General features: G+C 74.2%; 44 protein-coding genes and 3 pseudogenes. 29 read left to right on the top strand and 18 right to left on the bottom strand.

Features of this window, described 5'->3' with window-relative positions; genetic code table 11:
* Positions 1 to 338: 338 nt before the first annotated feature.
* Entirely contained in the window at positions 339 to 1,391 is a 1,053-nt protein-coding gene (locus ACIO5D_RS37560) for a serine hydrolase domain-containing protein (RefSeq protein ID WP_363608193.1), read from the bottom strand.
* An 819-nt stretch (positions 1,392 to 2,210) separates the two neighbouring features.
* Here ACIO5D_RS37560 and ACIO5D_RS37555 point away from each other — a divergent pair.
* Positions 2,211 to 3,746, top strand: coding sequence for an FAD-binding protein (locus tag ACIO5D_RS37555; protein ID WP_363608194.1), 1,536 nt, complete (start codon positions 2,211 to 2,213; stop codon positions 3,744 to 3,746).
* 235 nt (positions 3,747 to 3,981) lie between these two features.
* On the opposite strand, the pseudogene ACIO5D_RS37550 reads toward ACIO5D_RS37555, so the two are convergent.
* The 3 genes and pseudogenes from ACIO5D_RS37550 to ACIO5D_RS37540 form a co-directional block, all read right to left on the bottom strand.
* Positions 3,982 to 4,265, bottom strand: a pseudogene (locus ACIO5D_RS37550) (transposase); the annotation flags it as partial.
* 222 nt (positions 4,266 to 4,487) lie between these two features.
* Complete coding sequence (locus tag ACIO5D_RS37545) at positions 4,488 to 5,552, bottom strand: substrate-binding domain-containing protein (RefSeq protein WP_400757038.1); 1,065 nt, start codon at positions 5,550 to 5,552, stop codon at positions 4,488 to 4,490.
* 99 nt (positions 5,553 to 5,651) lie between these two features.
* Entirely contained in the window at positions 5,652 to 7,442 is a 1,791-nt protein-coding gene (locus ACIO5D_RS37540; protein ID WP_400800758.1) for a beta-galactosidase family protein, read from the bottom strand.
* Positions 7,443 to 7,723: 281 nt separating this feature from the next.
* On the opposite strand from ACIO5D_RS37540, the gene ACIO5D_RS37535 reads away from it, so the two are divergent.
* Positions 7,724 to 8,839 (top strand): substrate-binding domain-containing protein, encoded by a 1,116-nt coding sequence (locus ACIO5D_RS37535; RefSeq protein WP_363608198.1) that lies wholly within the window; start codon positions 7,724 to 7,726, stop codon positions 8,837 to 8,839.
* A gap of 99 nt (positions 8,840 to 8,938) precedes the next feature.
* Here ACIO5D_RS37535 and ACIO5D_RS37530 read toward each other — a convergent pair whose 3' ends face one another.
* Both ACIO5D_RS37530 and ACIO5D_RS37525 read right to left on the bottom strand, forming a co-directional pair.
* Positions 8,939 to 9,721, bottom strand: a complete 783-nt coding sequence (locus ACIO5D_RS37530; RefSeq protein ID WP_400800756.1) for a sugar phosphate isomerase/epimerase family protein — start codon at positions 9,719 to 9,721, stop codon at positions 8,939 to 8,941.
* Positions 9,722 to 9,727: 6 nt separating this feature from the next.
* On the bottom strand, positions 9,728 to 11,689 hold the full coding sequence (locus ACIO5D_RS37525; protein WP_400800754.1) for a DUF2264 domain-containing protein: 1,962 nt from the start codon (positions 11,687 to 11,689) through the stop codon (positions 9,728 to 9,730).
* A 326-nt stretch (positions 11,690 to 12,015) separates the two neighbouring features.
* Between ACIO5D_RS37525 and ACIO5D_RS37520 the strand changes: the two genes are divergently transcribed.
* The 5 genes from ACIO5D_RS37520 (at position 12,016) to ACIO5D_RS37500 (ending at position 17,576) form a co-directional block, all read left to right on the top strand.
* Positions 12,016 to 13,362, top strand: a complete 1,347-nt coding sequence (locus tag ACIO5D_RS37520; protein ID WP_363608201.1) for a sugar ABC transporter substrate-binding protein — start codon at positions 12,016 to 12,018, stop codon at positions 13,360 to 13,362.
* Entirely contained in the window at positions 13,359 to 14,300 is a 942-nt protein-coding gene (locus ACIO5D_RS37515) for a carbohydrate ABC transporter permease (protein ID WP_400652634.1), read from the top strand. Before ACIO5D_RS37520 ends, ACIO5D_RS37515 begins: the two co-directional genes overlap by 4 nt.
* Positions 14,297 to 15,202, top strand: a complete 906-nt coding sequence (locus tag ACIO5D_RS37510; RefSeq protein ID WP_363608202.1) for a carbohydrate ABC transporter permease — start codon at positions 14,297 to 14,299, stop codon at positions 15,200 to 15,202. Before ACIO5D_RS37515 ends, ACIO5D_RS37510 begins: the two co-directional genes overlap by 4 nt.
* 152 nt (positions 15,203 to 15,354) lie before the next feature.
* Positions 15,355 to 16,335 (top strand): hydroxyacid dehydrogenase, encoded by a 981-nt coding sequence (locus tag ACIO5D_RS37505; protein WP_363608313.1) that lies wholly within the window; start codon positions 15,355 to 15,357, stop codon positions 16,333 to 16,335.
* An 89-nt stretch (positions 16,336 to 16,424) separates the two neighbouring features.
* Positions 16,425 to 17,576 carry a Gfo/Idh/MocA family protein gene (locus tag ACIO5D_RS37500; protein ID WP_400652639.1) on the top strand — a complete coding sequence of 384 codons (1,152 nt, stop codon included), beginning with the start codon at positions 16,425 to 16,427 and terminating at the stop codon, positions 17,574 to 17,576.
* 151 nt (positions 17,577 to 17,727) lie between these two features.
* Here ACIO5D_RS37500 and ACIO5D_RS37495 read toward each other — a convergent pair whose 3' ends face one another.
* Complete coding sequence (locus ACIO5D_RS37495; RefSeq protein ID WP_400757030.1) at positions 17,728 to 18,357, bottom strand: RNA-guided endonuclease TnpB family protein; 630 nt, start codon at positions 18,355 to 18,357, stop codon at positions 17,728 to 17,730.
* On the opposite strand from ACIO5D_RS37495, the gene ACIO5D_RS37490 reads away from it, so the two are divergent.
* The 3 genes from ACIO5D_RS37490 to ACIO5D_RS37480 are packed head-to-tail and all read left to right on the top strand — an operon-like array spanning position 18,240 to position 21,285.
* Positions 18,240 to 19,355 carry a dihydrodipicolinate synthase family protein gene (locus tag ACIO5D_RS37490; protein ID WP_400800762.1) on the top strand — a complete coding sequence of 372 codons (1,116 nt, stop codon included), beginning with the start codon at positions 18,240 to 18,242 and terminating at the stop codon, positions 19,353 to 19,355. The two genes, ACIO5D_RS37495 and ACIO5D_RS37490, sit on opposite strands and share 118 nt — an antisense overlap.
* On the top strand, positions 19,352 to 20,206 hold the full coding sequence (locus ACIO5D_RS37485) for a sugar phosphate isomerase/epimerase family protein (protein ID WP_400757029.1): 855 nt from the start codon (positions 19,352 to 19,354) through the stop codon (positions 20,204 to 20,206). Before ACIO5D_RS37490 ends, ACIO5D_RS37485 begins: the two co-directional genes overlap by 4 nt.
* Positions 20,203 to 21,285, top strand: coding sequence for a glycerate kinase (locus ACIO5D_RS37480; RefSeq protein WP_400800752.1), 1,083 nt, complete (start codon positions 20,203 to 20,205; stop codon positions 21,283 to 21,285). The genes ACIO5D_RS37485 and ACIO5D_RS37480 overlap by 4 nt, the downstream gene beginning before the upstream one ends.
* A gap of 487 nt (positions 21,286 to 21,772) precedes the next feature.
* Here ACIO5D_RS37480 and ACIO5D_RS37475 read toward each other — a convergent pair whose 3' ends face one another.
* On the bottom strand, positions 21,773 to 22,510 hold the full coding sequence (locus tag ACIO5D_RS37475; RefSeq protein ID WP_363608207.1) for an MFS transporter: 738 nt from the start codon (positions 22,508 to 22,510) through the stop codon (positions 21,773 to 21,775).
* A 52-nt stretch (positions 22,511 to 22,562) separates the two neighbouring features.
* On the opposite strand from ACIO5D_RS37475, the gene ACIO5D_RS37470 reads away from it, so the two are divergent.
* Positions 22,563 to 23,087, top strand: coding sequence for a winged helix-turn-helix domain-containing protein (locus ACIO5D_RS37470; RefSeq protein WP_400800749.1), 525 nt, complete (start codon positions 22,563 to 22,565; stop codon positions 23,085 to 23,087).
* Positions 23,088 to 23,142: 55 nt separating this feature from the next.
* On the opposite strand, the gene ACIO5D_RS37465 is transcribed toward ACIO5D_RS37470, so the two are convergent.
* Both ACIO5D_RS37465 and ACIO5D_RS37460 read right to left on the bottom strand, forming a co-directional pair.
* Positions 23,143 to 23,454 (bottom strand): hypothetical protein, encoded by a 312-nt coding sequence (locus ACIO5D_RS37465; protein WP_363608209.1) that lies wholly within the window; start codon positions 23,452 to 23,454, stop codon positions 23,143 to 23,145.
* 152 nt (positions 23,455 to 23,606) lie between these two features.
* Positions 23,607 to 23,912: a SpoIIE family protein phosphatase gene (locus tag ACIO5D_RS37460; protein ID WP_400800746.1), complete on the bottom strand. Its 306-nt coding sequence runs from the start codon at positions 23,910 to 23,912 to the stop codon at positions 23,607 to 23,609.
* Between the two features lie 12 nt (positions 23,913 to 23,924).
* Here ACIO5D_RS37460 and ACIO5D_RS37455 point away from each other — a divergent pair, with 12 nt between their 5' ends.
* The 3 genes from ACIO5D_RS37455 (at position 23,925) to ACIO5D_RS37445 (ending at position 27,971) form a co-directional block, all read left to right on the top strand.
* Positions 23,925 to 24,194: a hypothetical protein gene (locus tag ACIO5D_RS37455; protein WP_400800743.1), complete on the top strand. Its 270-nt coding sequence runs from the start codon at positions 23,925 to 23,927 to the stop codon at positions 24,192 to 24,194.
* Entirely contained in the window at positions 24,191 to 24,628 is a 438-nt protein-coding gene (locus tag ACIO5D_RS37450) for a hypothetical protein (RefSeq protein WP_400800740.1), read from the top strand. The genes ACIO5D_RS37455 and ACIO5D_RS37450 overlap by 4 nt, the downstream gene beginning before the upstream one ends.
* 151 nt (positions 24,629 to 24,779) lie before the next feature.
* Positions 24,780 to 27,971, top strand: coding sequence for a discoidin domain-containing protein (locus ACIO5D_RS37445; RefSeq protein ID WP_400800737.1), 3,192 nt, complete (start codon positions 24,780 to 24,782; stop codon positions 27,969 to 27,971).
* A 53-nt stretch (positions 27,972 to 28,024) separates the two neighbouring features.
* Here the strand turns inward: ACIO5D_RS37445 and ACIO5D_RS37440 are convergent, their stop codons facing one another.
* Together ACIO5D_RS37440 and ACIO5D_RS37435 are read right to left on the bottom strand one after the other, a co-directional pair.
* Positions 28,025 to 28,198 carry a hypothetical protein gene (locus ACIO5D_RS37440; RefSeq protein WP_400800734.1) on the bottom strand — a complete coding sequence of 58 codons (174 nt, stop codon included), beginning with the start codon at positions 28,196 to 28,198 and terminating at the stop codon, positions 28,025 to 28,027.
* Between the two features lie 83 nt (positions 28,199 to 28,281).
* Positions 28,282 to 30,099: a hypothetical protein gene (locus tag ACIO5D_RS37435; protein WP_400800731.1), complete on the bottom strand. Its 1,818-nt coding sequence runs from the start codon at positions 30,097 to 30,099 to the stop codon at positions 28,282 to 28,284.
* Between the two features lie 316 nt (positions 30,100 to 30,415).
* Here ACIO5D_RS37435 and ACIO5D_RS37430 point away from each other — a divergent pair.
* Positions 30,416 to 30,754: pseudogene (locus ACIO5D_RS37430) on the top strand (hypothetical protein); the annotation flags it as partial.
* A gap of 207 nt (positions 30,755 to 30,961) precedes the next feature.
* Here the strand turns inward: ACIO5D_RS37430 and ACIO5D_RS37425 are convergent.
* Positions 30,962 to 31,903, bottom strand: a complete 942-nt coding sequence (locus ACIO5D_RS37425; protein ID WP_400800728.1) for a GlxA family transcriptional regulator — start codon at positions 31,901 to 31,903, stop codon at positions 30,962 to 30,964.
* Between the two features lie 71 nt (positions 31,904 to 31,974).
* On the opposite strand from ACIO5D_RS37425, the gene ACIO5D_RS37420 reads away from it, so the two are divergent.
* Positions 31,975 to 32,607 (top strand): HD domain-containing protein, encoded by a 633-nt coding sequence (locus ACIO5D_RS37420; RefSeq protein ID WP_363608214.1) that lies wholly within the window; start codon positions 31,975 to 31,977, stop codon positions 32,605 to 32,607.
* On the opposite strand, the gene ACIO5D_RS37415 is transcribed toward ACIO5D_RS37420, so the two are convergent.
* Complete coding sequence (locus ACIO5D_RS37415) at positions 32,514 to 33,368, bottom strand: MFS transporter (RefSeq protein ID WP_400800725.1); 855 nt, start codon at positions 33,366 to 33,368, stop codon at positions 32,514 to 32,516. The genes ACIO5D_RS37420 and ACIO5D_RS37415 overlap by 94 nt on opposite strands.
* 252 nt (positions 33,369 to 33,620) lie before the next feature.
* Here ACIO5D_RS37415 and ACIO5D_RS37410 point away from each other — a divergent pair, with 252 nt between their 5' ends.
* The gene (locus ACIO5D_RS37410) at positions 33,621 to 33,995 is read left to right on the top strand and encodes a hypothetical protein (protein ID WP_400652657.1); all 375 of its coding nucleotides are present in this window, start codon (positions 33,621 to 33,623) and stop codon (positions 33,993 to 33,995) included.
* A 147-nt stretch (positions 33,996 to 34,142) separates the two neighbouring features.
* Here the strand turns inward: ACIO5D_RS37410 and ACIO5D_RS37405 are convergent, their stop codons facing one another.
* Complete coding sequence (locus ACIO5D_RS37405; RefSeq protein ID WP_400800722.1) at positions 34,143 to 34,562, bottom strand: GNAT family N-acetyltransferase; 420 nt, start codon at positions 34,560 to 34,562, stop codon at positions 34,143 to 34,145.
* Between the two features lie 65 nt (positions 34,563 to 34,627).
* On the opposite strand from ACIO5D_RS37405, the gene ACIO5D_RS37400 reads away from it, so the two are divergent.
* From ACIO5D_RS37400 to ACIO5D_RS37345, 12 genes and pseudogenes are all read left to right on the top strand, one after another.
* On the top strand, positions 34,628 to 34,981 hold the full coding sequence (locus ACIO5D_RS37400; RefSeq protein WP_400800720.1) for an ArsR/SmtB family transcription factor: 354 nt from the start codon (positions 34,628 to 34,630) through the stop codon (positions 34,979 to 34,981).
* Between the two features lie 494 nt (positions 34,982 to 35,475).
* Entirely contained in the window at positions 35,476 to 36,822 is a 1,347-nt protein-coding gene (locus ACIO5D_RS37395; protein WP_400800717.1) for a beta-ketoacyl synthase N-terminal-like domain-containing protein, read from the top strand.
* Positions 36,823 to 36,873: 51 nt separating this feature from the next.
* Positions 36,874 to 37,101, top strand: a pseudogene (locus tag ACIO5D_RS37390) (alpha/beta hydrolase); the annotation flags it as partial.
* Positions 37,102 to 37,127: 26 nt separating this feature from the next.
* Entirely contained in the window at positions 37,128 to 37,271 is a 144-nt protein-coding gene (locus tag ACIO5D_RS37385; RefSeq protein ID WP_363608325.1) for a hypothetical protein, read from the top strand.
* A gap of 28 nt (positions 37,272 to 37,299) precedes the next feature.
* Positions 37,300 to 38,349 carry a ketoacyl-ACP synthase III family protein gene (locus ACIO5D_RS37380; protein ID WP_400800715.1) on the top strand — a complete coding sequence of 350 codons (1,050 nt, stop codon included), beginning with the start codon at positions 37,300 to 37,302 and terminating at the stop codon, positions 38,347 to 38,349.
* Positions 38,350 to 38,559: 210 nt separating this feature from the next.
* A complete protein-coding gene (locus tag ACIO5D_RS37375) occupies positions 38,560 to 40,449 on the top strand; it encodes a hypothetical protein (protein WP_400800712.1) in 1,890 nt (629 codons plus the stop codon).
* Positions 40,442 to 42,214: a SagB family peptide dehydrogenase gene (locus ACIO5D_RS37370; RefSeq protein ID WP_400800709.1), complete on the top strand. Its 1,773-nt coding sequence runs from the start codon at positions 40,442 to 40,444 to the stop codon at positions 42,212 to 42,214. The genes ACIO5D_RS37375 and ACIO5D_RS37370 overlap by 8 nt, the downstream gene beginning before the upstream one ends.
* A gap of 159 nt (positions 42,215 to 42,373) precedes the next feature.
* Complete coding sequence (locus ACIO5D_RS37365) at positions 42,374 to 42,556, top strand: hypothetical protein (RefSeq protein ID WP_363608231.1); 183 nt, start codon at positions 42,374 to 42,376, stop codon at positions 42,554 to 42,556.
* Positions 42,557 to 42,646: 90 nt separating this feature from the next.
* Positions 42,647 to 44,707, top strand: a complete 2,061-nt coding sequence (locus ACIO5D_RS37360; RefSeq protein ID WP_400800706.1) for a TOMM precursor leader peptide-binding protein — start codon at positions 42,647 to 42,649, stop codon at positions 44,705 to 44,707.
* A 13-nt stretch (positions 44,708 to 44,720) separates the two neighbouring features.
* Positions 44,721 to 47,366 carry a lantibiotic dehydratase gene (locus ACIO5D_RS37355; RefSeq protein WP_400800703.1) on the top strand — a complete coding sequence of 882 codons (2,646 nt, stop codon included), beginning with the start codon at positions 44,721 to 44,723 and terminating at the stop codon, positions 47,364 to 47,366.
* Entirely contained in the window at positions 47,353 to 48,369 is a 1,017-nt protein-coding gene (locus ACIO5D_RS37350) for a lantibiotic dehydratase C-terminal domain-containing protein (protein WP_400652684.1), read from the top strand. Before ACIO5D_RS37355 ends, ACIO5D_RS37350 begins: the two co-directional genes overlap by 14 nt.
* On the top strand, positions 48,366 to 49,535 hold the full coding sequence (locus ACIO5D_RS37345; RefSeq protein WP_363608239.1) for a thiopeptide maturation pyridine synthase: 1,170 nt from the start codon (positions 48,366 to 48,368) through the stop codon (positions 49,533 to 49,535). Before ACIO5D_RS37350 ends, ACIO5D_RS37345 begins: the two co-directional genes overlap by 4 nt.
* Before the next feature lie 16 nt (positions 49,536 to 49,551).
* Here the strand turns inward: ACIO5D_RS37345 and ACIO5D_RS37340 are convergent, their stop codons facing one another.
* The 3 genes from ACIO5D_RS37340 to ACIO5D_RS37330 all read right to left on the bottom strand — a co-directional run bounded on the left by ACIO5D_RS37340 (position 49,552) and on the right by ACIO5D_RS37330 (position 54,513).
* The gene (locus ACIO5D_RS37340; RefSeq protein WP_400800700.1) at positions 49,552 to 52,350 is read right to left on the bottom strand and encodes an AAA family ATPase; all 2,799 of its coding nucleotides are present in this window, start codon (positions 52,348 to 52,350) and stop codon (positions 49,552 to 49,554) included.
* A 161-nt stretch (positions 52,351 to 52,511) separates the two neighbouring features.
* Entirely contained in the window at positions 52,512 to 53,447 is a 936-nt protein-coding gene (locus ACIO5D_RS37335; RefSeq protein ID WP_400800697.1) for an RNA polymerase sigma factor, read from the bottom strand.
* Between the two features lie 571 nt (positions 53,448 to 54,018).
* On the bottom strand, positions 54,019 to 54,513 hold the full coding sequence (locus tag ACIO5D_RS37330; RefSeq protein WP_400800694.1) for an LPXTG cell wall anchor domain-containing protein: 495 nt from the start codon (positions 54,511 to 54,513) through the stop codon (positions 54,019 to 54,021).
* Positions 54,514 to 54,721 lie beyond the last annotated feature (208 nt).

The following is a 54,721-nucleotide window of genomic DNA, read 5'->3' as shown; positions in this document are numbered from 1 at the left end:
GGTCCGATATCCGCTCATCCGCAGGCGACTTGACCTGCCCCACCCTCGCCACACCACAACCAACGAGACACCGACCACAAAGTCACCGGCATTGAGGCTAGCCCCCGTCGTCCGCCCGGAGGGCGGGCGTGACGACGCTGGGATGCGTGCATCGCAAGGGCGGAGGAGGGACGCGATGCGGTGGGGGCACCTCCCGGCCGAAAGCTGGGGGCGTCGGCGCGCAGGCGGGAGGTTTGACGACAGGCCCCCGCCCGCGACGCCCCGTCAGCCGGTGCCGCACCGGGCCCGCACCGGGCCCGCGCCGGGTCCGTGGGCCCGGCCGGGCGCTGTGCCGGGCGTTAGGCCGGGTGCCGTGCCGGGGGTTCGCACAGGGCGGTGTCCACGACGGCGACGAAGGCGGCGACGCTCTCCTCGGTGGTCGGGGTCTCGTTGACGGCGACCGTCAGGTGGCGGCCGCCGGGCGCCATCGCGGTGATGGCGTGGTGCCCGGCCCGGGTCGACCCGGTGTGACCGCTCCACTGCCCGCCGCAGGACAGCGGGGAGGTGATCAGCCCGAGTCCGTAACGGCCGCCCGGGCCCAGCCGGCCGGGATCGCCGGGCACCGTGTCCCGCATCCGGGCGAGCTGCCGCGGGGACAGCAGCCGCCCGCCGAGCAGGGCGTCGAGGAAACGGTTGACGTCGGAGGGCGTGGAGACGAGCGCGCCGCCCGCGCCGCCCGCGGAGGTGTTCCAGCGGGTACCGTCCACCCGCACCGCCGCACCGTCCCGCTCGACGGTGAAGTAGCTGTGGGAATGCCGCCCGCGGATGACCTCGGAGCCACCGGGCCAGTAGGTGTCACGCAGCCCCAGCGGCCGGATGATCCGCCGCTCCGTCTCGCTCTCGTAACTGCGGCCGGTGACCCGCTCGATCAGCAGACCCGCCAGGACATAGTTGGTGGTCGAGTAGTGCCAGGTGGTGGCGGGAGGGGGAAGCCGCAGCGCCGCCTCGACGAGTTCCCTGGGCGTGAAGTCGTGGTGGCGCAGCCAGTCGGTGTCGGCGGTGGCGAACGCGTCGGCGTGGTCGGGCAGGCCGCTGGTGTGCTGGAGGAGCTGGCGCACCGTGATGGTGCGGCCGTCGTAGCCGTTGCCGCGGACCAGTCCGGGCAGGTAGTCGTCCACGGTGGCGTCGAGGGAGAGCCGGCCCTCGTCGACGAGCTGGAGGACCACGGTCGCGGTGAACGTCTTCGTGATGCTGCCGATCCGCAGACGGTCCCCGGCACTCGCCGGGCGCCCGGTGTCCAGGTCGGCCCGGCCGGAGGCCAGGCTCCAGCGTCCGCAGACGGGATCGGCCACCTCCACGACCGCTCCGGCCAGCCGGTACTCGCCGGTGAGCCGCTCCAGTGCATGCGCCACGGCACGGTGGTCGCCGCAACCGGGTCCGTTCGCGTCCGGTAAGGGCCCGGCGGCGGCCGGGGCGGCGCCCGTCACAAGACAGACGAGGGAGACAAGAGAGATGGCCAGTACGGGTGTCCTCATGGACGCCCACGCTAGACCCGGACACGACCACACCACACGGCAGCGAACACCCGGATCCACACGGCAGAACGCTGCCGCACCACACAACACCGGACACCCGCCTCCGCACCACAGGACACAGCGCACGCCGGTTCCGCCTTGCCCGGCAGTGGCGGGCAAGGCGCGGACTCATCGTCACCCACTCCCCCGACCCCGTACCCGTACCCGCACCCGCACCCGCCCGCCGGAAGCCGGCACGTGTGCCCTGCCGCCCGGCCCCGGAACAGACGCGAAGGAACGAGGAGGAACATGACGGTGGACCAGGACCTGACGTGGCAGGCACAGACGCTGCTGCCCACGTGCGACCGGCGGGTGCCGCGCAGGCGGGCGCGGATGCACGGTGGGTGTACCGGCTGCTGACGGAGGTCAGTCCGCGGGTGTACGGGTCGAAGCTGGCGTACGTGCTGATGGGGGCCTGCGAGTGGCCCGAGGTACGGAAGCTGCCGCGGGCCCGGTGGGCGCTGCTGGAGGAGGCCGGGCGGGTGGCGCGGGCGCTTCACGAGGCCCCCCGTACCGGGCGAAGGTGCTCGCCCGGGCGCTGGAGGCACTGGCGCGGCTGGAGCGGTCGGAGCGGCTTCAGCGACGCGGGGATTGCGCGGGTAGGTGCCTGCTGCGGTACAACAATCCCTCTTTGACGATTGATCGGAGGATCCTGATATGAGCAGGTCGGATCTGCCGCGCCGCGGTCTCCTCGCCGGTGCGGCGGCCGCGGTGATCGGCTGGAACACCGCCGGGCGCACATGGGCCCTCGCCCCCGGCACCCCCGGTGCCGCCGGTGGCGGGGAGTCCGGCGCGGGCGTGCCGCCGGGAGTCGCGGCACTGCCGCGCCTGGACGGGACGATGGTCACCGGAGGCACTGAACTCGCCCGGTTCGCCGGCGACTTCGGACACCTGGTGAACGCCGCGCCACGCGCCGTACTGCACCCCGGGTCGGTACGCGACATCGTGGAGGTGGTCGGCTTCGCCCGCCGCCACCGGATCCCCGTCGCCATGAACGGACAGAGCGGGAACCCGGACACCGGCACCGGCGCGGCGCAGTTGGAGTCGCACTCCAGCTACGGGCAGGCCGGTGCGCCCGGCGGTGTCGCGATCGACGCCCGGGGTCTGGACCGGATCGTCTCCCTCGCCCCGGGGCGGGCCGTGGTGGAGGCCGGTGTGACGTGGGCGCGGCTGACGGACGCGGCGCTGGCGAAGGGGTGGATGCCCCCGTGCCTGACGGACTATCTGCACCTGTCGGTGGGCGGGACGCTGAGTGTCGGCGGGATCGGCGGTGGTGTGCAGCGGTTCGGACTGCAGGCGGACACGGTCGAGTCGGTCGACGTGGTGACCGGGCAGGGACAGCTGGTGACGGCCAGCGCGACACGCAACCGGGAACTGTTCGACGCGGTACTGGCCGGCGGCGGTCAGGTCGGGATCATCGTACGGGCGACGGTGCGGCTGGTACCGGCACGGGAACGGGCACTGGTGTTCAACCTGTTCTACGACGACCTGGGCACGTATCTGGCGGACCAGGAACGGCTGATGGCCGAGGAACGGTTCGACCTGCAGGTCGGCGAGGTGGTACGGGACACGGCCGGTACCCGGTGGCGGTACAAGGTGGAAGCGGTGGCACACTACGACGGCACGACGCTACCGGACCGGGATGCGCTGCTGCGGGGACTGCGGTGCGCGGCGGGTGAGACGACGGTGACGGACCAGGGGGTACGCGAGTACGCGTTCCGGGTCGACGCTTTCGCGGGATACCTGAAGGCGGCCGGGTACTGGGGGCTGCCGAAGCCGTGGCTGAGCCTGTTCCTGCCGGCCTCGCGTGCGGAAACGTTCATGCGGGAGGCGGCGGAGGTGTTGACGCCGGAGGATCTGGGAGCGGGGATCCTGTTGTTCTACCCGTACACGGCGAAACGGTTCACCCGCCCACTGGCGGTGATACCCGACGAACCGGTGGGCTGGCACTTCGACCTGCTGGCGTTCCCCGGCCCCGACACGGATACCGCAGCTATGCTCACCCGCAACCGACGGCTGTACGAACGAGCGGTAGCACTGGGCGGCAAACGCTACCTGATCGGAGCGATCCCGGGGATGACGGGCGCGGACTGGGGCCGACACTACGGGGCGCGGTGGTCGTCGGTGGTGGCGGCGAAGCGACGTTTCGACCCGGCGGGGATCCTCACCCCGGGGCAGGGCATCCACGCCTGACGGGCGCGCCCTGTGTCCGCCCCGGCCGCCGGGCCAGGGCGGACACAGGGGGGTCGGACCAGGCGGTGCGTGCCCGCCGTGAGGTGGTCCCCGGGATGCGGACGTCGGGGTTGTGCCGCGAGTGGGAGCTCGGGCGTCGCGTGGTGCTGCCGTCCGAGTCGAAGATGCTCGTCCTCGGCGGGCACCCGGCAGACGGGATCGGCCCCGAAGCCGTCACGAAGGTGGTCGATCACCTGCTCGGCCTCGTCCGGGGACGGCCGATCTCCTGGGCAAAAAACACGCTGGCGGCCTTCAGGATCTCCTTGGCCCGCCTCAACTCGGCGGCTTCCCTGCGGAGTTCCTTCAGCTCGTCGCGCTCGACGGTGGTGAGGCGGTCGTCCCGCTCTCCGGCGTCGGCCTCGGCCTGCCGGACCCGGGACCGCAGGGCCTCCTGGTGGATGCCGAGGTCGCGGGCCACATGGGCGACTCGCGTACGGCGCGCTCGCGGAGTTCATCGGGGTACTTGCGTGGTGCTGGCATTGCTCGTGGTTCTCCTTACGCCTGGATCGCAACAAACCCAGACATCAGGGACTCCACGAAGGCCGGAGCAGCTCACATCCTGCGCCGGGAGAGCGCCCAGGGCCCCGACGTCCTGCTCTCCTGCCGTGCCGGACAGGACCCCACGGGGGCATTCGCCGGTCCTGGGCCGCATCAGGTCCTGGATGGCGTCGAGGACTCGGTAGCACAGTGGCCCGGCCGCGGTCAGGCTCCGGAGGACTCGCGTACCGTCAGGGTCGGGAGGAGGTCCAGGTGGTGGACCGGCAGGGCGGGTCCGGTGGCGGCCAGGCGTCGGAGCAGGAGGTCGACCGCGGCGGCGCCGACGGCGCGTTTGGGCGGGGCCACGGCGGTCAGTGGCGGGGCGCCGAGGGCGGCGAACACGTCGTCGTAGGTGACCAGGGCGAGATCCTCGGGGACTCGCACGCCCCTGGCCCGCAGCAGGGGAAGCAGTTGCAGGGCGTCCTGGTCGTTGTGCACGAGCGCGGCGCCGACGCCGTCGGCGACCGCCGCGGCGAGCCGATGGGCGACGCCGTCGACGCCGTCGGCCAGGGTGCGGACGTCGATGACGGGTTCGGCGGGCAGGTCGAGCGTGCGGCAGGCCTCGGCGTAGCCCAGGCGGACCTGGTGGGCCGTCCAGGTGTCGGTGCGGGCCGCCAGGGCCACCCGGCGGTGGCCGAGGGCGGCGAGGTGGCGCAGGGCGAGCAGGACGCCGTGCCGGTGGTCGGAGCCGACCGCGTCGAGGGCGTCGGCGGGGCTGCCAGCGGCCGGCCGGCGTTCCAGCAGGGCGGCGGGGACGGGGAGTTCGGCCACCCAGGCGTGGTCCTCGGGGCGGTCGGCGGCGGTCCAGTTCGGGGCGAGCAGCAGGCCCTGGACGCCGGAGGCGAGGAGCTGGTCGACCTGGACGCGGTCGGCGCTGGCCTCGTACGAGGAGATGCCGAGGACCAGGTGGACGCCGGCCTCGGCGGCGGCGGTGCGCGCGCCGGTGATCACCTCGTCGAAGTACTGCACCACGGCGGGGACGAGCAGCCCCAGGGTGGGGGCCTCGGCGGGGCGGGCCGGCGCGGGGGCGGCCGCGGCCGCAGGGCCGCCGAACGAGACGGAGCCGTGGGTGCGGCGGAGCAGGCCGGCGTCGGCGAGGGCCGCAACGTCCCGGCGGACGGTGACGGCGGGCAGGCCCAGCCGCTCGGCGAGGTCCACCACCCGGACGGTGCCCAGGCCGCGCACCGTGTCGAGGATGCGGGCGCGGCGATCGTCCGCCGGGATCGGCATGGCACTCCCTGTCGGTGGGCCGGTCTGTCGAAGTGGACAGGAACCTACCACTCGGTCAGCGGACGGACGGCCGGTGCCCGCCCCGCGGGGCGGGAGGGGTCAGGAGCCGTACCGCTCCTCGGGGACGACCGGGCCGAGGTCGGGGCCCTCGACGAGTTCGACGTGGTCGCCCGGGCGGTGGAGTTCGAGGATCAGCAGGTCGTTGGCGCCGGCCCGCCAGAGCGGCGCCGGGGCGTAGAGGGTGCGCTGCGGGCCGCGGTCCCAGTAGCGGCCGAGCGCGAAGCCGTTCAGCCAGACCATGCCCTTGGTGAATCCGGGCAGGGCGAGGAAGCCGTCGGCGGGGGTGTCGACGGTCAGTTCGGCGCGGTGGAAGGCGGGTCCGTCGGCGGTGGAGGGCGCGCCGAGGGCGAGGGCCGTCGGGTCGTCAAGGGGCAGCGGGCGCACCTCCCAGCCGAACTGGTACTGCCGGTCGACCCGGACACCGCCGGTGATGCCCTTGGGATCGCGCAGCAGCGGGCCGTAGTTGATCCGGCCCAGGTTCTCGACGAGCAGGTCGAGCACGGCGCCGCCCTCGGGCACCCGCAGCGGCAGGGCCTGCTCCGGGTGGTTGCGGTCGAGGACGCCGAGCGGCTCGCCGTCGAGGAAGACCTGGGCGCGGTCGGCGAGGCCGTCCACGCGCAGGTCGCCGTGGGCGAGCGGGCCGCGCAGGCGGGTGCGGTAGTGGATGAGGCCGAGGTTCTGGCCGAGTTCCTCCATCGGGCGGGGCTCGCGGAGGCGGTGCGCGGTGGAGAGCTCACCGAGGGCGCCGAGCAGCGGGCGGCTCGCGGTGACGGGGGCGGTGCGGGGGGCGAGGCGGGCGGGCAGCGGCGGCAGCGGATGGGGGTTGGGGCCGAGGTGGCGTTCGATCACCTCGCGGAAGCGGTGGAACTTCTCGGTGAGTTCGCCGGCCTCGCCGACCGGGGCGTCGTAGTCGTAGCTGGTGACGTCCGGCTGGTAGGTGGTGCCGTCGTGGTTGGCTCCGTTCCACCAGCCGAAGTTGGTGCCGCCGTGGCCCATGTACATGTTGACCGAGGCGCCGGCGGCGAGCTGGGCGTCGAGCACGGCGGCGGCGTCCTCGGCGTCGCGCACGTGGTGGGGCGTGCCCCAGTGGTCGAACCAGCCGCACCAGTACTCCATGGTGACCAGCGGGCCGACCGGCTGGTGACGGCGCAGGCAGGCGAGGGACTCCTCGGGGCGGGAGCCGAAGGTGCCGGTGGTGAGGAGTCCGGGCACCCGGCCGCCGAGCTGGAAGCCGTCCTCGGCGCCGTCGGCGGTGAACAGCAGGACGTCCACGCCGCGGGCGACCAGGGTGTCCCTCAGGTGTTCGAGGTAGGCGGTGTCGTTGCCGTAGCTGCCGTACTCGTTCTCCACGGCGACGGCGACCACCGGGCCGCCGCGGGAGGAGAGCAGCGGGAGCAGCACGGGCACCAGGTGGTCGAACCAGGCGTCCACGGCGGCGAGGAAGGGCGGATCCAGGCGGCGCAGCCGCATCGCGGGGTCGGCGAGCAGCCAGCCGGGCAGGCCGCCGAACTCCCATTCGGCGCAGATGTACGGGCCCGGGCGGACGATGACGTCGAGGCCGAGGTCGCCGGCGGCGCGGACGAAGGCGGCGAGGTCGCGGTCGCCGGTGAAGTCGGCACGGTCGGGCGTGGGCTGGTGGAAGTTCCAGGCGACGTAGGTCTCGACGGTGTTGACGCCCATGGCGCGCAGCCGGGTGAGGCGGTCGGTCCACTGTTCGGGGCGGATGCGGAAGTAGTGGACGGCGGCGGAGACGATCCGGTGCGGACGTCCGTCGCGCAGGAAGGTATCGCCGTCGGTGGTGAGGGCGGGGTGGGGGGCCTGGTCGGCCATCGGGTCCTCCGCGGGAGGGGAGCGGGAGTGAGGGGGGTGACGAGAAGGCGGGAGTGAAGGGCGTGGGACCTCGGGTGGGTCCGGGCGCACGGCCGCGCGGGTGGCTGCGGGCGCGGCGGCCACCGGGGACACCCTAGGAGCTCGGTGATCGCACGGTCAATCGATCGGCAATCACCGGCATTATTGATCAATTTTCGATCGAACGATACTCTTCGATCGGAATATCATCGGCGGACCGCTTCCGGACGACGCTTCGGCGGGCACGAGAGAGGGAGGCCAGGATGGCCGTTTCGGGGGAAGAGCGCCGCAGGCTGATCGTGTCGGCCGTCGGCGAGCTCGGCGGGCGGGTCCGCCTCACGGAGCTGGCCGACCGGCTGGACATCCCGGCCGTGACGGTCCGCCGCGACGTCGCCGCGCTCGCCGACGCCGGCCGGCTCTCCCGCTCGCACGGCTTCGTCTCCCTGGAACGTCCGGACGCCGCCGGACCGCCGATCGCCCCCGGCCCCGGAGAGGGCCGCGCCCTCGGCCTGCTGGTGCCCTCGGTCGGCTCCTACTTCGACGAGGTGATCGCCGGGGCCCGGGCCGCCGCCGCGACCGCCGGGGCCCGGCTGGTCCTGGGCATCGCCCCGTACGGGGCGGGCGGTGACCGGCTGCAGGCCGAGCGCCTGCTGGAGTCCGGCGCCGAGGGCCTCCTGCTGGCCCCGGGGCTGGTCCCCGGCCGGGCGGTCGAGGACTACGCCTGGCTGGACACCCTGCCGGTGCCCGCCGTGCTGGTGGAACGCCGCTCCCCCACCCCGGACGGCCCCGGGTCCGGACTGGACACCGTGGCCTCCGACCACCGCCACGGGGTGCTGAGCGCCCTGCGCCACCTGGCCGGGCTCGGCCACCGGAGCGTGCTGCTGGCCGCCCGGGGCGACTCCTGGACGGCCGCCGAGGTGCGGGCCGGGTACCAGGAGGGCACCCGGCTGCTCGGGCTGCCCGCCCTGCCGGCGCTGGACACGCTCGGGCCCGGCAACGTGCCGGCCGACCCCGAGCTGCTGGTGGCGCGGATCGCCGAGGCCGTGCGGTCCGGGACCCGGGCGGCGCTCGTCCACAACGACCAGGACGCGCTGCGGCTGGCGCCGCTGCTGCGCGCGGCCGGTCTCGCGGTGCCCGCGGACGTGGCGCTGGTCGCCTACGACGACGTCTTCGCCGCGCTCGCCGCACCCCCGCTGACCGCCGTCGCCCCGCCCAAGCGCGCGGTGGGCGGGGCCGCGGTCGACCTGCTGCTGCGCCGTCTGGCGTCCGGCGCCGACCTGCCGGTGCACCGCACCGCGCTGCTCCCGGTCCTGCACGTGCGCGCCTCCTGCGGGGCCGATCGGGCGGCACCACGCGCAAACGCCGCGCCCCTGGTGTGAGGGGCCCGGCGGGCGGGTACCGGGACGCTTCGTGCACGGCACACCCGCACCGGGTGCGGCTGGCCGGGACGACCGACCCGGCCGGCCCCGCCGCCCCGGCTAGCCCGGAAGCAGCGCGGACAGGTGCCGCGCCCCGGGGCCCAGCTGCGGCGCGAGGGGCGCGGCGCGCGGGTGCCAGGGGGCCTCGTACTCCCAGGCCGCCCAGGCACCGGGCGGCAGCAGGTGCAGGCAGTCGGCGATCGGCAGCACGCCCGCGCCGAGCGGCAGCGGGGTGAGGTCGTCCGCCGAGGCGACGTCCTTGACCTGCACGTACCCCAGGTGGGGGCCGAGCGCCCGGTAGGTCTGCGCCGGGGTCTCGCCAGCCAGCCAGGTGTGCAGCAGGTCCCAGAGCGCGCCGACCGCGGGGTGACCCACCCGGCGCAGCAGCGGTGCCAGCGCGTCGCCGGCGCGGTGCGAGTCGTGGGTCTCGACGAGGATCCGCACGCCGAGGGCCACCGCCTGCGGGGCCGCCCCGCGCAGCCTGCGGACCGCGCGTTCGTCGGCCTCGGCCGCCGGGCCGGGGCCGCCGTGCGGGAAGACCCGCAGGCGGCGGCAGCCGAGGTCGGCGGCCAGCCGCAGGTGGGCGGTCAGCCCGGCGAGCACCGGCGCGTCCGGCCCGGGGGCGGCGACACCGACGTAGGAGGCGAGGGTCAGCGGGACGACCCCGGCGGCGGACAGCAGCCGGGCCGCGCGCCGGCGTTCGTCCGCGTCCAGCCCGAGGCGGACCGGCTGGCCGTCGGCGCAGCGCAGTTCGAGGCCGTGCCAGCCGTGCTCGGCGGCGAGGGCGGCGGCCCGGTCCAGCGGGAGCCCGGGCAGGCCGAGGGTGGCGAGGGCGAGGGGCACGGCGGTTCAGTCCCGCTCGGCGGGGAGGACGGTGACCGCGCCGGGTGCCAGCCGGATCCACAGGCCCGGGGCGCCGGCGGGGCGGACGATCAACACGACGGCCGCCGGGTCCCGCTCGTCCGGCCGGACCTCCAGGGTGAGGGCGTCGGCGAGGGCGGGCGGCTGTTCGGCGACGGTGAGCCTGGCGGCGCAGGCGAACAGGGCGGGGCCGTCGGTGGGCAGTTCCCCGGTGAGCCGGGGCAGCGCCGCCTCCGGGCCGAACGCGGTGCCGCCGGGGACCCGTTCGCTGTCTGCGGCGGTGAAGCCGGACAGGGCGTGCAGCTCGGAGACGAGCCGACCGTCGGCCCGGACGCCCGCGCCGGCGTGTTGCCCGGTGCGGACGCCCGTGACGGCGTGCTGCTCGGTGCGCCGGCCCGCGACGGCCCAGCCGGTCTGGGTGACCGGGGTGCCATCCGGCCCGCCGGTGACCAGGTGGGCCCGGACCTCCTCGGCGCCACGGGCGAGGGTGAGCGAGGTGACTGTGACACCGGGCAGTTCACGGCCGCCGACGCGCGGGTGCCAGCGGGAGGCGGCCCAGCCGGGCCCGGTGCCCAGGGGGTGGACGCGGCCGCGTTCGGTGGGTCCGGCGTCCGTCAGCAGGGCGAGGTGGTTGTCGGCGGGGCCCTCGAAGGCCGGCCCGGTGGCGGTGGAGTGGGCGAGCCGCGCGTAGTGCGGGTCGTCGGGCCCGACGGCGTCCGCGGGCTGGTCGTCGCTGCCGTGGTTGTGCAGCCGGACCAGGCCGTCGGCGGCGGTGGACTGCACCAGCCAGCCGGGCCCGGGCAGGGCGAGGACGGTGTCGCGTTCCTCGGCGGGTGCGGGCCCCTCGGGCGCGGTCCACACCGGGTGGCCAGGCGGGAGCAGCAGGCCGAGGAAGGCGCTGCCGGCCCAGTACGGGGAGGCGGGGCCGGAGTAGACCTGGACGAGCCGGAGGTCGGGTCCGTGCCAGCCGAGGGTGAGCAGGCCCCGGTCGTCGACGGCGCCGCGGTCGACGAAGTGGCGCAGGGCGCCGGAGGCGAGGCGGCGGGTCGTACCGGGGGCGAGCGGGGTCTGGCCGGTGAGGGCCCCGGCCCACAGGGGGGCCGTGGCGGCGAAGCGGTAGGTGAGCGAGCGGCCCTGGTGGACGGGCGCGCCGTCGGCCCCGAAGGTGTGGGCGTAGCCGGCCAGGTGGGCGGCGAGGCGTTCGCCGTACTCGGCGCGCAGGGCCCGGTCGTCGGCGAGGTGGGCGTGCAGGACGGGGTAGAGGTGCAGGGCCCAGCCGTTGTAGTGGTCGAAGGCGCGGGGGCGGCCGTCGGTGTACCAGCCGTCGCCGAGGTACCAGCGGTCGATGTGCTCCAGCCCGCGGCGGACCGCGGCGCGGGCCTCGGGTTCGGCGATGCCGGCCTCGGCGAGGAAGCCGCCGACGGACAGCGGGAAGAGCCACCAGTTGTTGTCGTTGGGCGCGCGGTGCAGGGCGTCGGCGAGCCAGCGGCCGACCCGGTCGCGGACGGGTCCGGGCAGCCGGTCCCACAGCCAGGGGCGGGTGAGGCGCAGCGCGAAGGCGATGGAGGCGGCCTCGACCATGGCCTGGCCCCGGTCGGTGATCAGCGGCCAGGACTCTCGGTCGCCGTCGGCGAGGTCGCGCTCGCCGGTGGGGGTCCGGGTGCCGGCGTCGAGTCCGGCGGCGTAGTGCGCCAGCAGGCCGTGCGGATCGGCGCCGCCCGCGCCCGCCACCCGCAGGGCGGCGGGCAGGAAGGTGCGGGCGAAGCCCTCCAGGCCGTCGGAGCGGCGCCCGGAGCGGCTCGGGCGGGGGCCGGGCAGGTCGATCAGCGCTCCGGCGGGACTGGCGTACGGGCGGACCGCGGTCAGCAGGGCGTCGGCCACCGCCTCCCAGTGCTCCCTGGTCCAGCCGGTGTACGGGCTGAGGTCGCGGTCCTCCGGGGGCAGGCGCATGAGGTCCTCCGTGATCGGGTGGTGAGCCGGAATCTAGGCAGCACTTGATCATTCGTCAAGCCACGGCGATCAAATGAGCGGCTTGATCGGATTGTGATGTTGCCGCCCCAGGGGCCATCTGCCCCGACTTTTCGGGATTTACCGAGGTCACGGCGACTCTGCCGACGACTGGACAGGTCGATCAGGTCAGATCATTTGATCCAAATCTCTTGACTCCGATCGCCGACCTGCTCAGGATGACAGCCAATCGCCCCCACCCTCTGCGGGTCCCCGGTCGGAGCCGACCGTCCCGGGGCCCGCGCACCCTCGCCGTAAGGAGCCCACCCATGCGCTCGACCCCCATCTCCCGGCGCAGAGCCCTCCGCGCCGCCGCTGCGGCCACCTCGGCCGCGCTCTGCGTCACCCTGCTCGCCGCCTGCGGCAGCAGCGGCGACGGGGCCGCCGCCGCGGACGACGGCAAGCCGGTCAGCCTGACCTTCTGGGGCTGGGCGAAGGGCACCAAGGACGTGGTCGCCGCGTTCAACGCGAGCCACCCGGACATCCAGGTCACCTTCGAGGAGATCCCGGCGGGCGCGGCCGGCGGCTACGCCAAGCTCTCCAACGCGGTCAAGGCCGGCAACGCCCCCGACGTCTTCAACGTCGAGTACCCGCAGCTGCCGGACTTCGTCAGCCAGGGTGCCGTCCAGGACATCAGCAAGCTCGTCGGCGACGACCTCAAGGCCAAGTACCTGCCGCAGGCCGTCGAGCTCACCTCGCTCGGCGGCCGGACCTGGGCCCTGCCGCTGGACGCCTCCCCCCAGGTCTTCTACTACCGCAAGGACCTCTTCGCCAAGGCCGGCATCACCGTCCCCAGGACCTGGGACGAGTTCCGCACCGCGGCGCAGCAGTTGAAGGCGGCCCAGCCCGACACCCGCATCGCCACCTTCTTCCCCGACGACCCGACCACCTTCGAGGCGATGGCCTGGCAGAACGGCGCCCACTGGTTCGCCGCCGCCGACGAGGCCTGGAAGGCCGACCTGACCGGGCCGGAGACCCGCAAGGTCTCCGAGTACTGGCAGAAGCTGGCCGACGAGGACCTCGTGCGCGTCATGCCGTCCTTCAGCCAGCAGTGGACCGCGTCCCTGCAGAAGGGCGAGACGGCCGGCTACCTCGGCGCCACCTGGGGCGGCGGCGTCCTCAAGGCCAACGTCGGCACCACCCCCGAGGTCAACGGCACCTGGGCGGCCGCGCCGATGCCCAGCTGGGACGGCAGCCCCGCCAGCGGCATGCTCGGCGGCACCACCTTCGCCGTGTCCAAGGACAGCAAGAAGGCCAAGGCGGCCGTCGAGTTCGCCACCTGGGCGACCACCACCGCGGACGGCTTCAAGGCCCGGATCTCCTCCGGCACCTCCTCCGCCTACCCGGCCGCCGCCGAGCTGGTGCCGGTCGCCAAGCAGGCCTTCAACACCGACTTCTACGGCGGCCAGGACCTCTACGCCCTCTACACGGACGCCGCCAAGTCCGTCAAGCCGGGCTGGACCTGGGGACCGGCGATGGGCGTCACCAACGGCTCGCTGAAGGACTCCTTCGGCAAGGTCGCCGGCCGGACCGGCACCATCGACGAGTCACTCACCACCGCGCAGCAGGCCACCCTCGCCGAGTTCAAGAACCGCGGACTGAAGGTCGCCCAGTGACCTCCGGCACCCATCCCGGCCGTACCGCCCGCGCTGCCGGCCGGCGGAGCGGGCGGTACGGGGCACCGGCCGTGCTGCTCGCCCCGTTCCTCCTGCTCTTCACCGCCTGCACGCTGATCCCGATCGGCTACGCGATCAGGCTCAGCCTGTTCACCGAACGCCGCTCCGGCCTCGGCTTCGGCGACGCCGAGACGGTCTTCACCGGGCTCGGCAACTACACCCGGGCCCTGAGCGACGAGGCGTTCCGCGGTGGGTTCCTGACCGCCGCGCAGTATTGCCTGCTCTACATCCCGCTGATGACCGGCCTGGCGCTCGTCCTGGCCCTGCTGCTGGACTCCACGCTGGCCCGCGCCCGGCGCTTCTTCCAGCTGACGCTGTTCATCCCGCACGCCGTGCCCGGCATCATCGCCGCCCTGCTGTGGATGTACCTGTACACCCCCGGCATCAGCCCCGTGCTCGACGCGCTGGAGGCCCTGGGCACCCAGCCCGATCCGCTCGGCCACCCGCTGCCCGCCGTGGTCAACATGGCGCTGTGGCAGTGGACCGGCTACAACCTGGTCATCTTCTATGCCGCGCTGCAGGCCATCGACCGCACGGTGCTGGAGGCCGCCGTCGTCGACGGCGCCGGACCGCTGCGCACCGCCCTGAGCATCAAGGTGCCGCTGATCCGGCCGTCGATCGCGATGGTCGGCCTGTTCACCGTCATCGGCTCGCTCCAGCTGTTCACCGAGCCGGTGATCCTCTACGGCACCTCGCCGGGCGTCACCTCCTCCTGGACCCCGAACATGTACGCCTACACGGCCGCCTTCGAGCGCCACGACTACGGGCTCGCCGCCTCCTCCTCGGTGCTGCTGGCCCTCGCCGCGGCGGGGCTCTCCTTCGCCGTCACCCGGCTCACCCGCGGCCGCTCCGGACCCCGGCGGGAGGCCGACGCATGACCACCACCGCCACCCGCCCCAACACCGCCCCGCCGGGCCGGCCGACCCGGGCGCACCGGCCGCGCCGCCCCTGGACGCTCTCCGGGACCGCCGTCAACGGCACCCTCGTCCTGGCCACCGTCTACACCCTGTGGCCGCTCGGCTGGCTGCTCACCGCCTCCGCCAAGAACACCGCCGACCTGCTCGGCGGGAACGCCCTGGGCGCCGACAACTTCCGGCTCGGGCAGAACCTGCACGACCTGGCCACCACCGGCGACGGCATCTACTTCCGCTGGTACCTGAACTCGCTGCTGTACGCCGGGATCGGCTCCCTGCTGTGCGCACTGGTGTGCGTCGCGGCCGGCTACGCCTTCCACGTCTACCGCTTCCCCGGCAAGGAGAAGCTGTTCGGCCTCGTGCTGCTGGGCGTGCTCGTGCCCACCACGGCACTCGCCCTGCCGATGTACCTGCTGGCCTCCGAGCTCGGCATCGTCAACACCTTCTGGGCGGTCTTCCTGCCCTCGCTGGTCAACCCCTTCGGCGTCTACCTGGCCCGGGTGTTCTGCGCCGGCTACGTACCGAACGAGGTCCTGGAGGCCGCCCGGATGGACGGCGCCGGGGAACTGCGCACCTTCTGGTCGATCGGGCTGCGGATGGTGATGCCCGGCTTCGTCACCGTGCTGTTGTTCCAGTTCACCGCCATCTGGAACAACTTCTTCCTGCCGCTGGTGATGCTCTCCGACAACCGGCTCTTCCCGGTCAGCCTCGGCCTGTTCAGCTGGAACGCCCAGACCAAGGCCTTCCCCGAGTACTACCCGCTGGTCATCACCGGCTCGCTGCTCGCCATCGTGCCGCTCGTGCTCGCGTTCGTGCTGCTCCAGCGGCACTGGAAGGCCGGACTGACCGCAGGGAGCGTCAAGTGAACCCGAACCCCGCCACCGCCGTGACCGGCACCGCCTGCGTGACCGGCACCCTCTCCGTGACCGCGCCCGCCCCTACGCCCGCCCCTACGCCCGACCGGGAGACCACCGTGCCCGACGGCCGGCCCGCCCACCGCCCCCGCGCCGTCCTCGCCATGCACCGCGAGCTCGCCGGCCGCCTGATCGACCCGCACACCCTGGCCCGGCTCACCGCGCTGGCCGACCTCGACCCCGCGCTCGTCCTGGACGACTTCACCACCCCCGAGGCCCGCGCGGCGCTCGCCGGCGCCGAGGTGATCGTCTCCAGCTGGGGCTGCCCGCCGATCGACGAGGAGGTGCTGGCCGCCGCCCCGCGGCTGAGCGCCGTCATCCACGCCGCCGGCTCGGTCAAGCACCACGTCACCGAGGCCTGCTGGCGCCGCGGCCTGCAGGTCACCTCCGCGGCCTGGGCCAACGCCCTGCCGGTCGCCGAGTACACCGTCGCCGTCGTGCTGCTCGCCAACAAGCGGCTGCTGCCGATCCGCGAGGAGTACCGGCGCCGCCGCGCCCCGCACGACTGGCAGCTGGCGTACGCCGCGGCGGGCAACTACCGGCGCACCGTCGGCGTCGTCGGCGCCTCCCGGATCGGCCGACGGGTGCTGGAACTGCTGCGCCCGCACGACCTCGACCTGCTGCTGCACGACCCCTACGTCGACCCCGCCGAGGCCGCCCGGCTCGGCGCGCGCGCCGTCGGCCTGGACGAGCTCTGCGCCGCCTCCGACGTGGTGAGCGTGCACGCCCCCGAACTCCCGGCCACCCTGCACCTGATCGACGGCCGCCGGCTCGCCCTGATGCGCGACGGCACCACTCTGGTCAACACCTCGCGCGGTTCCCTGGTCGACCAGGAGGCGCTGGTGCGCGAGGTCGCCTCCGGGCGCCTCGACGCCGTCATCGACGTCACCGAGCCCGAGGTGCTGCCCGCCGACTCCCCGCTCTACGACCTGCCGAACGTCTTCCTCACGCCCCACGTGGCCGGCTCCCTCGGCGGTGAGCTGCACCGGATGGCGGCCGCCGCCGCGGACGAACTCGCCCGCTACACCGCCGGGCAGCCGTTCGCTCACCCCGTCCTCGCCGAGGACGTCCACCGCACCGCGTGATCCCGCGCCGCGCGGCCCCGCACCACGTGCACACGCAGCGCGTGCCCCCGCATCGCGTCCCCGCACCAGCAACGAATCGGAGAACCCCCATGCCCCGCAGGGTGATCGGCATCGTCATGAACGGCGTCACCGGCCGGATGGGCTACCGCCAGCACCTGGTCCGCTCCATCCTCGCCATCCGCGACCAGGGCGGCCTGCCGCTCGGCGACGGCGAGACGCTGTGGCCCGAACCGATCCTGGTCGGCCGCAACGCCGCCAAGCTCGAGGACCTCGCCGACCGGCACGGCCTCACCCACTGGACCACCTCGCTCGACGAGGCCCTCGCCCACCCGCTCGCCGAGATCTACTTCGACGCCCAGGTCACCCCCGCCCGGGAGACCGCGCTGCGCACGGCGATCGCCGCCGGCAAGCACATCTACACCGAGAAGCCCACCGCCGAGTCGCTGGAGGCCGCGCTCGACCTCGCGCGCCTCGCCCGCGACGCCGGGGTGTGCAACGGCGCCGTGCAGGACAAGCTCTTCCTCCCCGGCCTGCGCAAGCTCAAGCGGCTGGTGGACGGCGGGTTCTTCGGCCGGATCCTCTCCGTGCGCGGCGAGTTCGGGTACTGGGTCTTCGAGGGCGACTGGCAGCAGGCCCAGCGGCCGTCCTGGAACTACCGCGCCGAGGACGGCGGCGGCATGGTCCTCGACATGTTCCCGCACTGGCGCTACGTGCTGGACGGCATCATCGCCCCCGTCCGCTCGGTGTACGCGCACACCGCCACCCACATCCCCGAGCGGACGGACGAGCACGGGCAGGTCTACCGGGCCACCGCCGACGACGCCGCGTACGGCGTCTTCGAGCTGGAGGGCGGCATCACCGCCCAGATCAACTCCTCCTGGGCGGTCCGGGTGGACCGCGACGAGCTGGTGGAGTTCCAGGTGGACGGCACCGAGGGCAGTGCGGTCGCCGGACTGCGCGAGTGCCGCTTCCAGCACCGCGCGGCCACCCCCAAGCCGGTCTGGAACCCGGACCTGCCGGTGACCGAGCCGTTCCGCGCGCAGTGGCAGCGAGTGCCGGACAACGAGGAGTTCGACAACGGCTTCAAGACGCAGTGGGAGCTGTTCCTGCGCCACGTGACCACCGGCTCCCCCTACCACTGGGACCTGCTGGAGGGCGCCAAGGGCGTGCAGCTCGCCGAACTCGGCCTGCGCTCCGCCCACGAGGGACGCCGGATGGACGTCCACGAACTGTCCCTGTGACCGCCCGGCGGCCGCACCCGGGCCGGCCGGCCGGCACCCGGCCACTCCGCACCCGGCCGCCGGGGACCCGACCGCCCCGCAGCCGCCCGCCGACGAGACGGATGCACTGACACCTTGACTTCCTTCCCCTCCTGAGGAGAGGGAGGTCCCCTCAGCCTCGCGGCTGAGCCGCTGCGCGCGAGCGCGGCGGTGGGACTACTTCCTGCTTCACCGACGACCGCCCGCCCGGAGTACTGCGTTGAGGTCTTGCACCGCCTCCACAGGCTGCAACCGCCAGCCCGGCGGCAACGATGTTGCGTGCCGCGTTCACGTCCCGGTCATGGGTCGCACCGCAGCCGCACGTCCACTCACGGACGTTCAGCGGCATCCTGCCCCGCAGGATGCCGCTGGCCGAACACAGTTCAGACGAGGGGAACCAACGGTCCACGGCCACCAGGTCCCGGCCGTACCAGTCGGCCTTGTACTCCAGCATGGACCGCAGTTCGGCCCAGCCCGCGTCCGAGACGGCACGGGCAAGCGTCCGGTTCCTGAGCATGTTCCGGACGGTCAGATCCTCGATCACGATCGTTTGGTTCTCACGAACGAGCCGCTCCCCCGGCCAAAGCCGAGAGTATCCACGAAGGAATTCCGATGACCGAGATCGACCTGCCCGGCCACGGCCGGATCCGGCTGCGCGAGCCCGCGGCCCTGCCCGCCTCGCCCGCCCCGGCCCGCTCGCGGGTGGCCTTCGCCGCCGCCCACGTGGTCGCCGACCCGCTGGGCGACAACGCCCCCGGCGCACCCGCCGCCGTCGACTGGGACGCCACCCTTGCCTTCCGCCGGCACCTGTGGTCGCTGGGCCTCGGCGTGGCCGACGCGATGGACACCGCCCAGCGCGGCATGGGCCTCGACTGGCCGGCCACCCGCGAGCTGATCACCCGCTCCGGGGCTGCGGCCCGCGCCTGCGGCGGCCGGCTGGCCTGCGGCGTCGGCACCGACCAGCTCGCCCCCGGCACCCACCCGCTGAACGCCGTCCGGGCCGCCTACGAGGAGCAGCTGACCGTGGTCCAGGAGGCCGGCGCGCAGCCGATCCTGATGGCCAGCCGCGCCCTGGCCGCCGCCGCGCGCGGCCCGGAGGACTACCTGGAGGTGTACGGCGCGCTGATCGCGGGCTCCGAGCGCCCCGTGCTGCTGCACTGGCTCGGCGAGATGTTCGACCCCGCCCTGGCCGGCTACTGGGGCTCCACCGACCTCGACGCGGCCGCCGCCACCGTGCTGGAGCTGATCGGCGCGCACGCCGACCGGATCGAGGGCATCAAGGTCTCGCTGCTGGACGCCGGCCGGGAGATCGCCCTGCGCCGCGCGCTGCCGGCCGGCGTGCGGATGTACACGGGTGACGACTTCCACTACCCCGAGCTGATCCGCGGCGACGAACTCGGCCACAGCCACGCCCTGCTGGGCGTCTTCGACCCGATCGCGGCCACCGCCGCGGCGGCGCTGCGGGCGCTGGACGAGGGCGACCTCGACCGCTACGAGGAACTGTTCGCGCCGACCGTGCCGCTGGCCCGGCACCTGTTCGCCGCACCGACCTTCCACTACAAGACCGGCGTGGTCTTCCTCGCCTGGCTGGCGGGCCACCAGGACCACTTCACCATGGTGGGCGGTGCGCAGAGCGGGCGTTCGGTGCCCCACCTGGTGGAGCTGTTCCGGCTCGCCGACGCGGCCGGGGTGCTCCCCGACCCCGACCTCGCCGCCGGGCGGATGCGCCGGCTGCTCGCGGTCGCGGGGGTGACGGCATGAACGGCGCCGACGCGATGAACGGCCTCGAAAGGCTGTCGCTCAACCAGATCACCACCCGGGGCTGGAGCCTGCCGCAGGCTGTGCGGGGCTGTGCGGACGCCGGCATCCCGGCCATCGGGCTGTGGCGCGACAAGGTCGCCGAGACCGGCCTGGCCCGCTCCGCGAAGCTGTGCCGGGACGCCGGACTCGCCGTCAGCAGCCTCTGCCGGGGCGGTTTCCTCACCGCCGACGGGCCCGGGGAACGCCGGGCCGCGCTCGCCGACAACCTCCAGGCCGTCGAGGAGGCCGCCGAACTCGGCACCGACACCCTGGTGCTGGTCGTCGGCGGCCTGCCGGCCGGCAGCCGCGACCTGGTCGGCGCCCGCGCCGCCGTCGCCGACCTGCTCGCCGAACTCGCCCCGCACGCGGGCGACTTCGGCGTGCGGCTGGCGATCGAGCCGCTGCACCCGATGTTCTGCGCCGACCGGGCGGTGGTCTCCACCCTGGGCCAGGCGCTCGACCTCGCCGCCCTGCACCCCGCCCGGCAGGTCGGCGTCGTCGTCGACAGCTACCACGTCTGGTGGGACCCGGCCCTGCGCGAGCAGATCGCCCGCGCCGGGCGGGAGGGCCGGATCGCCTCCTACCAGGTGTGCGACTGGACCCTGCCGCTGCCCGCCGACGCCCTGCTCGGCCGCGGCCACGTCGGAGACGGCCACATCGACTTCCGTGCCCTCACCGACCTGGTCACCGCCGCCGGGTACGAGGGCTGGATCGAGGTCGAGATCTTCAACCAGGAGATCTGGGACACCCCGGGCGAGCTGACGCTGCGCACCCTCATCGAGCGGCACCGCACCCACCTGGCCACGCCGTGAGGGTCGTCGTCGCGCCGGACTCCTTCAAGGGCACCGTCACCGCCCGGGACGCCGCCCTGGCGCTGGCCGCCGGCTGGCGCTCGGTGCGGCCGGGCGACGAGCTGCTGATCCGTCCGATGGCCGACGGCGGGGAGGGCACCCTCGACGCGCTCGCGGCGGCCCTCCCCGGCGCCGTCCTGCACCTGGTCCCCTGCTGCACCGGCCCCGACGGGCGGCCGGTCGCCGGACGCTTCGCGCTGTTGCCGGACGGCACCGCGCTGGTCGAACTGGCCGACACGGGCGGCCTGCCGCTGCTCGGCGACGCCCTCGCCCCGCTCACCGCCGGCACCCGCGGCACCGGCGAGACCATCGCCGCCGCGCTGGACGCCGGCGCGCGGCAGGTGACCGTCGCGCTCGGCGGCTCCGCGTCCACCGACGGCGGTGCCGGACTGCTGGCCGCCCTCGGCCTGCGGCTGCTGGACGACACCGGCGCCGACCTCCCGGACGGCGGCGGCGCCCTCACCCGGGCCGCCCGGCTCGACCGAACCGCCCTGCGCCCCGCCCCGCCCGGCGGCGTCCGGCTGCTGACCGACGTCACCAACCCGCTGCTCGGCCCCACCGGGGCGGCCGCGGTCTACGGCCCGCAGAAGGGCGCCGACCCGGCCCGGATCGCCCTGCTGGAGGCGGGGCTGCGGCGCTTCGCCGACCTGCTCGGGGGCGACCCGGACCTCCCCGGCTCGGGCACGGCCGGCGGCACCGCCTACGGCCTGGTGAACGCCTGGGGCGCCCGGGTGGTCCCCGGTGCGGCGGCGGTGGCCGGGCTGACCGGACTCGACGCGGCCCTCTCCGGGGCCGGCCTGGTGATCACCGGCGAGGGCCGCTTCGACCTCACCAGCCTGCACGGCAAGGCGGTCGGCGAGGTCCTCGCCCGCGCGGAGCGGGCCGGCGTCCCCGCCCGGGTCGTCGCCGGCGAGGCCTCCGACCCCGGCGCGCTCACCCTCACGGCACTGTCCGGCGACCCGGCCGACGCCCGCCACCGGGCGGCCCACTGGCTCACCGCCGCCGGCGCCCGACTGGCCCGCATCCACAGCGCGGGCTGACGCCCGAGCAGCGCCCCCGGGCGCCCCCGCGTGGTGCCCGCGGTGGGAGCAACGGACCGGAAAGCGGGTCGCGTCGACCAGCACCCGGGCCGGCTTCGATCCGTACACCTCGGGCGAGACCTGCGTCAGCACCCGGTAGGCCCACAGCCCCCGCCGCCCCCGCAGCACCCGCCGGTCCGTGCCGAGCAGCAGCATCCTCGCCCGCAGTACCGCATCCTGATTCACCGTGTCCCCCTTCGTCGTCGCCCCCTCCCCGGCGGCCGCGCAGGGCAGCACGACGTACGTGCCGGCGCCCGCTCCCGGGCGCCGGCACGGAGCCGGGGAGAGTGCATGACGTCGAGTCTGCGCGCCGCCGAGGCGCCGGACAAGGGCGATCGGCTGTGCTCCCGGTCCTACCGGACAGGCCCCCTGACAGGCCATGATGAAGTCGACACTCTTCCGGACCCCGCGGGCGGGTGCCCGGGCAAAGGGCGGCCCGGGGCCGCGACTACGACGGGGTCGCGGTGTGCCAGGTGGCGATCCAGCAGGCGGTCGCCAAGGTGGCGGCGCCGGTGCCCGCCACGGTCGCGAGCACACCGAAGCAGGCGGGGCCGACGCCCTGCAGGGTCATGGTGCCGGAGTGCAGCAGCCCGAACGCCTGACCCTGGGCGGCGGCGGGCACGGCGTCCAGGAAGGCCCGCTGCAGCCCCAGGGAGTAGGCGAAGCCGGTCCCGGCGCAGAGCAGCAGGACCGCGCTCAACCCGGCGCCGGGACCGGCCGCGAAGGCCAGCAGCGGAAGTCCCATCACTGCGGCGAGCGGGGCCACCAGGCGCTCCCGCACGGGCGGCCGCACCAGGCGGCCGACGACCAGGGCGCCCGTCAGCATGCCGGCCGGCACACAGGCCATCAGCAGGGCGTAGGTGCCGGGGGCGAAGTGCCGCTGCCCCGCGTAGGCGACGATCAGCGCCTCGACGCCGGCCGTGGCGGCGCCCGGCAGCCACTGCGCGAGCAGCAGCCGTCGCGGGCACCGGGTGCTCATCAGGGCTGCGGTCCCGCGCAGTCCGGCCTTCGCCACGGAGCCGGACGGACCGCTGCCGGGGTCGATTCGCGGCAGGCCCAGACGCACCGCCACCGCGGCCGTGAGGTGGAGCGCGGCGCCGACGGCGAGCGCCTGGCGGGTGCCGAGGGCCGCGACGGCGGCCCCGCCGACGGCCAGGCCCGCCAGTTGGGCGACCGAGGAGGCCATGCTGTTCAGTGACCGCCCCAGCACATAGGCATCGCCGGTCAGCGAGCGGGACGTGGTGCACCGGGTGGGCCTGATCGGCGAACAGGGGTGGGAGGCCGTGATCGCCGGCCTGCACGACGGGGTGTCGTGGCGGGACGGGGCGATCGAGGTCCGCGTTGCTGCCGGCGACACCGTGGCGCTGGCCGGGGAGGGACTGCTGCTGATCCCCTCGGTCTTCATCGTCCCGACCGTGGCGGCGCACACGGCGCCGCCCTGGCCGAAGACCCTGATCTACCCCGCCCACGGCACCGCCGCCCTCCTGGGGACACCGCCCGCCGGCCCGCCCCAGGCCCTCGGCGCGCTGATCGGGCGTTCGCGGGCCCGGGTCCTCGCCGCGCTGGACACCCCCGCCAGCACCAGCCAGCTCGCCCGCCAGCTCCGGCTGGCGACCGGCGCGGTCGGTGACCACCTCGCGGTCCTGCTCGATGCCGGCCTGCTCAGCCGCGCCCGCTCGGGGCGCTCCGTGCTCTACCAGCGCACGGCGCTGGGGGACGCCCTGGCCTCAGGTGCGGGCGCCACGCTCTCCGATACCCGATGACGCCCCGGCGCTGTCGCGGCAGCGGCCGGGACCGGCGGAGCCCGAGCCGCCCCACTCAGCCGGCGGACAGGTCCAGCTTGAAGGGCGAGCCGCTGGAGCTCGGCGTCCAGCCCTTCGAGCGCGCCGCCCGGATACCGGCGGCGACCTCCCCCGGCAGGACGACCTGGTCCGGCACCAGGTCCGGGGCGACGAAGGCCCGCCGTCCGGTCTCCACGACGAGCGTCGCCCCCGGGCGGGCCGCCTCCTCCGCCACGTAGCCCAAGGTGCCGCCTTCGTAGTCACAGCACAGGTGCCGCCTGCTCACCCGCCAGCGGTACTCGACACCGTCGACGACGATGCGGCGGGAACCCTTCTTGGCCAGTGCCACCGTGTTGCCCCTCAGCCTTCGGTTGTCCGTGTCTCCGCAGACAGTCTCCTTGCGTAACCCACGTGTGTCACCGGGTTTGCTCCGGCCCGGCCCGCGCGGTGCACAACAGGCCGATCTCTGAATGATCGTTTTCGGTCGGATATGCCGAACGGTCAATCCCAATCTGTTCGGAGCTGATCACCGGCGTGGTGGCCGTCGCTGGGGTGGTGGTCGGAGAGGACGTGGACGAGGTCGTCGAGCGGCAGGGTGGCGTGGGCGGCGGCGAGGACGGCGAGGGCGTCCAGGCCCTCGTCGATGGGGCGCGCGGGGTCCTCGACGAGGCCGTCGGTGAACAGGACGACGGTGGCGCCGGCGGGCGGCGGGCGGGTGTGGTCGGGGCGGTGGAGGTCGGGGTCGACACCCAGGGGGATGCCGGTTCGGCGTCCGCGTACCGGTTCGGGCCGGTCGAGCGGCCGCACTACGCCTACGGCGTGCGGCGGGCCACCGAACTGGCGGCGCGGCTGGGCCACCGGGGTGTCACGGTGGTGGAGTTCGGGGTGGCCGGCGGCAACGGGCTGCCGGCACTCGCCGAGCACGCCCGCTACTACGCCGCCGCCACCGGGGTGGCGGTGCGGGTCGTCGGCTTCGACAGCGGGGCGGGGCTGCCCGATGTGACGGACCCCCGGGACCTCCCCCACCTGTTCGCCCCCGGCTACTACACGATGGACCACACGCCCGGCCGGGAGCGGCCGAGCTGGTGATCGGCAACCTCACCCGCACACTGCCCGACTACCTGGAGGCGCGCGCCGACGAACTGCGCGACCATCCGGTCGGCTTCGTCGCCCTCGACCTGGACTACTACTCGTCGACCGCGACGGCCCTCGGTCTGTTCCGGGGCCCCGCGCACGGACACCTCCTGCCGCGGGTGACCTGCTGCCTCGACGACCTGCCGGGAACCGTCGAGCAGATCGGCGAGGCCGCCGCGGTCGCCGAGTTCAACGCCGCCCACCGCGACCGGCCGACCGGACGCGTCCTGGGCCTGCGGGCGTTCACGCCGTTCGACCCGCCGCGGGCCGATCAGATCTACGTCCACCACCGGCTGGACCACCCGGACTACGGACGGCTGGAAGCCGGCGCCACCGGTGACCGGCTCCCCCTCGACCCGGCCCCGGGGCGCCGTCCGCGGCAACGCTGAGGAAGATCCCGCTTTTCTGTCAAAGCCTCAAACAACCTGCTCTTCATGCGATATGACTTGTAGCGCCACGGATCGACCGTGTGCGGAGCAGTATGAATACGATGAAGGGGATGTCGTGGGGAAACTGTCCACAAGGGCTTCGATAGCGGCATTGGCGGCGTTGGTCGCGGCCTCCGTGCTGCCCGGTCAGGCCGGGGCCGCCGCCCCGCCCTCGGTCTGGGTCGCCAGCGGCGCCGACCATGTCTTCTCGTCCTCGCCGGCCCCCCAGCGGCCGACCGGTCCGGTGACCATGTTCGCCGCGCGGAACGAGGTCCAGACCGCCCAGATCGCCGTCCGCTCCGGGGGGAGCCTGACCGGTCTGTCGGTGCAGGCGAGCGACCTCACCGGACCGGGCGGGGCGGTGATCCCGGCCTCCAGGATCACCGTCAACCGGGAATACAACCACCCGAACATCTCGAAGAACAACAGCCCGCACCGCCAGGACCCGCCGAACGGCGGCAACGAGTACTACGACGCGCTCGTCGGCAACGACCCCTACAACCTGGCGACCAACACCACCCAGCCGTACCACTACAGCGTGGCGGTGCCCCCCGGGCAGGCGCCCGGCACCTACACCGGGAAAGCCACCGTGAAGAGTTCGGCGGGCCCGGTGAACGTTCCGGTCTCGGTGACGGTGTACGCGGCCGAACTGCCCCCGACGAACCGCTCCACCTTCCGGCTGAACAACTGGTTCACCTCGGTCGGCTGGGACTACACCCTGACGGCCAGTTCGATACCCAGCCAGTACGGAGTGGACGCGTACTCCCCCGACTGGTGGACCCTGATGGGGAACATCGCCAAGAACCACGCCAAGCACCGCAACAACACGGTCTTCGCGGACTTCCAGGCACTCGCCATCCCCGGCACCACGCTGGTGAACGGCACCTACACCTTCGACTGGACGACCTTCGACCGCTTCGTCCAGCTCTTCCAGGACGCCGGAGCGCTCCAGTACATCTACACCCCCCACCTCCTGGAGGACGACGGCTCGAACGTGGAGGTCCTCGTCCCGGACGGCAGCGGCGGGGTGCGGATGGCCCGCGTGGCACCCGGCTCGGACCAGGCCGAGAAGTACCTCGCCGCCGCCCTGCCCGCGCTCAAGGCCCACCTCGACACCAAGTGCCTGGACGCGGGAACGGTCTGCGCACCGGGCCGCCGGTGGAGCGACGTGTTCTACCTCTCCGCGTCCGACGAGCCCAACCCCGCCAACACCGGCTGGGCGGCCAACTCCAACTGGCTCTACCAGCGCTTCCACCAGTACTTCCCGCAGGGCATGACCAACGAGGCCCACCTGTGGACCGGGCCCTCCGTCGACAACACGCTCTCCACCCTCACCCCGCACGTCGACGACGACTACGACACCAACGCCGCCTACTACCAGGACAAGCGCCTGGCCGGCAAGGACCTCTGGCTCTACTTCAGCGGCAGCCCCGAGGACGGCCACGCCAACCGCCTCATCAGCTACCCCCTCTCCGACTCCCGGCTGACGCCGTGGATGGTGTCGGCGATCGGCGGCAACGGCTTCCTCCACTGGGGCTGGAACATCTGGTCGGAGTGGGACGCCAACGCCGGCAAGTACAAGGGCGTCGACACCTTCAACGACTGGACCAGCGGCGACCCGTTCCTGGTGCGCCCGAACCCGAAGCCCGGTGCGCCCGACGTCTTCGACAGCATGCGCAGCGAGGCCCTGCTCGCCGGCGTCCAGGACTACGAGTTGCTCAAGCAGCTCGCCGCCACCAAGCCGGTCCTGGCCCACGCCCTGACCTCGTCGCTGATCACCAGCTCCACCGAGTTCACCACCTCGGGCACCGAGATCGACTACCGCCACAAGCAGATCCTCGACGCCCTCACCTCCCCTGGACCCGACGCCTCCTACCCGTTCACCGACGACTTCTCCTCCGGCGCCGACACCCAGTGGCGCCACACCCACGGCTCCTGGTCCGTCACCGGCGACCAGGGCTACGCGCAGACCAGCACCGGTGACGAGTGGAACAACGTCGCCGCGGTGGCCGGACGCGCCTACGGGGACGTCGCCGCCTCCGTCGACGTCCGGATCACCGGGACCAACGCCAGCGGTGGCAACGCGAACTGGGCCGGCCTGACCGTCCACAGCCAGAACCCGGTCGACCGCCAGACCGGCTACCTGGTGGCGCTGCGCAACAACGGCGAGGTCTTCGTCAACCGCGGCAACACCATGCTGCGCACCGCCAACGTGCCCGGCTTCACCCCCGGTCAGACGGTCACCCTGCGGGTCGTCACCCGCGGCTCGACGCTCGACGTGTACGCGGGCGCGACGAAGCTGATGTCCGTCGACGACTCGGGCTACCCGGTCGGCAACATCGGGCTCGTCACCGGCGGCGCCGCCGCCCGCTTCGACAACGTGCGGCTCAACCCCGGCACCGACCCCGCCGAGGCCGCCGCCGTCTCCGCCACCAGCAGCTACGAGGCCGACGGCTGGAGCAGCGCCGCCCTCACCGACGGCCGCCGGTCGCTGCCGACCGGCACCCTCGGCTGGAGCAGCATCAACAACGTGTCCACCGACCACACCGAGTCGGTCACCGTCGACCTCGGCTCGAACCACCGGATCAGCCGGCTGGACCTCTTCGCCCGCGCCGACGGCGCCAACACCGGCCTGGGCTTCCCGGTCGACTACACCGTCCAGGTCTCGACCGACAAGAGCACCTGGACCACCGTCACCGACCGGCACGACCAGCCGCGGCCCGACGCCTCGGCCCAGGCCGTCGCGTTCGCGCCCACCGACGTGCGCTATGTCAAGGTCACCGGGACCAGGCTGCAGACCGACCCGCGCGGCAACTACCACATGCAGCTCGCCGAGATCGAGGCCGCCGGCGACAACCTGGCCGCCAACCGGCCGGTGACCACGTCGAGTTCGATCGAGGGCTCCGGCTGGGGCCGCGCCGCGGCCACGGACGGCGTGCTGAACTCCGCCGCGGGCTACTCGATGGGATGGAGCAGCCTCAAGTCGCCGACGGCGGCGGCCAACGAGTCGGTCGTCGTGGACCTCCAGGGCGCGAGCCGGATCGAGCAGGTCCGGCTGACCCCGCGCACCGACGGCGCCAACACCGGCCTCGGGTTCCCGGTCGACTACACCGTCCAGGTCTCGACCGACGGCACCACCTGGACCACCGTCGAGGACCGCCACGACCAGCCCCGCCCGGGCGGCACCCTGACCTTCCCGTTCGCACCGGCCACGGCCCGCTACGTGAAGGTCACCGGCACCCGGCTGAGCACCGACCAGTTCGGCGACCACTACCTGCAGCTCGGCGAGATCGCCGTCTCCTGACGGTCCGAGGCCCTGTCGCTCTACCGCTCGGCCGCCCTGCCGCCCTGTCGCGCTCAGAGCGCGGTGCGGCAGGCCTCCCGATGCTCGGCCACCTCCTTCGGGTGGCCGAGCATCGGGCAGTGGTCGCCGGACAGCTCGTCCGGTCGCAGACCGAGGCACTCGGCGACCCCCATGAATCCGGCCGGGAAGAAGCGGTCGTCGGCGGACAGCAGGAACCTGGTCGGCACGTCCGGCCAGGCGGCCGGCGGCCACGGCCGGGCGAACGGGGCCAGCGAGGCGGACCGGCGGTCGACGGCGCGTGCCCCGGGGGTCAGGGCCGGGGCGTGGCCTGGTCCTGGACGCGGCCCTGGAGCGCCTTGGAGAGCTCCGCGACGCAGGCCGCGAGCTGCCCGGTCGTCAACTTCCCCGGGTCGTCGCCGCATCCGCCCGCCGACGGAGCCGCGGGCGCGGAGGGCGAGGCCGGGTTCGGCGACGAGGACGGGGACGGGGCCTGGGGAGGCCGGCCGCCCGGCGCGGTGATACTGCCGTTCAGCGAGACCAGATTGGGCGTCACCCGGGCGTCGCCGGAAAGGTCGATGTAGTCCTGGGTCTGCCCGTTGAAGTCCACGAAACCGCGCCACTTGTCCCGGCCGAACGGGATGATCTCCTGCAGCGCACCGTCCTTCCCGGCACTGATGGTGATCGACGTCTGCTGCGCCATGTACGACACCATCCGGCTGGCCAGCACGTCCAGGTTCACCGACGGGTCGTCGTCGCCGCGCACGTACACGTGCAGGTCGTTGAGGCCGCCGCCGGCGCGGTCGGCCTGCACGACGGCGAAGGCCACCACCAGTTGCGAGGAGCTGTCCCTCGGCACCAGCGGCGTCACGTAGTAGAGGTGCCCGTCCGCCTTCGAGCGCAGCAGGAACTCCCCCGGGTTGGTGGCGTTGGTCGCCGCCGAGGTGTGCGCGTAGCCGAAGCCTCGGTCGTCCTTCGCGCCGCGCCCACCGAGCCACTGCACCTCGTGGATCTGCGAGCGGACCACCGAGGCCGGGTACACCGCCCCCGGGAGTTCGCCCGGGGCCACGTTCGCCCGGTAGGACACCTCCGGGCGGCCGTCCGGCGAGCCACGCAACACCAGCACACCGGCCGGCTCCAGCACCGTGCGCTGCCGGAAGCCGGTCTGCCGCGCCACCGAGATGACCACCACCGGCTGGGCGGTGCGCGGGTCGGTGCCGTCGCAGTAGCCCCAGATGTCCTGGTCGCTGTAGACCAGGCCCGGGAAGCGCTCGGCGAGCAGGTTGCGCAGGCTGACGGCCCCCGTCCCGCCGAAGGCCCGGCGGAAGGCGTGGTCGCCGCGGAAGGCACAGGTGACCACGGAGTTCGAGCGGCCGTCCCAGACGGCGACGCCCTCCATCGGCTGCTCGCCGGAGCCGTCCAGGACGGCCGTCCACACTCCGCCGCCCGCCGAGTCGTCGGGCAGGTAGTGCAGGCTGTGCCCCAGCAGGTGGATCCCGGAGGTCAGGCCGGCGCTGTCGGTGAGCGCCTTGGTCGCGGCGGCGTAGGAGGCGGTGCGCGCCTCGAAGTCGAAGTCCGGCATCGGCGCGGTCTTCACACAGGCCGGCACGTCCGCGGTGCCCACCAGGTCGCAGCGGCCGCCGTCGCCGGGGCGGGTGTGCTCGGTCACCGGCAGCACCGAACGCGGTGTGCCCGCGCCGCCGGCCGGGATGTCGAGCACGGTCGCCGCCGCGTAGAAGCGGCCGGCGTCCTTGTCGGCGTCCCACAGCCCGGTGCCGGCGCGCGCCAGCGAGCCGGCCATCGCGACCACGACCACCGCCACGGTCAGGCGTACCCGCCACCCGCCGAGGCCCGCCCCGGCCTCGTCCGCGATGTGGACGACCCCCCACACCGTGCCGCACAGCCCCACCGCGACCCAGAACCAGAACAGCGGCGCCGCGTCCAGTGGACCGCCGTTCGGGAAGAACTCCCGCTCGATCAGCAGCAGATAGCTCTGGTCCTGCTGCCCGAAGCCGCCGAACGCGACGTGCTTGACCAGCCGGACGACGAACGCGAGCAGCGGCATCCACAGCCACCAGACGGCCAGCCCCACCGCCCCGCCCCGCACCGCATGCCTGACACGACTCGTCACACGCCCCCCACTCCGCGCCCCGCCGCCCGCTCCCCCGTATCCGGGCCTTTGCCCCGTCCTTCCCACCCCGCCCGTCCGGCAAGCCCGGCGGCGGCGGTTGATCGGCGGGCGGGCGGCTCCGTTCGCGGGTCCCGGACCTCAGTCGTAGGAGGGGACGGCGCGAAGGCTCGGTCGGTTCCGGGAACACCGGAACGGGGTGGCGCGGCGGGCGCGGCAGAACGGCGCAGGCCGGCCTGCGCGGGGTGCGGGTCGGGCCGGCGACCAGCAAGGCCCGCACGGCCGTCCCCGAACACGGCCCTGCGGTGCGCCATCAGCCATGCCTTCCGCGGTCGAGGACCCCCACATGCTAGGAGCCTCGATGAAACGCGGTGCTACCGCAGGCCGGTTACTGACCGCGGCAACCACCCTGACCGTGCTGGCCGGCACCATCGCCGCCACTGTGGGCCCAGCCATCGCCGCGCCCACCCCCGCGCCGCCCAGCGCCCTGGCCGCCGCCGGCCTGGACGCCCTCGCCAAGGGCCCGGACGAGACGTACGAGCGCACGAACGTCACCCCCTGGGTCGGCGGCCTCTACTCCGTCGCCTACGAGCGCAGCTACAAGGGCCTGCCCGTCGTCGGCGGCGACGCCGTCGTGCTCGCCGACTCCCAGGGCAAGGTCCGCGGCCTCCAGTCCGCCGCCTCCGGCCGCATCGGCGGCGCCACCACCGCCCGGATCAGCGCCCAGAACGCCGAGAAGACCGCGCGCACCAAGCTCGCCGTCGTCGACTCCGTCGACTCCCGCCGCCCCGTCGTGCGCGTCAAGGACGGCGACAGCGGCCGCCTCGCCTGGGAGACCGTACTCGGCGGCGCGGACGCGGCGGCGTCAGGCGCGGAACGTGGTGCGGTAGTCCGTCGGGGAGGTGCCGACGTGGCGGTGGAAGGCCGCCCGGAAGGCGGCGGGGCTGCCCAGGCCGCTGAGCCGGGCGACCTGTTCGACGGGGGCCGCGGTCGTCTCCAGGAGCTCGCGGGCCCAGTCGATGCGGGCGGCGGTCAGCCAGGCCATCGGCGAAGTGTCCGTCTCCTGCTGGAAGCGCCGGATGAAGGTCCGCCGGGACATGTGCGCGCGGCGGGCCAGTTCGTCCACGCTGTGGCGGTGCGCGAGGTTGTCGAGCATCCAGGCCCGGACCGGGGCGAGTTCCTCCCCGCGGTCGGCGGGCCGGAAGCGTTCGATGAACTGCGCCTGGTCACCGGGCCGTTGGGGCGGGGCGACGAGTGCCCGGGCGCGGTTGTTGGCGGCCGCGGCGCCGTGGTCGCGCCGGATGATGTGCAGGCACAGGTCGATGCCGGCGGTGACTCCCGCCGAGGTGAGGATGCCGCCGTCGTCGACGAAGAGCCGGTTCGGACGTACGTCGATCCGGGGGTACCAGCGCTGCAGGGCGGCGGCGTCCCGCCAGTGGGTCGTCGCGGGGCGCCCGTCCAACAGCCCGGCGGCGGCCAGCGCGAACGCCCCGGTGCAGATCGACACCAGCCGTGCGCCTCGGGCGTGCGCGGAGCGGATCGCCGACAGCGCGGCGGCGGGCGGCGCGGCCTGCGGGTCCTCGTAGCCGGGGACGACAACGGTGTCCGCGTCCCGCAGAGCTTCCAGCCCGGCCGGTGCGGTGACGGTGAACCCGCCGCTGCGGACCGGCCCGGCCGCCGGGTCCGCGCAGACGGTGACCCGGTAGTGCGGGTCCGTGCCGAAGGTCTGCACCGGGATGCCCAGGTCGAGCGGGAGCACCCCCGGAAGCGCCAGCACCGCGACCCGATGCTCCTCCACAGCCGACATGGCACGATCCTAGCGGTACCTGCCCCGCGTGCCACTGTCGCCGGCCGGCGGAGCATTCGTAGTCTGCGCCCATGGACTTCTCACTCGACCTGCCGTCCGGCCCCCTGGCCGAAGCCGTCCTCTCCACCGTGCGGGCCTCCGAGACCCCCTCGGTGGCCAATCACAGCGTGCGCAGCTTCCTCTTCGCCGAGCTCGTCGCCGCCCACGAGGGATGCCTGGAGGACGCCGCGTACGACCGCGACCTGCTGTTCGCCGCGACCGTGCTGCACGATCTGGGCGCGGGTGACCTGGCGCCGGGCGCGGCCCGCTTCGAGGTGGAGGGCGCGGACCTGGCGGCGGATCTGCTGCGGCGGCACGACGTTCCCGAGGCCGACGTCGACCGGGTGTGGGAGGCGATCGCCCTGCACACCTCGCCCGGTATCGCCGAGCGCCGCGGCCTGCTGTGCTACCTCACCCGCGAGGGCGTGGGCAGCGACTTCGGGCGCAACGCCGCGGTCGTCTCCCCGTGGGAGAAGCGGATCCACGCCGCCCATCCGCGCCTGTCGATGGTCCGCTCCCTCGTCGACGCGATCGTGGAACGGGCCGCCCGGTCGGACGCCGCGTCCCCCCGCTACTCCCTCGGCGGCGAACTGCTGCGGGAACGCCGGGCCGACGGCGTGACCGAGTTGGAGCGCGCCGCGGCCTCCTGCCCCTGGGGGGAATGACCCGGGGCGGGGTGCGCGGCCGGGCGTAGGCTGTCGGGGTGGAACCACCGCCCGCCAGCCCGTAGGCCGGCAGGCAGGCGGCGGTCACGCCGCTGCTCAGGCCCGCGTCGGCTTCGAGGACGGGGCGGACGTAGGTGTAGCTGGCGAAGTGGCCGAGCACGACGGCGGTGACGGCGATTCCCACGGCCACGCCGCGGTGGCGCAGCGCGGCGGCCGGCCCGCCCGGCCGTCCGTCCGCCTTCGGGCACCGGCGGTGCGGGCAGCACCGGCACGACGGCGGCACAGGCGGCGCCGAGGGCGGCGAGCGTCCAGAACGCGAAGCGCCAGTCGAGCAGCGCGGCCAGGAAGGTGCCCAGCGGGACGCCGAGCACGGAGGCGATGGAGACGCCGGAGAAGATCAGCGTCATGGCGAGGCCGATCCGCGGGCCTTCGGCCAGGCGCGGGCCGAGGCTCGTGACCAGGCCCCGGACGATGCCCATCGCCGCACCGAGCAGGATCCGGCCGACGGCGAGGACGGCGAAGTTCGGCGCCAGGGCGGACAGCGCGTTCGCCGGGCCGAGCAGCACCATGAAGGTCACCAGGACGGCCCTGCGCTCGCGCCGGGCGACCAGCCTCGGGGTGAACGGGGCGAGGGCGGCGGCGATCAGGCCGGTGAGGGAGAGTCCGGTGACCCCGCCGCTGACCCCGAGGCCGTGCGCCACCGCGGTGAGCAGACCGACCGGCATCATCTCGGAGGACACCACGGTGAAGATGGCGAACACGACGGCGAGGACCGGCGACCAGCGCTACGGGATGGCGGGCGGAGCGGCCGGTGGTGCGATGGTTCGCGGGTTCGTCATGCGATCAGCCCATCAGCCGGAGGAAGGGCCGAACACGATCGATGGGCTCATCGATCGTGAGGCGCGCCGCCCCGCCGGTCGCGTGTCACCCGTCGCCGGGAGCCGGGTACCGTGACCTCCGAGGCCGGCTGCGGCAGCGGCAGCGGCACCGATCGACGGAGAGGCGGAGAACGGATGACCCTGGAGGAGGGCCGCCGCGTCAGGCTGGCCGAGGACCTCGGGATCGGTGAGGCCCTCGCCGGGGAACCCGGGGCCGTCATCGGGTTCCTCGCGCTGGGAGCCGGGATGGAAGGCACCGTCGAGCGGGTGAACGGGGAACTCCCCCAGAGCCAGGAGGTCCGCGAGTACCAGCGACTCAAGGCGCTCTTCGAGGACTACGGGCACACCATGCCGGAGGCGAGCCGCGAGCGGCTGGAGGCGGAGATCGCCGAACTGGAGCCGCAGTGGGCCGCGTACCGGGGGCGGGGCGGGCGCGTGACGGTCCGGGTCCGGTGGGACAACGGCCTCGTCCTCGACCAACTGCACGAGGACGTCCTCTCCGTGCTGTGACGGGGCGCGGTCGGCCGTCGCCCGCGACACGGGGGATCAGAGGTCGGGCTCGGTCCGGGCCCGGCTCTTCCCGTTGTGGAAGTAGGCCGCCGCGTCGCGGACGCCCGCGGTGCGGAAGGGGCGGCCGTGGTCGTCGACGCGGGGGTGTCAGACCAGGCGGTGCATGCCGACCGAGTGCGGGGCGGTCCGGGTGAAGCCGTAGTGGGCGTAGAGGCGGTGGGCGTCGCCGTCGGCGATCAGGGAGACGTAGGCACCGGCGGGGGCGCGGTGTTCGAGTTCGGCGGTCAGGTGGGCCATGATGCGCCGGCCCAGGCCACGGCCCTGGTGGGCGGGCAGGACGCAGACATCGACGATCTGGAACACCGCGCCGCCGTCGCCGACGATGCGGCCCATGCCGACGGTCTGCTGCCCGAGGTGCGCGGTCACACCGTGCCAGGTGTGGGGCAGTCCGGCGGCGACCGCCCCGGCGGGGCGGTCGCTCATGCCGGCGGCGGTGCGCAGGTGACGGAAGGTGTCGACGCTCGGCACGCCCACCCTCAGCCCGTAAGGGTCGGTATTAATGTTCACTCGTTACAGGGTAGTGCGTGCCGGGGCCAGGGTCGCAGGCGGGACGGTCGCGGTACGGTGGGACCATGATCTACCGCCACCCCGAACGGGACCAGATCCGGATCGAGGACGTCCTGTCCGCACTCGGCAGCCCCGTACGACTGGCCGCCGTACGGGTCCTGGACAGCGGCGGGGAACACAACTGCGGCAGCGTGCTCACCACCATCGGGGTCACCGCCAAGTCGACGATGACGCACCACTGGCGGGTACTGCGCGACAGCGGCGTCATCCGGCAGCAGCCCTCGGGCCGGGAGAACCTGCTGCGGCTGCGCCGCGAGGACCTGGACGCCCGCTACCCCGGACTGCTGGACGCCGTCCTGGCCGGCGCCCGCGACGACGAGACGCTCGAACCGGCCGCCCCCTCCCCTGCCGCGGACTGAACCCGGCCGGCCGTCAGCCGCTCTCCGGCTGCGCCATCACGCCCGTCGCGGAGCGGTCCAGCAGACGGCAGCGGTACGGGCAGCGGCCACGGCAGGCATCGAGGGCGGTCTCCGGACTTCCAGAAGGAACGGGACGTCAAAGCTCCGGCAATCGCACAGCTTCGGGAAAACGCCCGAGCCGGGTTCACGCCATTCCAAAAACGCTGGACCCTGCGCCGGAAACCCGCGACCGACCATCCGTCAATGACACCGTTGACCGACTGGACAGATCCGCCGCGAAGGCGATCGCCGATCGCGACGTCCCTGCCCGCCTCCGGCCGCCCGCTCGGCAAGGCTCCGCACCACCGGTCGCGACATTCCGTGTTCCGTGTTCAAGCCCCCTCGCCAGGCCCCCTCGCCAGGCCCCCTCGCCAGGCCTCCCCGCCACCGCCCCCGAGCCGGATCGGCCCTGCGGAGTAATCTGAAACTGGTCGGCGTGGAGGAGGCGAACTGCCATGCGCGAACTGTCCGAGCACATCACGACGCCATCCAACGGAGCGGACACCCCTGTCGCGGTTATCGGGGCAGCATGCCGGTTCCCCGGAGGAGCCACGGATCCCGCCTCGTTCCGGAGACTCCTCGCGGACGGCACCGCCACGATCGGCCCGGTGCCGGAAAGCCGCTGGACCCAACGGCAATTAGCGGGGCTCGACCCGGACATCGCGGAGCGTCTGCGCTGGGGGTGCTTCCTCGATTCCGGCATCGGCGGCTTCGACCCCGGACTCTTCGGCATCAGCCCGGACGAAGCACCCTGGCTGGATCCCAACCACCGGCTCTCTCTGGGGGTCGTCTGGGAGGCGTGCGAGCCTACGGGAATTCCGGTGTCCTCGCTCGGCGGGGCCCGTACGGGCGTTTTCGCCGACGTTTTCTCCCGCGACTACACGCTGTGGGCCCGGCGTCCCGCGGGCCGCACGAGCGCCTGTTTCGGCTTTTCCAGCCACGGCACGCTGGTGTCTTTCCTGTTGGATCTGCACGGTCCGGGCATCGCCGTGGACACGGCCTGTTCGTCCAGCCTCGTCGCCATTCACCTGGCGTCCCAGAGCCTCCAGCGGGACGAGTCGGACCTCGCCCTCTGCGGAGGTGTGCAGCTGATCCTCGCGCCCGGGCCGGGGGTCTCCTACGCCCGGTGGGGGATGCTCTCCCCCACCGGGCAGAGCCTGCCGTTCGACGCGGAGGCCAACGGGTTCGTCCGTGGTGAGGGGGGCGGAGTCGTCGTCCCGAAACGCCTGGCGAACGCCCACCGTGACGGGGGCCGGGTCCTGGCCGTCATCCGGGGAACGGCGGTGAACCAGGACGGGCGCTCCGCAAGGCTGACCGCTCCCTCGCAGGCCGCGCAGGAGGCCGTCTTCCGGCGGGCTCTCGACCGGGCGGCCGTCGAGGCGTCGCGCATCGACATGGTCGAGGCCCACGGACCGGGGGCTCCGGTCGGCGATCCCATCGGGTTCGCCTCGACGGCGGCGGTGTACGGCCAGGGTCCGAGTCCGTGCGCGCTCGGCTCGGCCAAGGGGGACATCGGGCACACCGAGGCCGTCTCCGGTGCCGCCGGACCGCTGAAGACGGTCCTCGCGCTGCACCACGGCGTGATTCCCCCCTCGGTGGGCTTCCGGCAGCAGAGCCGGGACCTCGCGACGGACGGCACCCGGCTGTCGAGCATCGGTCCGGACTCCCTCATGGCGCTCGCCCTGCGGAACAGGCTCGAACAGAGCCTGGGGATGAAGATCCCACGCACCGTGATCCGGACCTCGCCCTCGATCTCCGCGCTGGTGGAGAACATCCTCATGAACATCGAGCCGACGGTGTGAACCGTGCGTACCGGGATCAGCCCCGCAGGCCCCGGACCAGGGGCGGGCGGGATGAGAGCCTCCTCCGTCGACCTCCCCGCCGGCCGGTTCCGCTACCGCCACTGGACCGGTGCCCGGCCGGACCACCCGCCCGCCGTCCTCCTCCACGGTGCCAGCCGCTCGTCCCTCACCTGGACCCGCACGGCGCGGGACCTCTCCCGCCGGGGCGAGGTCTTCGCCCCGGACCTGCGCGGCCACGGGGAGAGCGTCAAGCCCGCGGACGGGCACTACGGTCTGCGGACCGTCGCCGATGCCACCGCCTGGGCATGCACCTGGCCCGGCTCGAACTCGCGATCCTGCTCCGGGAGCTGTTCACCCAGCTGCCCGGAATCCGCTCCACCGCGCCTCCCCGGTCCTTCCAGCTGGGCGGTGCCCTGTCGGTCTCCGAACTCCCCTGCGACATCGCATAACTGGCCTATGAAACCGGGTGAATGAACCATGAAGTGGAACGAACTGACGATCACGGGCCTGGGCGTCTTCATGCCGCCGGCCACCCCGCTCTCCGAGGCCGTCGAGACGGGCCGCTACGACCCCCGTGACAACCGGCTGAACCAGCTCGTGGCAACCCGGATCTCCGCCGCCGAGTCCGCACCGGACATGGCCGTGTCCGCCGGGCGCCTCGCGCTCGGCCGGTCCGGGCACGAACCCGGCGAGATCTCACTGGTCCTGCACGCCAGCCTCTACCACCAGGGACAGGACTTCTGGACACCTGCCTCCTACATCCAGCACCACACGGTCAGCGGGGGCGGCCCCGCGGTGCACATCCAGCAGGGGTCCAACGGAGGACTCGCGGCATGGGAGCTGGCAGCGTGCTTCATGGCGGCGGACAGCAGCCGGAGCGCGGCCCTGGTGACCACGGCGGACCGCTACTGCGAACCGGGATTCGACCGGTGGAACAGCGACATCGGAGTCGTCTACGCGGACGGCGCGACAGCGACGGTGCTCTCCCGGCGGGCCGGCTTCGCACAGATCTGCTCCATGGTCTCGACCTCGGACCCGGAGCTGGAGGAGATGTGCCGGGACACGACCGGCTTCACCGATCGCCCCCACCAGGACGACAGACCTCTCGACCTGCGAACGCGCAAGCAGCGCTACGTCCAGAAGGCGGGCTACGGGTGGATAGCCGAGCGCCTCGTCTCCGGAACCGAACGGAACATCCGGCAGGCGCTGGACGAGGCGGACACCGACCTGCGGTCGATCCGCCGGGTGGTGCTTCCGAACCTGGGCAGGGGGACACTCGAATGGGAGTTCCTGGAACCGATGGAGATCGGGCCCGAACGCACCCTCTGGGACTGGGGACGGCACGTGTCACACCTGGGCGCGGGAGACCAGGCCGCCGGCCTCGCCCACCTGGCCGAGACCGGGCAGCTGCGCCCTGGGGATCACGTGCTGCTGGTCGGCGTGGGGATCGGGTTCAGCTGGACGAGCGTGGTGGTCCGGATCGACTCTCCCCCCGTCTGGCCCGAGCAGTCCGCGGCCGCCCCTTGAGTACGCCCGCGCGGCACCTCCGGGCCCTCGCCCCGCCCGGGCCGGGCCGCTCGGATCGGCCGACGGGTAGGGCGGGAAACGGCTTCGGTGGGTCCGGTGGGTCATGGGGCGTCCTGGGGACGGTCCTGCGGTCGATCCTGTGGTGGGACCGTCAAGACCGGTACGGGTCCGGCCGTGATACTCGGGTGATCACCGATCCGAGGGCTGGCGATGCGACCGAAACTGAAGTCCGACGTGCTCTATGTGCCCACCAGCGACGGCGTGCACGTGTTCGGCGCGGGAGCCGACATCGCGCTGAACGGCCGGTCCGCCTACCAGTGGCTGGACCGCCTCGCACCGCATCTCAACGGTTCGACCGAGCTCGACGACCTGGTCCGCGGCCTTCCGGAGGAGAAGCGGGGCGTCGTCGACACGCTGGTGCGGCGGCTGCACGAGGCCGGCTGCCTGGTGGACGCCGCCGAGGACCTCCCGCACGGCCTGACCGCACGGGAGCTGGAGACGTACGCGGCCGAGATCGCCTTCGTCGAGTACCACCGGGACTCCGCCGCCCGGCGGTTCGAGTCGTACCGCGACAGCGCGGTGGTGGTGCTGGGCGCGGGCCCGGCGTTCGTCGCGCTGGTCTGCTCCGCGCTGCACTCGGGGGTCCGCCGGCTCCGCGCCGTGCGGACCCCGGAGACCGCGACCGACACCGCCCGGCTGGCCGAACTGGCCGCCGAGGCACGGCAGCGCGACCCGGGCCAGACCCTGACCCAGGTCGAGCTGTCCGACGCGGAGCTGGCCGGGCTGGCCGGTGCGGACGTGGTACTGCACGTGGCCTCGGCCCACGGGGTGGAGCGCGCCCTGCGGCTGGACCGGCTGTGCCGGGCCTCGGGCACCCTGCTGGTGCAGGGCGTGGTGCTCGACGACGTCGCCTGGCTGGGGCCGGCCGGTCCGGCCTGGGAGTCGGCCTGGCTGCGGCTGGGCGCCCACGGCCCCTACCGGGAGGGCGAGTTCCTCACCGGTCCCGCCGCCGCCGTCGTGGCGGGCCACCTGGGGCTGGCGGCGCTCCGTGCCGTGACGGGTGTCGCCGCCGCCGAGGACGGCAGGCTGACCAGGATCGACCTGGAGACCCTGCGGACCTCCACCCACGCGTTCCTCCCGCATCCGGCGACCCGGCCGGCCCAGCCGGAGAGCGAGGCGGCGTTCACCGAGCGGATCGACCGGCTGAGGAAGGCCGGACCGATCGACGAGCAGGAGTTCTCCGCCCGGGCGGCCCGCTGCTTCGACCCGCACGTCGGCGTCCTGCGCCGGCTGGACGAGCGGGACTTCACCCAGCTGCCGCTGCACGTGACCGAGGCCGTGCCGCACACCGCCGGTGCGGCCCGGGTGTTCGGCGCGGGCCTGGACTTCGCCGAGGCGCGGCGGTGTGCCGCGCTGCGCGGCCTCGCGCGGTACGCGGCGGTCTCGGCCGACCCCCGCAGGTTCGGCCCCGGCGCCACGGTCCGGGGCTGGGACGTCACCGGCCAACGGGCGAGGGCGGTGCCCGCGGCCGAGGCGTTCGTCCGGGGAACGGGGCTGGCGGCACAACTGAGCTGGGACGACGCCGTGACCGACGGCATCGCGCAGCACTGCGCCGCCCTCGCCACCGCCGATGTCCTTCTCGGCCGGGCGCGGCCGCTCGCCCTGGACCTGGCCGGAGCGGCGCCGGATGCCAGGGCGCGGCGGTACCTGGGCCTGCTGCGGTCGGCGGGGGGCTCGGCCGCCGTCGCCGACATCGGCGGCGCCCTCGGGATCGCGGTGCTCGCGTGGTGGCAGGAGGGGCGGCCGGTCGCGGTGACGTGCGGTCCGGGAGCGGTGGCCGAGGGGCTGGAACGGGTGCTGCTGGAACGCCAGGCCGCCCTGACCGGCGAGCGCGCCTACGCCCCGGCCCTCGTCCCGGGGCTGGGCCCGGCGCCTGATCCGACGCCCGGCGCCGATTGGCCCGACCTGCCGGAACTCCTTCACATGGCAGATGCATTGACTGGGCGTCACCTTCGCCCGGTGGCAGTGCCGCTGGACCACGATCCCGCCGTCCACGAGGTCCTGCCCGCCGTGCTCCGGGTGGTGCTGACCGATGGGTGAGGCCACGTGGACGGGTGAGACCGTACCCGCCCCGGACCTGGTCGGCTCGGCCGGTCTCCGGTTCTGGTGGCGCACCTTCGAAGCGGTCCAGGAGCTGTTCGCGGAGGGGCACGGGCAGGAGGGCGACGAGGACGACCCGCTGCCGGCCAAGGTCTTCCGCGGCCTGCCGCGCCACGTGCTGAGCGAACCGGCCCGCCGGATCGGTGACGCGCGGTGGTCCTTCCCCGGGTTCCTGCGGGCGCACGCCGGGGGCGCGCCCCGCCTCACCGCGCTGGACGAGCCAGACCTGTCGGCGCTGCTGCAGCACGCCTACGGGCTGGTGCGGATGGAGCTGGGCCCGCACGCGGCCTGGCCGTACCACCGGGCGGTGGCGTCCGCGCGGTGCTTCCACCCGGTGGAGCTGTATCTGTGGCTGGCCCGTCCGGCCGGCGCGCTGCCGGCCGGCTGCTACCACTACGACCCGGCGCACCACGCGTTGACCGGGCTCAGGCCCGGTGGCCTCCCGACGGAGCTGCGGGCCGCCACCGGCGCGGGAGGCGAGGACACGCTCGCCCTGGTGGTGGCCGCGGTGTGCTTCCGCAAGTCGGCCTTCCGCTACCGCGATTACGCCTACCGGCTGTGCGCGCAGGAGGTCGGCATGACGGTCGGGAACGTGCTGCTGGTCGGCGGTGCGCTGGGTCTGCGCGCACGTGTGCACCACCGGTTCGACGATGCCGTCGTCAACCGGGCGCTCGGCCTGGACGGGGTGGAGGAGACCGCCTTCGCGGTACTCGACCTGGGCCCCGCGCGACCGGCCGCGACCGGGGCGACGCCCCTGGACGGCGAGCCCACCGAACCCGCCGAGCCCCGGACGCCGCTGACACTGGCACCGCTGCCACCGATCCGGCCGTCGCACCTCCGCACCAACACCGTTGATCCGGCCGCCTGGTCGGGCCTGGCCGAACTGGACCGGGCCGGCCGGCTGACCGGCGCCGGCGCCGGCCTGGCCGCGCCGGTGGAGCCGGCCGCCTTCCACCTCCCGGCCGACCGCCCCCGTTCCGCGCGCCCGATCCCGGCCTCGGGCGAGGAACCGCCCGCCGGGGGCGTCGAGTTGGCGCGGGCCCTGCGGGCGCGTGACTCGGGCGGGCGGATGTTCCTGCCCGATGGCGCCGCCCTGCCCGCCCACGAGCTGGCCGGCCTGCTCCGGTACGCGCTGGAGCCGGTGGCCTCCGACCACACCGAGGCGGCCTGCCGGCCGCTGGTGGACTGCCATGTGCTGGTGCTCAACGTCGACGGCGTGCCCGCCGGCCTCTACCGGCTGGACGCCGAGCCCTCGTTGGAGCCGGATCCCTCGTCGGAGCCGGAGCCCTGGCGGGACCCGGGGCTCCGACCGGACGCGGGTCCCCGGCCGGTCGCCGCGCCCGAGCTGGTCCCGCTGCCGGGTCGCGCGTGGCACGGCGTGGTGTCCATGCTCTGCGACCGGACCCCCGCCGTGAACACGGCGAAGGCCAACGCGGTGGTGTTCCTGAGCGTCGACCGGGTCCAGGGAGACCGCTGGTTCGGCGATCGCGGGTACCGGATCCTGCACCACGAGGGCGGCATCGTCGCGCAGCGGATCAGCGTGCTCGCGGCCGCCGCCGGTCTCTCCGCCCGCATCACCAACGGCTACCACGACGGTGCCGTCCGCGCGCTGATCGGCGCCGGTCCCGCGCAGGTGCCCGTCTTCACCCTCGTCCTGGGCCGCCGTCGCGCCACCGCACAGTACGAACCGCCGCTGACCTGGTGATCTCGCGGACCGAAACCCCCGGCCCGCGAGATCCTACGGCCCGGTCTTCGGTCCGACCGTCAAGACCGGGGGCCGCCCGCCGACACAGGATTCGGGGCGGGTGGACCGGATCCGGTCCACCCGTCACAACACCCGACAACCGGGAGAAAGGGGACACCGATGGAGACGAACCTGGTCCTGGACCTCGCTGACCTCAGCGTGGACGAGCTCGACATCCTGCCGACCTCGCCGGGCGCGAGCCTGGAGTCGATCAACGTCGGCCACGCCATGGTCGAGATCGGCGCGTCCAACTGCACCTCGACCGGCACGCCCGCGAGCTGCTGCTCCTGTTGCTGCTGCTGACCTGACCGCATGACCGTGCCTGGCGGGCAGCCAGTCCGCCGGGCACGGGCGTGTGTCACCACCCCCGGCGAGAGAGGAAGAGGCGAGACGATGATCCACGCCGCCCCGGGCACGACCCACCCGACCGGTGTCGCCGTGCTGGGCACGGGCCTGCTCGCCGCCGCGATCCGCGCCACCGTCCACCGCACACACCGGCGGGTCGCGGACACGGACGCCGACTGCGCCGCGATCGTCACCGCGGACGACGGCTGGACCACCGGCACGGCCCCGCACCGGTCCGACGCCGCCTGGCTGCCGGTCCGGGTCGAGTTGGGCAACGTCGTCATCGGCCCGTACGTCACGCCGGGCCGGCCCGGCTGCGCGCGGTGCGCCCGGACCCGGCGGGAGCGTGCGCTCGGCCCGGACAGCCCCCGGGCCGCGCTGGTCCACCGGTTCGGCGACCGGCTGGCCGACCGCACCACGCCCTTGCTGTCGGCCTGGGCCCGCGACGCCGTCGGCGGACTCGTGGCGGCGGAGCTCGTGGCACACACCGAACACTCCGAACACGCCAGACGCGCCGGCCTCGCCGCGCCGCCGCGCCGCCGCACCACCGACGGCATCCTGGTGCTCTCGCTCACCAGCCTGGCGGTCGACGCCCACCCGTTCCTCCCCGATCCCTCCTGCTCCCAGTGCGGCGGGCTGCCCCCGGACGAACCGCCCGTCCTGATGGGGGCGCCGCGGCCGAAGCTCGGCCGGGACACCTACCGGGTCCGCGACCTCGGGGCCGACTGGGACGGGCTGGTGAGGACCTACGTGGACGGCCGCACCGGAGTGGTCCGCCAGCTCGACGTGCGCACCGACTACCGCTACCCGATGGTGTCCGCGCCGCTGCACCTGCCGGGCGGCGAACAGGAGGCCGGGTTCGGCCGGGATCTCGACTACGCCGGCTGCGAGCGCACCGCGCTGGCCGAGGCGCTGGAGCGGCTCGGCGGTGCCCGGCCGGGTGGCCGGCGCACGGTGGTCCGGGCCGGCTACAGCAGCGTGGCCGAGCAGGCGCTCTGCCCGACCGAGCTGGGCCTGTACCCGCCGGAACGGTACGCGGAGCCGGACTTCCCCTATCCCCCGTTCGATCCGGACCAGGAGCTGAACTGGGTCTGGGGGTACTCGTTCGCCCGCGACGCGCCCGTGCTGGTGCCCGAGGACTACGCCTACTACCGCACCCGGCACGGCAATCCGCTCGCCCGGCCGCTCGCCTACGAGGTGTCCAACGGCTGCGCCCTGGGCGGCTGTCTGGAGGAGGCCGCGCTGCACGGGGTGGTGGAGCTGGCGGAGCGGGACGCCTTCCTGCTCACCTGGTACGCCCGGCTGCCGGTGCCCCGGGTGGACCTGGCCACGGTGACCGAGCCGCGGGTGGCGATCCTGGCCGAGCGGATCAGGCAGGACAGCGGTCACCGGGTGGTGGCCTTCGCCACCACCCCGGAGCACGGCATCCCGACCGCCTGGGTGATGGCGGTGCACCCCGGGCCCTGCCCTGAACCGGCCGCGATCTGCGCGGCCGGTGCGCACTTCGATCCCGAACGGGCCCTCCTCAACGGGCTGTTGGAGCTGGCGGCGAACCTGGGGTGGAACCGGTCCGCCTACCGCGCCGAGTCGGCCAGGATCGCGGCGATGGTCGCCGATCCGGACCTGGTGCGGGAGATGCGCGACCACGCCCTGCTGTACTGCCACCCTGCCGCGTTCGACCGCTTCGGCTTCCTGTTCGGCGGCGATCCGGAAAACCCGGGCGACCCCGGTGACTTCAGCAACTCCGGCGACGGCAGGAGCACCGGTACGGGCTCGGGCGCCGCCCTCCCGGTGGCCGAGGCGTTCGCGCGGGCCACCTGCCGGCCCCGCGGCGAGGACCTGCGCACCGACCTGGCCGAGGTGGTCGCGCGGTTCACCCGCCGCGGCCAGGACGTCGTCGTGGTGGACCAGACCACGGACGAGCACCGGGCCGGCGGCCTGGCCTGCGCCAAGGTGATCGTCCCCGGACTGCTGCCGATGACGTTCGGCCACCGCATGCGCCGCACCACCGGCCTGCCCCGGCTGCGCCACCTCCCCGCCGAACTCGGCTACCGAGCCGGGCCGTTGGCGCCGGAGCAGGTCAACCCCCACCCGCATCCGTTCCCGTGACCGGAGTCGACTCATGCCCCAGGACTTCTCCACCCCGGACACCTTCGGCATCCGGCTCGGCGGGCTGCCGGTGTCGATGCTGGACGACATGCGCTCACCGGAACTGTGGCAACGGGTCGAGGCGGTGCTCCGCGCCGACCGTGAGCTGACCACCGCCGAGGCCGCGCTCTCGGACGCGCTGTTCGAGGTGATCGGACACCGGCCGGACGGCCGGCCCCTGCTGGTCGCGCTCCGCCGGTCGGTCCACAACCGCCGGCCGCCGACGCCCCGGTGCTGGAACGACGACGTCCGCGCGCTGCTGCCGCCCGCCCTGACCGACGGGGTGCGGTCCTGGCTCGCCCTGGTGGCGACGTACCAGAGCGACCTGACCCGACTGGACGAACTGGTCGAGCACCACACGAAGGCCCCGTACGCGCTGCTGCGGAAGGCGGCCGGCGATCCCGCCTTCCAGCACGGGCTGGTCCTGAGCAGCCCGGTGCTCCACGACCGGCTGCGCACCTGGCTGGCCCAGCCGGAGGAGACCGCCCCGGACCGCCGGCTGGCCCTGCGGCTGGCCAAGTACCTCGCCCGGATCACCACCAAGACCAGCCCGTTCAGCACCTTCACCGTCAGCGGCCTCGGCACCTGGCAGGACCGGGCCCCCGCGGCTGCGGCCCTCGCGACTCCGGCGCCCGCCGGCTTCACGGTGCGCAGCGTCACGGAGATCAACGTCTGGGTGGTCCAGCAGCTGGTCCGGCGGCTGAGCGGGCATCCGGTCCTCGCGGCCCGCCTCCGGCTGCGGCTCAACCCGAGCGCGCTGCTGGTCGGCGACCGCTGGGAGTTCCTCGGCGCGGGCTCCGAGGAGCCGCTGCGCGCCCTGCCGGCGACCGCTGCCGTCCGGGCCTGCCTGGACGCGGTGGGCGAGGAGGGCCGCGCCCGCGCCGACGCCGCCGAGCGGTTGGCGGCCCGGACCGGCAGCACGCCGGCCGCCGCCGACGCCTACCTCGGCCGGCTGGTGGAGCTCGGGCTCCTGGAGGCCGAACGCCCCTTCGCCGACCAGGCCCTGGATCCGCTCGCCGAACTGCGCTCCTGGGTGGACGGCGCCGGGCCGGACCTCGCCGGGATCGGCGGCGAGCTGGCCCGGCTGGCCGAGCACCTGGACGGCTACCCGGCGGCCGCGGACCCGGAGGACCGGCTGCGGCGCACCCGGGGAGTCGAGGCCGCCCTGCGGCGGATCAGTCTGCTGGCCGGACCGGAGCGGATCGAGCTGCCCGCCAAGAACAGCGTCATCGAGAACGCCCTGCTGGTCGCACCGCCGCCCGGGCCGGACCGGCACGCCTGGGAGCCGGTGCTGCGCGATCTGGACGTGGTGCGGCGCTGCTACGCCGTCCTGGACCCGGCCCTGCCCGGCCGGGTGGCGCTCGCCGAGGCGTTCGCCGAGCGGATCGGCCCCGGCGCCACCGTGCCCTTCCTCGTCTTCCACCGGGCGGTGCAGGAGTGGCTGCGCGAGGACGCCGGCCTGCCGGGCCTGCTCTCCATCGGCACGCACGGCTACCAGGCCCTGACCCACCACCGGCTCCCCCGGATCCGCGAACTGGCCCTGCTGCGGGCCCGGTTGTGCGCCGAGGCGGCGGACGGGCGGGCGGACGGACACGGTGTGCTGTGGCTGGACCCGGACCTGCTCTCCGCGCTGGCCGACCGGTGGCCGGTCTGGATGCGGCCGCCGGACTCGGTCGCCTTCTACGGCCAACCGATCAGCGGCGGAGGCGGCGGTGAACCCGGCGACGACGGGCCCCGGTTCGTGCTCAACGCCGTCAACTCCGGTCACGGCCGGGGCCGCGACCGGATCCGGCGGCTGCTCACCCAGGCCGGGATCACGGCCGAGGCGGCCACCGCGCCGCCACCCGACGGCGTGCTCGTCGCGGACACCTGCCGCCACTACGGCAGCAACGTCGGGCTGCGCACCTCGGCGCTGGCCGTGGAGATCGACTACCCCGAGGGGCCGAGCCTGCGCGGCACCGGCGACCGCCTTCCGCTCGCCGACCTCGTGGTGCGGCACGACCCGGCCCTGGGTCTGCTCACCCTCCGCTCGCGCGACCGCGACGCCGTGGTGCGCCCGGTCCACCCCAACCTCATCGCGGAGCTGTGGCTGCCGCCGGCGATCAGGCTGCTGATGCAGGCGTTCGGCGCCACGGCCAACCTGCTCATCCCGGGCCGCCGGATGTTCGGGGACACCTCGCTGGCCCGGGTCGACGGCATGCTGGCCGAACCCCGGGTGGTGATCGGCCGGACGACGGTCAGCCGCCGCCAGTGGGTCTTCCCGGCGGACGCGGTGCCGGCCCGGCTGAAGGGCGAGCGGGACCGGCCCTATCTGCTGCGGCTGGCCGCGTGGCTGCACGAGCACGGGATGCCGCAACGCTGCTTCGTCCGGGGCCTGGACCCGTCCTCGGTGGTCGGCGGCAGCGTGTGGCGGATCAAGTCCCGCAAGCCGCTGTACGTCGACTTCGCGAACCTGCTGCTGGTCGGCGTCTTCGAGCGGATGCTGGCCGACCGGGGGCATGTGCTGTTCCTCCAGGAGGCCCTGCCCGACCCGGCCGACACCCCGGACTACGGGGACCACGGTTCCCGGGTGACCGAATACCTCGTCGAGATCAATGGAGGACACGATGCTGAGCGGTAGCGGCCGGCTGGACCCGGACACGGCGGAGGACTCCGACTGGGTGTGCGCGCACATCTTCTACGACACCGACCAGGACGCGCTGCTGGCCGGCTGCGTCCGGCCGCTGGTCGCGGCGCTGACGGCCGAGGGCCTGGTGCAGCGCTACTTCTTCCTGCGCTACTGGGAGGGCGGGCCGCACGTCCGGCTGCGGCTGCTTCCCTCGTTCCCCGCCGACCGGGCCGAGATCGAGCACCGGGCGGCCCGGCGGATCCGCGCGTTCCTGGCCGCCGCCCCGGCCGCGGACGTCGTGGACCGGACGCGCTTCGCCCAGGTGGCCGAGGGCCTGGCCGGCCTGGAGGGCCGCGCCGGCCATGACGAGGCGGTGCGGCCGAACAACTCCGTGGAGTTCCTGCCCTACCGGCGCGAGCACGGGGACTACGGCTACGGTCCGGCCGTCGCCGCCGTCGAGCGGCACTTCCTGGAGTCCAGCGAGCTGGCGCTGTCCGTGGTGGCGGCCGGTGCGTCGGTGGAGCAGCGCGCGCTGCTGGCGTTCGACCTGGTCGTCGGGGTGTTCGCGCTCTGCGACGAGGTGCGCGACCGCTGGGTGCGGCACGGCGGCCCGCCGCTGCCCTTCGGCAGCGGTCCGGAGGCGGCCGATGTCGAGCCGCGCTATCTGGCCCAGCGGGAGAAGCTCCAGCAGCGGGCGCAGCGCACCTGGCGGCTGGCCGCCCGGCCGGACGGCGGGGACCACCGCGCGTACTGGCTCGCGTCGGTGCGCCGGCTGCGGGAGGACCTGCACGCGCTGGAGGACGCGGGCGGCTTCACCTCCGAGTGGGCCGACTCGCCGCTGGCCGAGCCGCTCCATCTGGCCGCCACCGACCACCCGGCCACCAGCCTGGTGCTGCTGCGCTGCGCCCACCTGGTCAACAACCGGCTCGGGCTGACGCTGTGGCAGGAGAACCAGCTGCGGTTCCTGGTCGGCCGGGTCCTCGCGGAGCTGCCCGAGGCGCTGGCGGCCTCGTGAGCCGGCCGTCCGCCCGCTGGCACAGTCTCCACGTCCACCACCACGACGAGCGGACCGAGGCCGCGCTCGTCCTGGACGCCGTCCGGCCCGCGTTCGAGGCCGTGCGCCCGCTGGTCGACGGCGCCTGGTTCGGCCGGCACTGGCTGCGCGGGCCGCACCTGCGCCTCAACTTCCTGGTGTCCGGGGAGGACTGGGCCGCCCTGGTGCGACCGGCCGTGGCCGCGCAGATCGACGCCCATGTGCGGGCCCGTCCGTCCACGGCCCGGCTGGACGAGGCGGCGCTGGCCCCGGTGCACGAGCGGCTGGCGGAGCTGGAGATGGAGACCGGGCCGCTCCGCCCCTGGGTGGCGGACAACACCGTCGTCGAGCGGCCCTATGACCACCGGCTGCCGGTCCTGGGCTCGATGCGGGCCAGCGAGCTGCTGGCCGGGTTCCTCGGCGACACCAACGACCTGGCGTTCGGGATGTACGACCACCTCCGGTCCGGCGGGGCCCTGGCGCCGCTGGCGCTGGACCTGATGTGGGCCACCGTGTCGGTGGCCGCCGTCCCGTTCGACGAGGGAGGAGCGCCGATCGAGCGCGGTTTCCTCTCGCTGCGCTCACACGCCGACGCCTTCCTCTCCCGGACCCAGGACCCGGCCGGGTACCGGGCGGCGTTCGACGGGCGCTACCGGCGGCAGGCCGACGCGCTGGCCGAACGGCTGCGCGCGGTGGAGGCCGCGCTGGCCGGCGACGGGGGCGGCCCGCCGTTCGTCCTGGAGTGGGCGGAGGCGGTCCGCCGCTGCCAGCGGGCGGCGTACCCGCTGCTGGTGTCCGGCGAGGTGTCGCTGAGCGGGGCCGGGCGGGCGCCGCGGATGCCGACCCGGCAGGTCAGCGAGTTCCACCGGCTGCTGCAGAGCGACCACGGCCACGCGGACTTCCTGCGCACCGACCACTGGTTCGCCTCCTTCCGGCTGGTGGTGAACTACCTGTACGTCCACCTCAACCGCCTCGGGCTCGGGCCGGTGGACCGGGGGCTGCTCTGCCATCTGGCGGCGAACACCGTCGAGACGGTGCACGGGGTCTCCGCGGTCGGCAGCTTCCAGCGGTACGTGGTCGCCTCGCCCGCCACCGGCGTGCCCGAGTGGGCCGGCCTCGGCGAGCAGTGGGCGGACGGGCTGGGCTGAGCCGGCGCGGCGCCGCCTACCGGGGGTGTGCGTGCCCCGGCCGGGCGGCCGTCCCGGTGGCTGTCGCTCTGGCCGTCGCCGTGGCCGGCTCCGTCGCCGGGATCACCTCGGCGAGCTGCTGGCGCCCGGCGATGCCCAGCTTGCGGTAGGCACCGGACAGATGGAACTCGACGGTCCGCACCGTGACGTACAGCCGGTCGGCGATCGCCCGGTTGGTGTGGCCCGCCCGGGCCAGGCGGAGGATCTTCAGCTCCTGCGGGGTCAGCCGGCCCAGGAGCGGATCCACCGGCTCGTCCGCGTCCCCGGGGCAGACCGCCTGCCGGGCCGCCGTGATCCGCTGCACCAGCGGCCGCGCGGCGCAGGACCGGGCCGTGGACAGCGCCGCGGTGAACTCGGCGCGTGCCTCGTCCACCCGGCCGGCCGCACCGAGGACGGTGCCCAGGTCCAGCCGGGCGGACGCGAGTTCCAGCCGGGCCGGGGAGCCGGCCAGGGTGGCGACGGCGTTGGTGAGCAGACCGGTCCGCCGCGCGCCGGTCTCGGCCAGCGCGAGCGCGTGCTCGGCGGTGCCGATGGCGCGCGGGGTGCCCCAGCGGCGCGCGTCGTCCAGCTCGGCGGCGGCGAGCCGGGCGGCCTCGGGGAGTTCACCCGCCTCGACGAGCAGCCGCGCGGCGCGCGACCGCCAGGGCGCCACCGCCGGATTGCGCACGCCGCACTCGGTCAGCAGCCGGCCGGCGGCGAGATGGTCCTCCACCGCGCGCGGCAGATCACCGGTCTGCTCCCACAGCACGGCGCGCGCGGACAGCACCGCGGGGGTGTCCTGCCGCAGTGGCAGGTCGTGGTCGAGCCCGCAGTCGGCGAGCAGCGCACGGGCGGCGTCCGGCTCCCCCATCAGGGCCCGCGCCTCGACCAGCGCCGACACGGCGAGCACGGCCAGCAGCTGGGACGCGGACGCCGCCGCGCAGAGCAGCCCCGCCATCGGGGTCAGTGCCCCGGCCGCGCCGGCCAGGTCGCCGCGTGCCCGGCAGATCACGGCCCGCAGCAGCTCCGCCGCGACGTCCTCCCACCGCCCGGGCGGCGCCCCGTTGGCCAGGCGGGCCCGGCCGCAGTGCGTCCACGCCTCGGTCAGCTCGTCCGCCAGGACGAGCGCGCTACAGCCGTACCACAGGTACCTGGCCTGGCCGTCCGCGCGACCGGCCAGCGCCTGCCGGGCATGGCACACGGCCGCCGTCCGGTCCTCGCCGGCGTTGACGGCCTCGGCGGCCCGCAGCATGGACAACTCGCGGCATTTCTCTCCCGGCTGGGGAGCCTCGGCGACGAGGTCGTCGACCCGGTCGGCGCTCCGCGCCAGCCAGGAGGGGCCACCCGCGCAGATGAACGCCCGGTGCAGCCGCAGACGCCAGCTCTGTACCGGGGCCGCCCCGCCGAGCCGTTCCGCCGTGTCGTCGAGGACCGCCACGGCGTCCGCCGGCCGCCCGCACTCGGTCAGCAGACCGGCCAGGGCCACCGCGTAGTCGGTGGTGATCTCGGGCTCCTCGGCCTCCTGCCGGGCCGCGTCCAGCTGGCGGGCGGCGAGGTCCGGATCGACGAACGCGTCCAGCGTGGCGAGTTCACGCCGCACCGCCGACCGGACGCGCGGCCGCAGCCGCTCGCGCAGCACCCCGCGCAGGTGCTGGGCGGCGTCCTCGGGACGGCCCTCCCGGGCCAGTCGGCGCGCGGCGATCCTGAGCGGCCGCACCGTCCAGCCCAGCCCCAGCGGTCCTGCGGCGACCAGTTGCCGGGCGACGCCGGTCACCCCGTAGTGCCCGTCGCGCAGGATCTCGGCGGCCCTCAGGTGCAGGGCGGCCCGGCTGCCGACGGGGATGCCGCCGACGACCATCGTGGCCAGCAGCGGGTGGCGGAAGGCCGGCGGGGTGCGGTTGGCCAGCAGGCAGCGGCCGACCAGGACGTCCAGCCCCGCCAGCGCCTCCCCGACGGTCAGCCCCGCCAGTTCGGCGGCCAGCGCGATCTCCGCATCGACCCCGAGCACGGCGACGGCCCTGGCCAGGGCGAGCGCCGGCTCGTCCAGGCCGCCCAACCACCGTTCGGCGTCCGGGAGAAGCGTCGGACCAGTGGTGGCCCGGACCTCCTCCGCGGTGGGCGCGGCGCCGGTGTGGGCGGACAGCAGGGCCACCAGCAGACCGGGGTTTCCGCCCGTCAACTCGTGGCACACGGCGGCGGATTCCTCGTCGAGCTCGACACCGCAGCGGGCCGCGGCGAAGTCGGCGAGGGCGGCCGTGGGCAGCCCGGCGAGACGGATGTGCTCGGCGCCCGCCGCGAGTTCGGCCGTCAACGGGGGTTCGTGGCCGGAGCCGCAGTCACCCGCCGACAGCGCGATCACCAGCGGAGTGGGGAGCGCGGACTCGGACAGGGCCGACAGCCACCGCAGCGACCAGGGATCGGCGTGGGCCGCGTCGTCCAGACAGACCGCGATCGGTGTGCGCCGGGCCTGCGCCCGCACCAACCCGGCGAGTTCGCAGAGGAGTTCGTCTGATGGGGCCCGCTGTGCGGGCAGTGCGGCGGCGCTCGGCAGCAGGCCGCCGAGGAGACCTTCGACCGCCGCGAACGGCGTGTCCGGACTGTTGCGCGCCTTGGCGACGGCCACCTGGAAGCCGGCTTCGGCGGCCATGGTGGCGAGTTCCGCCAGGGCCGCCGACTTCCCGCTGCCCGGCTCGCCGTCAAGCAGTACGGTGGTCGGCCGACCGGTGCGCGCTCTCTCGACGACGGCCCTCAGCCGCGCCAGTTCGGATCCACGACCGGCCCCCGACAACGAGGTCATCCGCCCTCCCGCACCGCCCACCACGGCCTCGGCACCGCGCGGTCCGCCGACGGCCGGGCGCCGCGATGATCGGCACTCGAACGCGATAGAACGCGGTCACTCTATGACAAGGCCCGACAAATACTCATGACGCGATCATCACTCCCCATGTCATATGTACTTCAACCACCCGTCTCCGCAGGTGGCTTGTTCACGCACCCCGCACCCGGCACCCGGCCACCCGCCCCGGCCTCCGGAAGAACGGCCCGGCCCACCGCGCCGGAGGCCGTCCGGCGGGCGCACCCGCAGGTCCGGGCACACCGCGGCAGCGGGGCGGGCGACGCATGGAGCAGCCGCTCGACCGAGCGCACCTCGGTGAACGCGGCCATACAGGAAACGCATTCGCGCATGTGACGCTCCTGAAGCCGCGACGCCTGGACCCCGAGGCCGCCTCGGGCGTGGGTGCCGAACCTCTCGATGAACCTGCGGCAGGCCTCACCGCCGGCCCCCGCGTGCTGGCTGAGATAGGCACGGCGCAGCCCCTCCCGGGCGCGGTAGGCCAGCGCGGAGACCGCGGAGGGCGACAGCCCGAGCACGCCCGCGGCCTCGGTGGCGGCCGCACCCTCGACCGTCGTGTGCCACAGGACCTTTCGCCACCGCTCGGGCAGGGAGGCGAACGCCCGGGCCACGGTGGTGTTCTCGAAGTCGGCCAGCGCGCGGGCGCCGGCTTCCGGGACGGGTTCCCGCTCGAACTCGTCGATGTCCGCGACCGGACGGATCCGGTCGGCGGTCCGCCCCCACTCACCCGCCGTACGGCGCAGGGTGGCCAGGAGATAGCCGAGGAAGGAGGCCGACGGCCCGGACCCCGCCAGCACGGCGTGCAGGACACGGGCGAACGCCTCCGCCGTCAGGTCGGCGGCGGTGTCGTGGGAGCGCGAGAACCCGGCCGCGTAGCGCAGGACCGCGGCATGGTGGCGGCGGAAGAGTTCACCGTAGGCGTCCACCTCGCCCTGGCGGACGCTCTGGAGGATCTCCGCGTCCGAGAGCCGGCGAGAAGGCGTCAGGGCGGAGTCGTCCCGACGGGGCGCGGGTGTCCCCGGGGACAGCGGCGCGAGCATGAGGCCTCCAGAACGTGCGATGGGGTGTCCCCGAGGACGGTTCGCCGGCGGCGCGCCGAGAGCCGCCCGTTCCGGCCCGGGCCGGAACGGGACGGATACCGAAGTCTTCCGATGGAGCGATGAACCGACCTGACGCTCTTCCTGCAAACGCACAGTAAGCAGGCGCCGCCATGCGTGCTCGCCACCCGCTCCCCCGGCCCCCGAGCCGCCCGCCCGCACCGCAGGGAAGGCGCGCCAGGAGTCCGCCGATTCGGCGGATGGATTTCACACCAGAGCAGCACCACCGCGGGGTGCGGCGTCCACCCCCACCGGCCGGAGGCCGTCGGCCGGGAGCCCGGCAAGGGGAAACGGCGGAACACAAGACCTGATAGCCCAATAGTGCTACCTGCGGACAAATTCACGGGCTGTGACGTCAGGCCGCCGCAGGCCAAGCCCCCGGGCTTCCCGAAACAACCGGCCGGCAACACGCGGTGGCCCGGGAACCTCGATTCCCGGGCCACCGTCGAATGACTGGAATCACATCCCATCAGCGAGCAGTCAAACGATCACCTTTCGTCCGGTCGGCTTTCTTCTACTCGACACTGCCCGTCCGGCGCCTACGGACGCCGACCCGGAGGAGCAGCAGCGTTCCAAGACCCAGCAGCGCCGCACCCGCGAACAGATAGGCACCGACCTGGGCACCGGTGTGCGGCAGATCACCCGGAGCACCGCCCTCGCCGCCCGGAGCGGGCACCGGAGGCTTCGGGCCGTGCTCGGGCGTGTGTCCAGGCATGTGCGGAGCCCCGGACCCGGGCTGCTCATCACACTTGTGCTCGCAGGGAGGGGGGCACTTGGCAATCGCGGAGGACGGCGCAGTCGTGGTCGGAGCCGTCCCCGGAGGGGAGTTCGGCGGAACGAACGACGCCGTCACCGTGTTGGTGGTGTCCCCCGTGATGGTGCTGGAGCAGTAGAAGCTCTTGCTCTGACCAGCTGCCAGGTCGAACGTCCCGGCAGCGACGATGCAGGAGACCTCCTGCTGGTCGTTGAGCGTGATGCCGGTGATGTCAACGCCGTCGGTGTTGGTCACCGTGATCCGCCAATAGGCGGTGCACTTGTCACGGTCGCAGACCTCGTGCCTCTTGTCGGCACACTTGTCCTGGTCGCACGACGTGTCGCCACCGCCCCGCTGGAGGATTGCCTCCTTACTGATCGTTTCAAAATGAGTTCAGCTCAGGGGCTTGGCAGTTGATGTGTTCGGGCGGCAGAGTGCTCCACGTGTCGGATGATCTTGTGCC

Origin of the sequence: Kitasatospora sp. NPDC087315 (assembly GCF_044744345.1) — a bacterium.
Lineage (GTDB): Bacteria > Actinomycetota > Actinomycetes > Streptomycetales > Streptomycetaceae > Kitasatospora.
This window is presented reverse-complemented; position numbering and strand designations above follow the sequence as displayed.

Excerpts from the sequence above, each read along its gene's own strand:
- ACIO5D_RS37555 (WP_363608194.1), top strand. The coding sequence starts at position 2,211 with ATGAGCAGGTCGGATCTGCCGCGCCGCGGTCTCCTCGCCGGTGCGGCG.
- ACIO5D_RS37545 (WP_400757038.1), bottom strand. The coding sequence starts at position 5,552 with ATGCCGATCCCGGCGGACGATCGCCGCGCCCGCATCCTCGACACGGTG.
- ACIO5D_RS37540 (WP_400800758.1), bottom strand. The coding sequence starts at position 7,442 with ATGGCCGACCAGGCCCCCCACCCCGCCCTCACCACCGACGGCGATACC.
- ACIO5D_RS37535 (WP_363608198.1), top strand. The coding sequence starts at position 7,724 with ATGGCCGTTTCGGGGGAAGAGCGCCGCAGGCTGATCGTGTCGGCCGTC.
- ACIO5D_RS37525 (WP_400800754.1), bottom strand. The coding sequence starts at position 11,689 with ATGCGCCTGCCCCCGGAGGACCGCGACCTCAGCCCGTACACCGGCTGG.
- ACIO5D_RS37520 (WP_363608201.1), top strand. The coding sequence starts at position 12,016 with ATGCGCTCGACCCCCATCTCCCGGCGCAGAGCCCTCCGCGCCGCCGCT.
- ACIO5D_RS37510 (WP_363608202.1), top strand. The coding sequence starts at position 14,297 with ATGACCACCACCGCCACCCGCCCCAACACCGCCCCGCCGGGCCGGCCG.
- ACIO5D_RS37505 (WP_363608313.1), top strand. The coding sequence starts at position 15,355 with ATGCACCGCGAGCTCGCCGGCCGCCTGATCGACCCGCACACCCTGGCC.
- ACIO5D_RS37500 (WP_400652639.1), top strand. The coding sequence starts at position 16,425 with ATGCCCCGCAGGGTGATCGGCATCGTCATGAACGGCGTCACCGGCCGG.
- ACIO5D_RS37485 (WP_400757029.1), top strand. The coding sequence starts at position 19,352 with ATGAACGGCGCCGACGCGATGAACGGCCTCGAAAGGCTGTCGCTCAAC.
- ACIO5D_RS37475 (WP_363608207.1), bottom strand. The coding sequence starts at position 22,510 with ATGGCCTCCTCGGTCGCCCAACTGGCGGGCCTGGCCGTCGGCGGGGCC.
- ACIO5D_RS37425 (WP_400800728.1), bottom strand. The coding sequence starts at position 31,903 with ATGTCGGCTGTGGAGGAGCATCGGGTCGCGGTGCTGGCGCTTCCGGGG.
- ACIO5D_RS37420 (WP_363608214.1), top strand. The coding sequence starts at position 31,975 with ATGGACTTCTCACTCGACCTGCCGTCCGGCCCCCTGGCCGAAGCCGTC.
- ACIO5D_RS37410 (WP_400652657.1), top strand. The coding sequence starts at position 33,621 with ATGACCCTGGAGGAGGGCCGCCGCGTCAGGCTGGCCGAGGACCTCGGG.
- ACIO5D_RS37400 (WP_400800720.1), top strand. The coding sequence starts at position 34,628 with ATGATCTACCGCCACCCCGAACGGGACCAGATCCGGATCGAGGACGTC.
- ACIO5D_RS37395 (WP_400800717.1), top strand. The coding sequence starts at position 35,476 with ATGCGCGAACTGTCCGAGCACATCACGACGCCATCCAACGGAGCGGAC.
- ACIO5D_RS37385 (WP_363608325.1), top strand. The coding sequence starts at position 37,128 with ATGCACCTGGCCCGGCTCGAACTCGCGATCCTGCTCCGGGAGCTGTTC.
- ACIO5D_RS37380 (WP_400800715.1), top strand. The coding sequence starts at position 37,300 with ATGAAGTGGAACGAACTGACGATCACGGGCCTGGGCGTCTTCATGCCG.
- ACIO5D_RS37375 (WP_400800712.1), top strand. The coding sequence starts at position 38,560 with ATGCGACCGAAACTGAAGTCCGACGTGCTCTATGTGCCCACCAGCGAC.
- ACIO5D_RS37370 (WP_400800709.1), top strand. The coding sequence starts at position 40,442 with ATGGGTGAGGCCACGTGGACGGGTGAGACCGTACCCGCCCCGGACCTG.
- ACIO5D_RS37365 (WP_363608231.1), top strand. The coding sequence starts at position 42,374 with ATGGAGACGAACCTGGTCCTGGACCTCGCTGACCTCAGCGTGGACGAG.
- ACIO5D_RS37360 (WP_400800706.1), top strand. The coding sequence starts at position 42,647 with ATGATCCACGCCGCCCCGGGCACGACCCACCCGACCGGTGTCGCCGTG.
- ACIO5D_RS37355 (WP_400800703.1), top strand. The coding sequence starts at position 44,721 with ATGCCCCAGGACTTCTCCACCCCGGACACCTTCGGCATCCGGCTCGGC.
- ACIO5D_RS37350 (WP_400652684.1), top strand. The coding sequence starts at position 47,353 with ATGCTGAGCGGTAGCGGCCGGCTGGACCCGGACACGGCGGAGGACTCC.
- ACIO5D_RS37340 (WP_400800700.1), bottom strand. The coding sequence starts at position 52,350 with ATGACCTCGTTGTCGGGGGCCGGTCGTGGATCCGAACTGGCGCGGCTG.
- ACIO5D_RS37335 (WP_400800697.1), bottom strand. The coding sequence starts at position 53,447 with ATGCTCGCGCCGCTGTCCCCGGGGACACCCGCGCCCCGTCGGGACGAC.